The 57,671-nt window shown below is 54.5% G+C and carries 43 protein-coding genes (1 of these 43 only partly in view); 20 read left to right on the forward strand and 23 right to left on the reverse strand.

All coding sequences use genetic code 11. The annotated features are described in order from the left end of the window. Positions 1-250 precede the first annotated feature (250 nt). The gene (locus Dvar_RS17645; protein ID WP_419662997.1) at positions 251-493 is read left to right on the forward strand and encodes a type II toxin-antitoxin system Phd/YefM family antitoxin; all 243 of its coding nucleotides are present in this window, start codon (positions 251-253) and stop codon (positions 491-493) included. Next, positions 487-753 carry a Txe/YoeB family addiction module toxin gene (locus tag Dvar_RS17650; RefSeq protein WP_419662998.1) on the forward strand — a complete coding sequence of 89 codons (267 nt, stop codon included), beginning with the start codon at positions 487-489 and terminating at the stop codon, positions 751-753. Before Dvar_RS17645 ends, Dvar_RS17650 begins: the two co-directional genes overlap by 7 nt. Positions 754-1,113: 360 nt before the next feature. Here Dvar_RS17650 and Dvar_RS17655 read toward each other — a convergent pair whose 3' ends face one another. The 10 genes from Dvar_RS17655 to Dvar_RS17700 all read right to left on the reverse strand — a co-directional run bounded on the left by Dvar_RS17655 (position 1,114) and on the right by Dvar_RS17700 (position 14,268). Beyond that, complete coding sequence (locus Dvar_RS17655) at positions 1,114-1,764, reverse strand: mechanosensitive ion channel family protein (protein ID WP_419664128.1); 651 nt, start codon at positions 1,762-1,764, stop codon at positions 1,114-1,116. A gap of 134 nt (positions 1,765-1,898) precedes the next feature. Then, complete coding sequence (locus tag Dvar_RS17660; protein ID WP_419664129.1) at positions 1,899-3,212, reverse strand: acetyl-CoA hydrolase/transferase family protein; 1,314 nt, start codon at positions 3,210-3,212, stop codon at positions 1,899-1,901. 42 nt (positions 3,213-3,254) lie between these two features. Continuing rightward, positions 3,255-4,223 (reverse strand): electron transfer flavoprotein subunit alpha/FixB family protein, encoded by a 969-nt coding sequence (locus Dvar_RS17665; RefSeq protein ID WP_419662999.1) that lies wholly within the window; start codon positions 4,221-4,223, stop codon positions 3,255-3,257. Further along, on the reverse strand, positions 4,223-5,011 hold the full coding sequence (locus tag Dvar_RS17670) for an electron transfer flavoprotein subunit beta/FixA family protein (RefSeq protein WP_419663000.1): 789 nt from the start codon (positions 5,009-5,011) through the stop codon (positions 4,223-4,225). The genes Dvar_RS17665 and Dvar_RS17670 overlap by 1 nt, the downstream gene beginning before the upstream one ends. Before the next feature lie 256 nt (positions 5,012-5,267). Next, a complete protein-coding gene (locus tag Dvar_RS17675) occupies positions 5,268-7,082 on the reverse strand; it encodes an acyl-CoA dehydrogenase (protein WP_419663001.1) in 1,815 nt (604 codons plus the stop codon). A 30-nt stretch (positions 7,083-7,112) separates the two neighbouring features. After that, positions 7,113-8,276 carry a glutaryl-CoA dehydrogenase Acd gene (gene acd / locus Dvar_RS17680; RefSeq protein ID WP_419663002.1) on the reverse strand — a complete coding sequence of 388 codons (1,164 nt, stop codon included), beginning with the start codon at positions 8,274-8,276 and terminating at the stop codon, positions 7,113-7,115. A gap of 83 nt (positions 8,277-8,359) precedes the next feature. Further along, entirely contained in the window at positions 8,360-9,607 is a 1,248-nt protein-coding gene (locus tag Dvar_RS17685; protein ID WP_419663003.1) for a thiolase family protein, read from the reverse strand. 32 nt (positions 9,608-9,639) lie between these two features. Next, positions 9,640-11,427: an acyl-CoA dehydrogenase gene (locus Dvar_RS17690; RefSeq protein WP_419663004.1), complete on the reverse strand. Its 1,788-nt coding sequence runs from the start codon at positions 11,425-11,427 to the stop codon at positions 9,640-9,642. Between the two features lie 28 nt (positions 11,428-11,455). After that, positions 11,456-12,328 carry a 3-hydroxyacyl-CoA dehydrogenase family protein gene (locus Dvar_RS17695; protein WP_419663005.1) on the reverse strand — a complete coding sequence of 291 codons (873 nt, stop codon included), beginning with the start codon at positions 12,326-12,328 and terminating at the stop codon, positions 11,456-11,458. Between the two features lie 569 nt (positions 12,329-12,897). Further along, positions 12,898-14,268, reverse strand: coding sequence for a sigma-54 interaction domain-containing protein (locus tag Dvar_RS17700; RefSeq protein ID WP_419663006.1), 1,371 nt, complete (start codon positions 14,266-14,268; stop codon positions 12,898-12,900). Between the two features lie 455 nt (positions 14,269-14,723). Here Dvar_RS17700 and Dvar_RS17705 point away from each other — a divergent pair, with 455 nt between their 5' ends. The 9 genes from Dvar_RS17705 to Dvar_RS17745 all read left to right on the forward strand — a co-directional run bounded on the left by Dvar_RS17705 (position 14,724) and on the right by Dvar_RS17745 (position 26,854). Then, complete coding sequence (locus tag Dvar_RS17705; RefSeq protein WP_419663007.1) at positions 14,724-16,274, forward strand: DUF1302 domain-containing protein; 1,551 nt, start codon at positions 14,724-14,726, stop codon at positions 16,272-16,274. Positions 16,275-16,350: 76 nt separating this feature from the next. Beyond that, positions 16,351-17,745, forward strand: a complete 1,395-nt coding sequence (locus Dvar_RS17710; RefSeq protein ID WP_419663008.1) for a DUF1329 domain-containing protein — start codon at positions 16,351-16,353, stop codon at positions 17,743-17,745. A 171-nt stretch (positions 17,746-17,916) separates the two neighbouring features. Beyond that, positions 17,917-19,107 carry a WD40/YVTN/BNR-like repeat-containing protein gene (locus Dvar_RS17715; protein WP_419663009.1) on the forward strand — a complete coding sequence of 397 codons (1,191 nt, stop codon included), beginning with the start codon at positions 17,917-17,919 and terminating at the stop codon, positions 19,105-19,107. 51 nt (positions 19,108-19,158) lie between these two features. Beyond that, positions 19,159-21,606 carry an efflux RND transporter permease subunit gene (locus Dvar_RS17720; RefSeq protein ID WP_419663010.1) on the forward strand — a complete coding sequence of 816 codons (2,448 nt, stop codon included), beginning with the start codon at positions 19,159-19,161 and terminating at the stop codon, positions 21,604-21,606. Further along, positions 21,603-22,103: a MaoC family dehydratase gene (locus tag Dvar_RS17725; RefSeq protein WP_419663011.1), complete on the forward strand. Its 501-nt coding sequence runs from the start codon at positions 21,603-21,605 to the stop codon at positions 22,101-22,103. The genes Dvar_RS17720 and Dvar_RS17725 overlap by 4 nt, the downstream gene beginning before the upstream one ends. A 39-nt stretch (positions 22,104-22,142) precedes the next feature. After that, positions 22,143-23,480, forward strand: coding sequence for a DUF362 domain-containing protein (locus Dvar_RS17730; RefSeq protein ID WP_419663013.1), 1,338 nt, complete (start codon positions 22,143-22,145; stop codon positions 23,478-23,480). A gap of 301 nt (positions 23,481-23,781) precedes the next feature. Beyond that, complete coding sequence (locus Dvar_RS17735) at positions 23,782-24,390, forward strand: ABC transporter substrate binding protein (protein ID WP_419663014.1); 609 nt, start codon at positions 23,782-23,784, stop codon at positions 24,388-24,390. Beyond that, complete coding sequence (locus tag Dvar_RS17740; protein WP_419663016.1) at positions 24,383-24,796, forward strand: ABC transporter substrate binding protein; 414 nt, start codon at positions 24,383-24,385, stop codon at positions 24,794-24,796. The genes Dvar_RS17735 and Dvar_RS17740 overlap by 8 nt, the downstream gene beginning before the upstream one ends. Positions 24,797-24,958: 162 nt before the next feature. After that, positions 24,959-26,854, forward strand: coding sequence for an ATP-binding protein (locus Dvar_RS17745; RefSeq protein ID WP_419663017.1), 1,896 nt, complete (start codon positions 24,959-24,961; stop codon positions 26,852-26,854). A 3-nt stretch (positions 26,855-26,857) separates the two neighbouring features. Here the strand turns inward: Dvar_RS17745 and Dvar_RS17750 are convergent, their stop codons facing one another. The 8 genes from Dvar_RS17750 to Dvar_RS17785 form a co-directional block, all read right to left on the reverse strand. Beyond that, positions 26,858-28,015 (reverse strand): pyridoxal phosphate-dependent aminotransferase, encoded by a 1,158-nt coding sequence (locus Dvar_RS17750; RefSeq protein ID WP_419663019.1) that lies wholly within the window; start codon positions 28,013-28,015, stop codon positions 26,858-26,860. A gap of 138 nt (positions 28,016-28,153) precedes the next feature. After that, positions 28,154-29,764 (reverse strand): amidohydrolase, encoded by a 1,611-nt coding sequence (locus Dvar_RS17755; RefSeq protein WP_419663021.1) that lies wholly within the window; start codon positions 29,762-29,764, stop codon positions 28,154-28,156. Between the two features lie 154 nt (positions 29,765-29,918). Next, entirely contained in the window at positions 29,919-30,971 is a 1,053-nt protein-coding gene (locus tag Dvar_RS17760; protein WP_419663023.1) for a proline racemase family protein, read from the reverse strand. A gap of 54 nt (positions 30,972-31,025) precedes the next feature. Further along, complete coding sequence (locus tag Dvar_RS17765; protein WP_419663025.1) at positions 31,026-32,129, reverse strand: ABC transporter ATP-binding protein; 1,104 nt, start codon at positions 32,127-32,129, stop codon at positions 31,026-31,028. Between the two features lie 189 nt (positions 32,130-32,318). Beyond that, positions 32,319-33,482, reverse strand: a complete 1,164-nt coding sequence (locus Dvar_RS17770) for an extracellular solute-binding protein (protein ID WP_419663026.1) — start codon at positions 33,480-33,482, stop codon at positions 32,319-32,321. A 31-nt stretch (positions 33,483-33,513) separates the two neighbouring features. Then, positions 33,514-34,314, reverse strand: coding sequence for an ABC transporter permease (locus tag Dvar_RS17775; protein WP_419663028.1), 801 nt, complete (start codon positions 34,312-34,314; stop codon positions 33,514-33,516). A gap of 3 nt (positions 34,315-34,317) precedes the next feature. After that, on the reverse strand, positions 34,318-35,184 hold the full coding sequence (locus tag Dvar_RS17780) for an ABC transporter permease (protein ID WP_419663029.1): 867 nt from the start codon (positions 35,182-35,184) through the stop codon (positions 34,318-34,320). Positions 35,185-35,418: 234 nt separating this feature from the next. After that, complete coding sequence (locus Dvar_RS17785) at positions 35,419-36,207, reverse strand: IclR family transcriptional regulator (protein ID WP_419663031.1); 789 nt, start codon at positions 36,205-36,207, stop codon at positions 35,419-35,421. A 280-nt stretch (positions 36,208-36,487) separates the two neighbouring features. Here Dvar_RS17785 and Dvar_RS17790 point away from each other — a divergent pair, with 280 nt between their 5' ends. Both Dvar_RS17790 and Dvar_RS17795 read left to right on the forward strand, forming a co-directional pair. Beyond that, a complete protein-coding gene (locus Dvar_RS17790) occupies positions 36,488-38,965 on the forward strand; it encodes a 4Fe-4S cluster-binding domain-containing protein (RefSeq protein ID WP_419663032.1) in 2,478 nt (825 codons plus the stop codon). A 124-nt stretch (positions 38,966-39,089) separates the two neighbouring features. Further along, entirely contained in the window at positions 39,090-39,779 is a 690-nt protein-coding gene (locus Dvar_RS17795) for a peptidoglycan DD-metalloendopeptidase family protein (protein WP_419663034.1), read from the forward strand. On the opposite strand, the gene Dvar_RS17800 is transcribed toward Dvar_RS17795, so the two are convergent. The 4 genes from Dvar_RS17800 to Dvar_RS17815 form a co-directional block, all read right to left on the reverse strand. Next, positions 39,769-42,183, reverse strand: coding sequence for an AAA family ATPase (locus Dvar_RS17800; protein WP_419663036.1), 2,415 nt, complete (start codon positions 42,181-42,183; stop codon positions 39,769-39,771). The two genes, Dvar_RS17795 and Dvar_RS17800, sit on opposite strands and share 11 nt — an antisense overlap. 87 nt (positions 42,184-42,270) lie before the next feature. Then, a complete protein-coding gene (gene aspS, locus Dvar_RS17805; protein WP_419663038.1) occupies positions 42,271-44,082 on the reverse strand; it encodes an aspartate--tRNA ligase in 1,812 nt (603 codons plus the stop codon). A 131-nt stretch (positions 44,083-44,213) separates the two neighbouring features. Beyond that, positions 44,214-45,485, reverse strand: coding sequence for a histidine--tRNA ligase (hisS, locus tag Dvar_RS17810; protein WP_419663040.1), 1,272 nt, complete (start codon positions 45,483-45,485; stop codon positions 44,214-44,216). A 116-nt stretch (positions 45,486-45,601) separates the two neighbouring features. Beyond that, entirely contained in the window at positions 45,602-46,765 is a 1,164-nt protein-coding gene (locus Dvar_RS17815) for a M20 family metallopeptidase (RefSeq protein ID WP_419663042.1), read from the reverse strand. Between the two features lie 367 nt (positions 46,766-47,132). Between Dvar_RS17815 and Dvar_RS17820 the strand changes: the two genes are divergently transcribed. From Dvar_RS17820 to Dvar_RS17835, 4 genes are all read left to right on the forward strand, one after another. Continuing rightward, entirely contained in the window at positions 47,133-48,827 is a 1,695-nt protein-coding gene (locus Dvar_RS17820; protein WP_419663043.1) for a hydantoinase/oxoprolinase family protein, read from the forward strand. A gap of 75 nt (positions 48,828-48,902) precedes the next feature. Beyond that, positions 48,903-50,225 carry a histone deacetylase gene (locus tag Dvar_RS17825; RefSeq protein ID WP_419663045.1) on the forward strand — a complete coding sequence of 441 codons (1,323 nt, stop codon included), beginning with the start codon at positions 48,903-48,905 and terminating at the stop codon, positions 50,223-50,225. A gap of 97 nt (positions 50,226-50,322) precedes the next feature. Then, positions 50,323-51,243, forward strand: coding sequence for an EF-P lysine aminoacylase EpmA (gene epmA, locus Dvar_RS17830; protein ID WP_419663046.1), 921 nt, complete (start codon positions 50,323-50,325; stop codon positions 51,241-51,243). Positions 51,244-51,735: 492 nt separating this feature from the next. Next, positions 51,736-53,115, forward strand: a complete 1,380-nt coding sequence (locus tag Dvar_RS17835; RefSeq protein ID WP_419663048.1) for a PilZ domain-containing protein — start codon at positions 51,736-51,738, stop codon at positions 53,113-53,115. 125 nt (positions 53,116-53,240) lie between these two features. Here the strand turns inward: Dvar_RS17835 and Dvar_RS17840 are convergent, their stop codons facing one another. Continuing rightward, positions 53,241-53,783 (reverse strand): hypothetical protein, encoded by a 543-nt coding sequence (locus Dvar_RS17840; RefSeq protein WP_419663049.1) that lies wholly within the window; start codon positions 53,781-53,783, stop codon positions 53,241-53,243. Between the two features lie 409 nt (positions 53,784-54,192). Here Dvar_RS17840 and Dvar_RS17845 point away from each other — a divergent pair, with 409 nt between their 5' ends. From Dvar_RS17845 to Dvar_RS17855, 3 genes are all read left to right on the forward strand, one after another. Next, entirely contained in the window at positions 54,193-54,627 is a 435-nt protein-coding gene (locus tag Dvar_RS17845) for an iron-sulfur cluster assembly scaffold protein (protein ID WP_419663052.1), read from the forward strand. Between the two features lie 212 nt (positions 54,628-54,839). Then, positions 54,840-56,141, forward strand: coding sequence for an ABC transporter substrate-binding protein (locus Dvar_RS17850; RefSeq protein WP_419663054.1), 1,302 nt, complete (start codon positions 54,840-54,842; stop codon positions 56,139-56,141). Continuing rightward, positions 56,138-57,671, forward strand: partial view of a PocR ligand-binding domain-containing protein gene (locus Dvar_RS17855; protein ID WP_419663056.1) — the 5' portion only. The gene runs 1,406 nt beyond the window's last position; the window shows 1,534 of its 2,940 coding nt (coding positions 1-1,534); the start codon lies at positions 56,138-56,140; the stop codon falls past the right edge of the window. The genes Dvar_RS17850 and Dvar_RS17855 overlap by 4 nt, the downstream gene beginning before the upstream one ends.

Raw genomic sequence — 57,671 nt, forward strand, 5'->3', positions numbered from 1 at the left:
GTTTTGACCCCAAAAATCGCAATATAGATGGTATTTAGACCCTTCTTTTCCTTGTTTTTCGTTAATAATAGTGTGTTGCCTCGGCCCGTCTCCAATTCACGGCAGCGTATTCTATCCGCTATTTCTTCGTCTTTAAAAAGTTGGTCGCTTATTATCGCCCGGCCGGTGAAGAGCCCGAACTGCTTACAAAAACCTTGACAGAGCGTACGTTAAATCGTACGCTTTTCAAAAAAATGCATTGAGGTGAATTATGCCGACTTTATCAGCCACTGAGGCAAGATCGAAACTTTACCGTCTTATCGACCAAACCACATTGTCCCATGAACCTATTGTTATCACAAGTAAAAGAGGTAATGCTGTTTTGCTGTCCGAGGACGATTGGCGGGCAATCCAAGAAACAATGTACCTCTTAAACATACCAGGCATGCGCGAGTCAATTCGTGAAGGTTTGGCAACACCTGTTGAGGATTGCAAAGAGGAACTCGATTGGTAAATTACAAGGTCGTTTTTACAAAACAAGCGCAAAAAGACGCTAAAAAATTGTCTGCCTCCGGCCTTAAGGCAAAGGCTGAACAAATTATTGAAATTCTACGAGACAATCCTTATCAAACACCACCTTTCTTTGAGAAGCTCGTGGGAGATCTGGCTGGCGCCTATTCCCGCCGTATCAATATCCAGCATCGGTTAGTCTATGAAGTAATTGAGGATGAAAAAATAGTGAAAATTATCCGAATGTGGACGCATTATGAATAGTTGATCCGGGTGAGGTCCGGAACGGGCCACACCAACCAAAGTACAAAGGCTGAAAAAGGTGGTCTGTTTGGGGCCTATAGTACGATTTTCAGGGCTAAAAATCGTACTATAGGCCCATTTTCATTGATCCTTAACATTTCAGGAGACAGTTTCACCTAAGCTGGGCGATTCAAATTCTGGTTCACATGAAAATGGGTAAGCATGGTAATACGATCGGTCATTATTGCCTCCCAGAATTTGACCCCCTTGACGGGATTGCCGATCTCAACGCATCTCCGGCGTTAGATGGCTTCCCGCATAGGCGACTATAGCGCAAAGCCATCTGCCTTGTATATGCGGCAAGCTCGACAATCGCCCAGTTTAGGTTTCATTAACAAGGATGACCTTGCGGTGAGGGAAGGGAATTTCAATATTGTTCGCGTCCAGCGCTTTTTTAACCTGTTCCGGTACGCTGTAAAGCACGTCGAAGTAGTGAGCACCATCGCAGAACGGGCGCACGAGAAAATCCACCGAACTGTCGTTTAAGGTCTCGACTTCAACGAAGGGCGACGGATCTTTGAGAATATGGGGGTGATTGGCCAGGACTTCGTCGATCACCTTACGGGCCGCATCGATATTTTCATCGTATGCGATGCCGAAGTGCATGTCCACGCCACGTACTTCGTGGTGTGAGTGATTGATAATCTGCTCGCCCCAGATCTGGCTGTTTGGAATAATAATCTTTTTATTGTCGAATGTTTGCAGGATCGTGGTGAACATGTCGATCTCTGTCACCTTGCCGAAGCGGCCGGCGGCATCGATAAAATCACTCACTTTGTAGGGGCGAAATATCAGGAGCATCAAACCCGCCGCAAGGTTTGACATGGCTCCCTGCAGCGCAAGGCCCACCGCCAGGCCAGCCGCACCGAGTAGAGCCACAATCGATGCTGTTTGCACCCCAAAACGATTGAGTATCGCAATAAATACGAAGGCGAGGACAATGTAACGCGCAACACTGCCTAAAAAAGGAATGCTAAATAGACGACATCAGGCTGTCTTTTGAAAACATAACGGAGTCTTTTGTAGTAGACCCCATCCCGGGGCTTGTCGTCAAGAGAAGAATGTCCGCTTTTCAAAATTAACGCATCATGAGACAGAATGCGATTTTAATTCCGACAGTTGATCACGCCTCTGGGTCGCGTTGCATTCATGAACGAACTGCCATAGGGCAGAAAGCCGATCTCTGCCGCCTGGCGCATCAAATCATCGCGGTGAGCGGGATGGGCGATGCGGGTGAGGGCCATGACCCGTTCATCGATGGACAGTCCTTTCAGCTTCACCAATCCCCATTCCGTGGCCACATAGTCGACGATGGTCCGCGGAACCGTCACCGCCGTACCTTCACTCAGCATGGGGACGATCCTGGACTGGTCGTTGTGTTGAGAGTAAAGCGCCAGAATACTCACCCCGGCACCATCTTCGGTGAGCATGGCGCCGAGGACGAAATCGAGCTGTCCGCCGGTGCCGCTGATCTGCCGGGGGCGAAGGCCGCAAACCCGGTCGCCGTTGATCATGCAGGTCTGCTCCGAGGCCACCTGGCCGGACAAATCGATCTGCATGGCGCTGTTCAGGGACAACATCTTCGGCTGCCGGGTAATCACGCCGGGATGGTTCACATAGTCCACCGGATAGAAGGCGAATGAGGGGTTTTTATCCAGGAATTCATACAGTTTATGGCTTCCCAGAGCAAAGGTGCAGACGCTTTTGTAACGGTCCTGCTTTTTGCGGGAGTTGTCGACAACGCCCTTCTGGATGAGATCGATCATGTTCTCGGTGACCATTTCCGTATGCAGACCGCAGTTTTTTACCCCGGCATCGGGTAAGGCGTCGAGAATGGCTTTGGGTAGGTCGCCAATGCACACCTGAAGCGTGGTACCGTCCTGGATCAATCCGGCAGAAAGGATGTTCTCGGCGATCATGCGGTCTTCCTTTTTCAAGAGCACATCGGGAAGGCAGAAGGTCTTGAATTCCCGATCCTCGACGATGTGGTCGACCCTAAAAATGTGAATGCCTTCCTCTTGCCCACCAAAAGTGCAGGGCATGTCCTCACGAACCACCACGACGATTTTTTCAGCCACCTCGGCAACGGACAGGGTGTCGGCGACAGTCAATCCGAAGTTGAAGTAACCGGCTTCGTTCATGGGGGATGTTACGAAATAAAGAATGTCGAATGCGTACTGGTTGCGCACAAAATCCGGCACCAGGTGCCAGGAGGCAGGGGTGTAAATGCCGCATCCGCGCTGATTGGCAAACGGCCGGGTATAAGGCAGGACAAAGCCGCTGTACCACTTGAACACCTCACCTGTAGGATCGGTTTTGATGACGGTGGCGATGTTGGCTGCCCCCCCCCCAGATGAATGGACATGCCGGATTCGACCAACCCGGCAGCATTCTCGGCAGAAATCAACTTGGACTGGTATTCAGACAAATGAGAATTGTGATTCATGATTTGTTTGACTCCCCTAAATATCGTCGATAGCTTCGGTCAGTTCGGGCAGAAATTCGAGGATGTCGGCCTCGATGCCGATGTCGGCCACCTGGAAGATCGGGGCCTTGACGTTTTTGTTGATGGCCACGATAAACGGGGAGCCCTTGATTCCACCCATGTGCTGGAAGCTGCCGGAGATGCCGCAGGCCATGTACACTTTGGGTTTGACCGTCTGGCCGGATGTTCCCACCTGACGGGATTTTTCCAGCCACTTGGCATCCACGATCGGACGCGAGCAGGACACCACGGCGCCCATGGCATCGGCCAGTTCCTGGGCGATCTCGATATTCTCTTCGTCCTCGATACCGCCGCCCACGGAGACCAGAACATCTTCTTTGGTGATGTCCACATCGCCCACTTCGGCTTCCACCACTTCCAGGAACTTACGGCCGCAGGACAGATCGCCGATGTCACCGGACTTGTCTTCAACGGTCCCGCCGGCCGACTTGCTCTCGTCCGGCGCAAAAGACCCCGGGCGGATGTTGACCACAACGCCGGCAGCGATATCAACGCTTACATGCGTGCTCACCATGCCCGAGTACTCCTGGCGGATCACCTTCAGGGCATCGCTGTCCACACCTTCGACGTCCACCACATCGGCCACGAAGGCCGAGTCCAGTTTGATCGACAGCCCCGGGCCCAAGTCCATGCCGAAGGTGTCGTGGGGCACAAGGATGATGGCATCCGCGGGCAGTGCAGCGACAAGCAGTTTTCTGACCGCTTCCGCATTGGGATAGGCCAGGGCGTCGCTTCCGAATTTCAAAACTTTGGGATACGTGGCCGCCACGGCCTCGGCCACCTGGTCCAGCTCGGCGCCCGATCCGGTCACGATGGCGGTTACGGCAGCGCTCGAATCGATCTTCTGGGCCGCAACGATCAGTTCCAGGGCCGAATCATCGGCCACGCCATTATGATGGGTAATATATGCATAAATGTCAGCCATTATTTCAGTCCTCCTTTGGCCTTCAGGTGCTCGATCAGTTTGGCAATGATCTCTTCCGTGCTGCCGTCCAGCATCTCGGCGCCTTCGCCCAGCTCAGGCACGAAGTAATCCAGGCGTTTGACTGTGGCACCGGCTTCGCCCACAGCCGATGCATCCACGCCCAGGTCTCCGGCACCCAGCTCGGGGATATCCACCGAGGCCACCTTGCGGATACCACGGATACCCACATAGCGCGGCTCGTTGATACCGGTCTGGATCGACAGGACACAAGGCAGGGAAATTTCGTTCATCTCCTGGTTACCGCCTTCGATCTCACGGCCCACCTTGAGTTTGTCGCCGTCCACCTCGACCTTGTTGACCAGTGAGGCATAGGGGTAGTCCAGCATGGCCGCCAGCATACCGCCCACCTGGCCCGCGCCGTCATCGGCCTGGGCACCGGTCAGGATCAGGTCGTATTTGCCCTTTTCCACCGCGGCCTTGAGCAGGGTAGCAATGCCCTTGCCGTCCGAGCCTTCAAAGGCATCGTCGGTCAACAGAATCCCGTTGTCCGCGCCCATGGCCATCTCACGGCGCAGCACTTCTTCGGACTCGTCATCGCCCACCGTCACGACCGTTACGCTGCCGCCCACATTATCGCGGATCTGAATCGCTTCTTCCACCGCGTAGTTGTCCCATTCGTTGACCGAATAGACCAGATCGTCGCGCTCAATGTCGCTACCGTCGCCGTTTACCTCGATCTCGTTCTCGGCCGTATCGGGTACCCGTTTGACGCATACTATAATTTCCATAGTTCCTCCGGTTACGTTTACTTGCGATTCTTATGAAAACTGACTGTAATCAAAATTCCAAATCCCAAGCACCAAGTTCCAAATAAATCCCAATTTTCAATATTCAAATTTCAAACAAGGCATCATCGGGTTTGGAATTTGAGTTTTACTCATTGGGATTTATTTGTGATTTGTCATTTGATTATTGGATTTTTTTCTCCATCATTTTCAAACCAGGATTATGCCAAATGCCAAGTGATCAATTCGGCAGGATCAATCACAGCCCCCCAAATGCCGCATCCGGAATGTCGATGGCGGTGGGGTCGCCAGCGGAGACAACGGACAGCTTGCCCATGGTTACGGGCAGGACCGTGTTGATGAAAAATGTCGCTGTCTTGACCTGGCCGATATAAAAAGCCTTGTCTTTTTTGCGGGCCGACTCGATTTTGGGGTGGGCCACGACGGCACGCCACAAGTGCATCCAGCCCATGATGACATCGCCCATGGCATCCAAGAAGGGGACGGAGTGAGCAAAGGCCACCTTGACATCCTCGGATCGAGCCCGATTGCCCAACTGACCGGCCACGTCTGCCAGCCGCAACAGGCAGGCCTCGAGGGCGTCCGCCAGCGGGCTCAGGTCATTTTTTTGGCGGGCGGCCCGGATAATCTCCTTGACCTTTTCCATGAATTTTACAAAGGTCGCCCCCTTTTTGTGCCCCAGCTTGCGGCCCAATAAATCCATGGCCTGGATTCCATTGGCCCCCTCGAAAATAGAGGTGATTTTGCAATCCCGCGTGATGGCCTCTACCGGGTAATCCCGCGTGTAACCGGCACCACCAAAGACCTGCATGGCCTGGTAGCAGACTTCGTAGCCCCGGTCGGCACCGTAGGCCTTGACAATGGGCGTCAGCAGTTCGAGCAGATCGGATGCGTCGGTGCGCATCTCATCGGTGGAGGCATTGACGGACAGATCGATCAGTTGCCAGGCATAGTAGATCAGGCTGCGAAGCCCCTCGGTCATGGCCTTCATCCAGATCAGGTTGCGCCGTACATCAGGATGGCTGAGAATGGGCACGGAAGGGGCCTGGTGATTGGCAAAGTCCGTGAGATCCCGCCCCTGGATCCGCTGCCTGGCGTAATCCAGTGCGCACAGGTAATTGTGGGATGCATAGGACAGGGCCTGAGCGCCCGTGGCCAGCCGCGCGCCATTCATCATGTTGAACATGATCATCATTCCCTGGCATGCTTCACCCAGGAGGTATCCGGTGCAGGCACCCTTGCTGCCCATGGCCATGCTGCAGGTGGCACTGCCATGGATGCCGTGCTTTTCCTCGATGCCGGTACACACGATGTCGTTGCGCGGTCCCAGGCTGCCGTCCGGATTGACGAGGTATTTGGGCACGATAAAAATCGAGATTCCCTTGGTCCCGGCCGGATCGCCTTCGATTCGCGCCAGTACGGGGTGGATGATGTTTTCCGCCAGATCGTGCTCACCGTTGGTGATGAATATTTTGTTTCCCGTCAGATGAAAGGTCCCGTCGGGGTTCCTGACCGCCGTGGTGGTCAACGCGCCAAGGTCCGTTCCGGCCTCCGGTTCGGTGAGGAGCATGGTCCCGCCCCATTTGGCGGTGTAGAGATGGGTCAGGTACGTGGCTTTTTGTTGATCGGTTCCGTAAAGAGCGATCATACGGGCCGTTCCATTGCCCATGGACAGGAAGGATGAGAGCGGCCAGTTGGCCGCCATTAAATACTCCCGAATGGCTGCGGCGATGATATGCGGCAGCCCTTGTCCGCCGTATTCGATGGGTGCGCTGGGGGCCGTCCACTGGTTCTCGCACCCCAGGTCATACACGCGTTTGAAGCTTTCGGGCATGCGGACGTTGCCACCGTCAAATCGCGGTCCGATCCTGTCTCCGTCCACGTACGCCGGCAGCATTTCCTTGATGGCGAAGCTGCGGGCCTCGGTTATGATCAGGTTGAGTATCTTCTTGTTGAGATCTTCGTATGGCGCGAATTTGCACATCGCTTCGACATCGAACATTTCGTACAGGTTGAAATCGACATCACGCCGATCGGCTAGTTGCTGGGCCATGTTCTCCTCCTATTTCTGGATGGACACGATTTAACGGTTGGCTTTACGATATCCGAGTTGATCCGAGGCGATGATCGATTTACAGATGTTGGCCGACCCTTCGACCATGACATAGGTCGGAATATCGCGATAATACCGGGCCACGGGATACTCGGTGGAATACCCATAGGCCCCCAGGATACGCATGGCATAGTTGGCGCATTTCATGGCCACTTCACCGGCAAAGTACTTGGCCTGAGCCGTTTCCAGGCCGTTGTTTTCGTTCCCGTTGTCTTTCTGCCAGGCGCCCTTGTAAACCAGAAGACGCGCCGCCTCCACCTCGGTGGTCATCTGGGCGATCAGATCCTGATTCATCTGGAATTTGCCGATGGACTGCCCGAACTGCTGCCTTTCATTGCAGTAGCGGGTGGCGATATCCAGACAGGCCTGGGCACAGCCGAGTGCACCGGCTGCGGCCGAGATCCGGGTGTTGTTGAGCGATGCGAAAACGATGGCGGCGCCATCGCCCGGTTGGCCGAGCAGATTCTGTCTGGGGACCCGGGTGTTATCGAAAAATATTTCTCCGGTGGGGGAGGAGTGAGAACCGAGCTTGTCCAGATCCGTGGTCTTGATCCCGCTCAGATTTTTCAGGTCGATGACAAACGCCGAGAGCCCCTTGCTGCGCTTGTCGCGATCCGTATAGCAGTAAAGAACAATGACATCGGCTTGATTGGCGTTGGAGATCCATGTCTTGGACCCGTTGATCACAAAGTGGTCGCCCTGGTCTTCGGCAACGGTCTCGATGGCGAAAATATCCGAACCGGCATTGGGCTCGGTGATGGCAAACCCGCCGAGCATCTCACCGGAACAGAGTTTGGGGACATACTTTTGCTTAGTTTCTTCGCGGCCGTATTTGTAAATCGGATAGGCACAGCCGATCCCGCTGAGGTTGACCTGCACGCGAAGGGAACTCGAGGCCCTGGCCACCTCTTCGGTGATGATTGCCGCGGCCAGCCAGCCCATTTCCTCGCCCCCATAGGCTTCTGGTATGACCGCGCCCAGAAATCCCAATTCTCCCATGGGTCGCAGAATTTCCTTAACCGGCAGGTAGTGCTCACCATCCCACGCATCCGCGTTGGGGGTGATTTTTTTTGTGGCAAATTCTCTGACTGCCTTTTTGAGCATCAGCAGTTCTTTGGACAGCATAAAATCCATGTTGAAAGATCTCCTCTATGGGGTTCTCGCCAGCCCTGACCACCCACAGGCCAGCGCCGGGAAAAAAGGGTGTGCCGGATCCGTTATTGCGGTTTTCTCTCCAGGACCGCCGCAATGCCGAGTCCGCCGCCACCACAAATACATTCCAGGGCCAGACGGGTGTCGCGGCGCTGCATTTCATGAAGCATCGATACGAGTACGCGCGTGCCGGTACAGGCAATGGGGTGGCCCAAAGAGATTCCCGATCCATTGACATTGACCTTGTGGTGGTCTTTGGCCGTGACCCCCATCTGTTTGAGGTCGGCCAGGACCTGGGCGGCAAAGGCCTCCTGAATTTCAATCATCTCGATCTGGTCCAGGGTGACGCCTGCTTGTTTCAAGGCCTTGTCCACGGCCACGGGAACGGTCCGGTACGCGCGGCGCGGGTCATCGCCCACCAGGGCGCAGGTGCGCAGGGTGGCCAGTGGATGAATGCCCAGCGCCGAGGCCTTCTGGGCCGACATGAGCACCACCGCAGCGGCGCCGTCGTTCTCCGACGATGAATTTCCCGCCGTGCAGACGCCGCCCATTATCGGTTGCAATTTGGTGAGTTTTTCAATGGTGGTGTCCTGTCTCGGATTTTCATCCCGATCAATAAGCGTGTCGCCCTTTTTGGGGTGCTGGATGGTAACGGGTACCATCTCTGTGTCGAATTTACCGGCTTCAATGGCCGCGCAGGCCTTCTGCTGGCTGCCCAAGGCCCATGCGTCGCATTCTACACGGGAAATATCCTCTTCCTTGGCTGCGGTTTCCGCCCAGGCCATCATGGAGGGCAGGATGCCGTAACGTTCCTCGGGCTGGGACATGACCCGCGCACGCTGAATACGATCATAGAAGGGCATTCCCCACATGGACAGATTCCCGTGGCCGCGGGGCATGCCCTTTTCTCCGCCGACGCCCCATTTAAGTTTCCCCGGAAGATAAAATTCAGCGTTGCTCATGCTCTCCACACCGCCGGCCACGATAATGTCCATCTGGCCGGAAGCGATCAGGGCGGCGGAAAGGCGAACCACATCTAGGCCAGTACAGCAGCGACTGTCAATGGTCGTTGCGGCAATGGCTTCGGGCCAACCGGCGGTCAGCAGCCCCATTCGGGCAATGTTCACATATTCTCCGTTCTGGTAGGATTGCCCCATGATCACCTGGTCCACCTGGCCCGGGTCGATACCGCTGCGCGTCACCGCCGCATTCAGAACCAGGGCTGCCAGATCATAGGCCTCGACGCTCTTCAGGGCTCCCATGTAACGCCCGACAGGCGTTCTCACGGCACTGACAATCACGACGTCTTCCATTTTTTGCTCCTTTATGGTTTCCTCGGTAGGCGCTAAAAAGCGTTATTCGGTATTTCCACCACTTCTCTGCCCGTTCTCAAACAGGTTTCAATGGTGGCCAGGGTGTGAGGCAGGGTGGTATCCACGAAATAGGTGGCTTGCATCACTTTTCCACGGTAAAAGTCATATTTCCTGCCTTTTTTGGCTGCCGATGGCAAGGCGATGCGGGCCATGTCGAGAAGCCGCCAGGCCATGGTCACTTCACCGAAGGCCAGCAGCGCCGGATAGGTGCTGGACGCCCATAGCAGCGGATCCGATGCGTGGCGGGCGATCATCTCATGGGAGGCTTCCCAGAGGCGCTCCACGACGCCTTCCAGTGCACGCACCCGGTCTCCGATCTGTTCATCCAATCGGTTATCACTGCAGAACTGCTCGATCTCCTGCCTGAACGCGCCAAAGCAGTCTCCGCCGCCTATGGTCAGCTTACGACCCATCAGATCCATGGACTGGATTCCGTTGGTGCCCTCATAAAGGGACATGATTTTCGCATCCCTTAAATACTGCTCGATCGGATAATCCTTGCAATAGCCGTATCCCCCCAGACACTGCATGGCGGTTTCGCACACCCGGAATCCCATATCCGAGCAGTAGGCCTTGATGATCGGGGTCATGAAATCCACCAGATGATTGTAGTGCTCGCGATCCGCTTCGTTGGAGGACTCGGCCGCCAGATCCGACCAATAGGCGCCGGTATAGATCATGGACCGCATGCCATCCACCATGGCCTTCATCCACAGCAGCATCCGCCGCACGTCCGGATGCTCGATGATCGGCACCTCGCCTTTTTTACGGTCTGTCAGGTGCCTGCCTTGCCGACGATCTTTGGTATAGGCCAGGGCGTTCTGGTAGGCGGCGGCGGCCATGGCCATGCCGCTGACACCGGTGTTGATGCGGGCGGAGTTCATCATCTGGAACATATGGGCCAGACCCTGATTCTCTTTCCCGCACAGGTAGCCCACACATGCATCCTTTCCACCGAATGACAATGCGGCCGTGGGTGAGGCGTGCAGCCCCAACTTCTCCTCGATTCCCGTGCAGACCACGTCGTTTCGTTCTGCCAGGCTGCCATCGGGATTCACGCGCATTTTGGGAACAATGAACAGGGAAATGCCTTTTACACCGGCTGGTGCGTCTTCGATGCGTGCCAGAACCAGATGAATGATGTTTTCGGTCGCGTCATGCTCACCCCAGGAGATGAATATTTTATTGCCTTTTATCTTGTAGTGGTCTCCATCGCGGTAAGCCATGGTTTCCAGCTGGGCAAGGTTCGATCCGGCATTGGGTTCGGTCAGGCACATGGTACCGGACCAGGTGCCGTCGTACATTCTGGGCACGAACAGTTCCTTGAGTTCTTCCGTGGCAAAAGACTCGATCAGATGAGCGGCACCGCTGGTGAGGCTGGGACCCATGTTGAAAGACTGGCAGGCACTGTACATGAGATCGTTGACCACAATGCGCATCATGTGTGGGAAGCCCTGGCCGCCGTATTCCGTGTCCCGTGACGCCGCCGTCCAGCCGTTTTCACCGTATTGTTTGAATGCCTCACTGAATCCAGGCGGACAGATAACATTGCCGTTTTCCAGCCGCAGACCGTATTGTTCGCCCGACTCATTCAGGGGGTCGACCACTTTCCTGGCAAAGGTAATCGCCTCACTTACCAGCAGATCAAGCGCTTTCTCATTCAGATCATGGTAACGGGGCAGGGAACATAACGTCTTGTACGCGAGCTGGTCCTTGAGAATGAAAAAAAGGTCTTTTTGATTGACTTTGAAGTGGCCCATAATCGACGACTCCTATCGTTATTGTGGATTAATCAATTCGTTTGCCGTTTTCATCATAGGTGTACCAGCCCTTGCCGGTCTTGCGTCCCAGATGGCCGGCTTTCACCTTGCGGCGCAGCATAAGCGGCGGATAAAAGGCGGGATCGCCGGTTTCTTTGTACACCGCCATCAGCGCGCCGTAGGTGATGTCCAGGCCAACCATGTCGCCGGTTTCGAAAATGCCCATTTTGCGGCCCGAGGCCAGCCGCAGGCCCTTATCGATGTCCGCACAGGTGGCCACGCCGGCCTCCACAAGCTTCATGGCCTGTATCGCCGAGGGCCAGTTGATGCGGTTGATGACAAAACCGGCCACATCCCGGTTGACCATGATCCCGGTTTTACCGATCTTCTCAACAAAGGCGCTTCCCGCCGCTGCCGTTTCATCACTGGTGCTGATTCCGCGAATGACTTCAACGGCCTGCATCATGGGCACGGGGCTGAAGAAATGAAGACCCAACACCCGGTCCGGCCGATGGGTGGCCGCAGCCAGTTCGGTGATCGGAATGGCCGATGTATTGCTCGCGATCAACGTGTGGTGTGGACAGGTCTCGTCGAGCCGCTTAAATATGGACTGTTTGACGTCTATGTTTTCAAAGACCGCTTCGATGGCAAGGTCTACATCCGCCACGTGATCGAAACCGGTGGTAAATGTGATCCGGTCCATAATGGTTTGCTGTTTTTCTTCCAGTTTGCCCTTTTCTACGAATTTGGCCACCGACCATGCGATGGTCTCGCGGGCCCGGGCCAGGATATCATCAGAGATATCATTGAGTACGACGTTGATCCCGGCCTGGGCACAAACCTGGCTGATGCCGCTGCCCATTAAACCGCAGCCGACAACCAATACTTTCTTTATTTCCATGATGCTTTTCCTCTTTCTGGACGGATACTCATTATTTTGGATGATTCGCTTTCGGTGGGGTAAGCCCGTCGATTCATCTTCTTTGGAAAGACGCCAACGCAATAACTTTGCCAGCCTTGGCAGGAAACATGAATTATCTTTCTGTCGGGCGAGTTTCTAAGCGTTCAGGAGAAAAATAGAGGAAGCAAAAAATGGGGGAGGGATCGTAACTTTGTCGACAAGCTTATACAAATGAATGTCTGGAATGTCTTAACCGTATGAAAAAACAATTGATTAATGAAGGCTGTTGATGAACGTCTACATGTATAGGCAGCTATTCAGGCTGGCTTTGTTCTAACTTCGCTCACCTGGATTAAGGGATGAGTAAAAAGGCTGATCCCATTTTGCCTCTCGTTTCCATGCTCTGCGTGGAAACGTATAGGGCTAAGCATTCCCACGCAGAGCGTGGGAACGAGAAGCTGTTGGGCGAAGCTAGAACCAAGCCTTATTCAGACTGCTTTTCCGCGTCAAGGTGCGACATGTAAATGATCCGTGGCATAAAATTAGGTCCAAAGAGGGCGCATCCGCCGTCAGGATATCCCGTATTTCTTCATTTTCTGATACAGCCCGGTCCGGTGAATGCCGAGTCGTTTGGCTGCTTCGGCACGGTTGTTGTCGGTTTGCTGCAGGGACTGTAAGATGGCCTGTTTCTCCGTATCTTCCATCAGGCGTTTTAACGATCCGACAGTACCGATGGGCAGTTGGGGGGGGCGGATGGACGTCGATTTCTCTATGGGCAGATCCTCCACTTCAATCCGAGCGCCTTTGCTCACGATCAGGGCGCGTTCGGCGACATTGCGAAGCTCCCTTACATTTCCAGGCCAGCCGTAGTTCATCAGTGTCTCGATGGCTGCATCCGACACATCCGGCAGGGGCTGTGACTTGCCGATGGAAAGCTCTTCTATCACTTGCGAGAAAATAGCCGGAACATCTTCCCGGATTTCCCTCAAGGCCGGCAGATGGATATGGAACACATTCAGACGATAGTATAAGTCCAGGCGAAAGTCCTTGTTGTCCAGCATCTTTTTCAAATTCCGATTGGTGGCGCTGATGACCCGGAAATTGATCGCTTTGGGGGTGTCCGACCCCAGTCGTTCGACTTCACGTTCCTGAAGTACACGCATCATTTTCACCTGCAGGGTCAGTGGCATGTCTCCGATTTCATCCAGGAAAATCGTTCCGTTGTGGGCCAGTTCAAATTTTCCGGCCTTGCCCTGTTTGCGGGCACCGGTAAAGGCGCCCGCCTCGTAGCCAAACAGTTCGGATTCGATCAGCTCGGCGGGAATCGATGCACAATTCACGCGCACGAAATTTTGCCTGGAGCGCCGACTGGCCTGGTGAATGGCGTGGGCAAAAAGTTCCTTGCCCGTGCCCGACTCGCCGGTGATCAGCACTGTTGCATCGGATTTGGCTGCCTGCCGGGCAGCATCTTTGGCCTTTTGGATCGGTTCGGTAACCCCGACAATGCTGTTAAAGGAATACCGACCGCTGCACACGTTCTTCAGTGCGTCTTTGTAGTAGTCAATCTTGTTTTCCAGTGATTCAATACGATCGTAGAGCTTTTTGAGTACTTCCGGACTCCGGAACATCAGCTTGCCCGCCACACCGATCACCTTGCCGTCCTTGACGATGGGGATCCGGGAAATGACCCGGTTCTTGCGGTTCAGAATCATACTGCGGCCGATTTCAGCCTTGCCGGTTTTAAGTACCCGGGTCAACCGCGATTTCGGGCTCACCTCGCGGATATGCTTGCCAATGACATCCTTCATCGGGATGGAATAGTACCCTTCGTTGCCACTGCTCATGAAACGAATGATTCCATCGCCATCCACCAGAATCAGCATCTCGTACGGATTGTCCAACAGCGCTTCAAGAAGATCGCGGGGTATGTCGCTTAGCATTGGTTTAGACCTCGTTTAGTAGTGTCGATCCAGCGTCATAGAACATCATCTACACGTATAGCATCCTATACAGCTTCCATGGATTGAGCTTTATTATAGCGGGTTAACCGCCAATAGAACGCCAAGTTGTTTATAATCCTATACACTTTCTTTCATCCATTCAATCGCTTCTTTTCAATTCAATAATCAATTTCACGCTATTATTACAATTGAATAGGCGTTTTTTTCAATCAAAAAAGATCTGGCAGCGCTTTTGCAGATAAATCGCTATAATTCAATGAATAAACCTAAGTTATTAAATTGATAACGCATTTAATTGTACCGGGTGAACTCCCTCAACTTTAATCAGTGCATCCAGGTTCGATCCATTGTCTGTGGCAATGATTTCATATCCATCAGGCGATCACTACGCATATTTAACGCATTCAATAACTTAACATAGGGGGGAGATCTAAATGAAGTGCAAGCATGCTCATCGACAGTTGACCTATGGAATCATCATGGTGGTTGCCATATTCTCTTTTTGCAATTCGGCCATCGCCATGAGTTGGCAGTATGAAAACGGTGTAAACCTGGACGTTGATGTGACGATAGGATACGCCGCCGGGATCCGTGCCGGCGACCGGGATGAAGAATTTCTGGCTTCGGATGTAAATGCGGATGACGGCAGCCAGAATTTCGACCAGTGGGACATGATCAACAACCGCTTCAGTGCGATCGCCGACATCGATTTGAACTACAAGGATACCTATGGTGTTTTTATCCGTCCGCGCGGTTTCTATGACTTTGTCTATACGGGGAGCAATTCCAACGCCAGTCCTGGAACGAACAATAACTATGTCGGCGGGGCCATCGACAACCCGGATGACTTCGCCGAGGAAACCGATGACGCCCACGGCAGAAAGGCCGAAATCCTGGATGCCTTTGCCTATGCCGGATTCGAAGTGGGGGGGGGGCGATTTGTGGATCTTCGCGCCGGACGCCAGGTCATCCAATGGGGGGAGAGCCTGTATGTTCAAGGGGGTATTGCCTCAGCCATGGCCTACATGGATGTCACCGCCGCCAATGCGCCAGGCACCGAAGTAAAAGAGATTCTGATGCCTTCGGGATCGGCATCCATACAGATGGATCTGACCGAGACCCTTGCCGCCGGCGCATTTTATCAGTGGGAATGGGAGAAGCATCGCCTGAATGAGTCGGGATCCTATTTCAGCGATGATGATTTTCTGGACGATGCGGGAAATGCCTACCTGTTCGATCATCCGCTATACGGGGTGATTCCAATCATGTACCGGGGAGAAGACCAGAAACCCGATGATCAGGGCCAGTTTGGTGCGAAGCTGATGTACCGGGCGGGCTGGCTGGCGGAAACCGAATTCGGTCTTTATTTTCTCAACTATCATGAAAAACTTCCCACCTTCAATACGGATGTTGGCAACGGGATATACTATTTATCCTATGGTGAGGACGTCAAACTGTATGGCTTCAGCTTCAGCAGCCTGATCGGTTCGGCCAATATCAGTGGTGAGTTCAGCTACCGCCAGGACTTTCCGGTAGTCACGACCAATGGGGTTGCCGATGCCGACTACTGGCAGGCACAGATGTCCTGGCTCTACTCCTACCCGGGAATACCGGGCATCGATCGGGTGTCGTTCAACGGAGAAGTCGGCTGCAACCGCGTGCAGGGATTTACCGATGAAGACCTTTCGGAACAGGACAAACACAAGTTTGCCTGGGGATTTACGGCCGTCCTGTCACCAGAATGGTATCAGGTCCTGCCGGATCTGGATATCGCCATCCCCCTTGTATACAAAGGCAACCCGGACGGCACCTCAGTCAATACGCTGACCTTTGACGAAAAGGATGACAATGGGTCGATTGGCGTGAGCTTCACTTATAAAAATGCTTACAAGGCGTCCTTGAAATACGTCCACTACTTTGAAGACCTGGAGAATTCATTGTCCGATCGGGACTACATCGCCTTTGATTTCAAATACACCTTATAGAAAACTGGACAAAATTGATTTTGGCTGAATGGATTCATGTAAATAAAAAAAGCGTGGTTAAGGGAGGAGCAACAAGATGGTCGTGACATTCAAAAAACTTGCTTTATTGGTGGTGGCAATCGGCATCCTGGCCCTGGCATCCGTGGCAGTTGCCAAGCAACCGGCCGAAAAAGCCGAGCTATTGAAAACTGAACTGACGCCTTTCGGTGCCGAGCGCGCCGGTAATGCCGAGGGGGCTATCCCGGCCTGGGACGGTGGTTTGACCGCCATCCCGCCCAATGTGAACTATGATCCCGAGTCCGGCGACTTGCGCCCGGACCCCTTTGCCGATGATCAGATCCTGTTTACCATCACGGCGCAGAATGTGGACCAGTACAAGGACAAACTGAGTGCCGGACAGATTGCACTGCTGGGTAAATACCCGGACACTTATAAAATAAACGTTTACCCCACACGGCGAACCATTGCCGCCCCCCAGTGGGTCTATGACAATACCTATCAGAACGCCGTCAAAGCCGAGCTGACCGAAGATAAACTGGGCGCCCGAGGCGCCTATGGCGGGATACCGTTTCCGATGCCCACCCAAGGGGCCGAGGTGGTGATCAATCACAATGCCAAATGGGAGGGCGGCGGTGACACCAGCGAGCTGGCCGGTAACTATATTATCCAGGCCAGCGGCTCGATCACCAATGGCGGTACGGCCCGCTATTACTTTGATCGTCCTTTTTACGAAAAGGATAAAAATGTTGAAACGTGGAACCAGTGGTTGATTGCCGTTCTCTTCGAGTACTCTTCACCGGCCCGACGCAAAGGTGAGATTATTCTTTCTAAAAACCCGCTCAACTACACCGATAAATCCAAAGCCGCCTGGCAGTACATGACCGGCCAGCGGCGAGTGCGGCGCGCGCCGAGCATTGATTACGATACGCCCAACCCATCGGCCGGCGGCCTCTACACCTATGACGATGCCTATTCATTCAACGGCCCCATCGATCGTTTCGAGTGGAAGCTGGTGGGCAAGAAAGAAATGTTCATTCCCTACAACAACTACCAGTTTGACATGCCGCCCCTCAAGACCGTGTTGACCCGCCACCATGCCAACCCAGACTATGTGCGGTGGGAGCTTCACCGGGTCTGGGTTGTCGAGGCAACGTTAAAGGAGGGCAAACGCCACATTTATGGCCGGCGTATCCTTCACATGGATGAAGATTCCTGGTTCAACGCCGTGGAAGACAAATACGACACGCGCGGGAATTTGTGGCGAACGAGCCTGTGCACGAACTATGCGAAATATGATGGCGGCAACGTCATCGGGCTGGCCCGGCGTGCCGGCATCTATTACGACTTCCAGGGGGACAGCTACGCGGCGGGCTACCTGGTCAACGGGCTGGGAAAAAACGTGCTGTCCGAAAAACCAAACCCGCCCGAGTGGTTTGAGCCTGCGCATGTGAGAAAATTGGGCCGGCGTTAGCACCCGTGTAATAAACGGTTGCCGCATTTGTCCTGCCTGACCTGCTGCCGTTGGGGCAGCCCATATGACTGCCCCAACGGCCCTGTTTTCTCCTGCAGGCAGATCATCGAAAGAATCGCTGGACGTTTTTTGAGGAAGATTTTATCAGGAAGACTTTTTTACAGGGAAGAAATGATGGAGATATGCTTACCTGGCGATGCCGAGACATTGCCACCCATGCGCCGGCACGCCCTGGCGCGGATCTGTTTTCACCTGTTAATGGTGATGGCGGTGGCTGCCATCGCCATCGGCGCCTTTGCCCAGGAGCGCACGGCCCCGGGCACCATGGACCTGTTGAAGCTTTCGGCGACACTGTCCAAAAAGGCCGCCACATCCCCCATTATGGATATATCGCGAATCGGAACGCGTTTGATTGCCGTGGGTGCGCGGGGACACATTCTGTATTCAACGGATTCCGGGCAGACCTGGACCCAGGTCGAGGTTCCGGTCAGCGTCACGTTGACGGCCGTCTGTTTTCCCTCCCCCCGGACCGGGTGGGCCGTCGGGCACGACGGGGTGATTCTCCGTTCGGATGATGGCGGTCGGACCTGGCGCAAACAGATAGACGGAACGGCCATCAACACCCTGATGCGGTCAACCCTGCAAACCGTTATTGCCCCCCAGCGGAAGCGACTGGTGCATGCCAGCCAGGACCGCCGCGCCGAGATCGAAACCAAACTGGAAAACCTGTCCTTCTTTCTGGATGATATCAACCTGGCCATGGCCGAAGGTCCCACCCGGCCGCTCATGGATGTCTGGTTTAAAAATGAGCGCGAAGGCATCGTTGTCGGGGCCTTCGGCATGATTCTGGGGACCGTGGATGGCGGTGAGAACTGGACCCCATGGCTGGATCGCATCGATAACCCGGACGGGTTTCACTATTATGGCATCTGTCGTTCCGGTGATGCTCTGTACATCGCCGGAGAGGCCGGCATGCTTTTCCGTTCCGACGACTGGGGGCAGCACTGGCAGCGCCTGCGAGCGCCTTATGACGGCAGCTTTTTCGGTATCATCGGCAGTGATGATGGGACGATTCAGGCGGCCTTCGGACTGCGGTGCAGTTTGTTCCTGACCCATGACAGAGGAAAACACTGGACCGCGGCGACGAATCACAAAGGGGCGTCCATATCGGGAGGGGCCGTTTTGGCGGATGGGACACTCGTTTTCACCCGGGTTGACGGCACCATTATGAAAAGTCAGGACAATGGCAAGACATTCAGTGTGCTGCCCACCCGATTTCCGGGAAGCATTGCGATCACCGAAACCAGCGACGGCGAGCTTGCCGTGGCAGGCTTGAGAGGCCTGACCCTGATCGAGAAATGAGATTATGGTGAAAAAGCGGAAAGCGCGGAAAAGAGCTAAAGGAATTGCCTAATGATTGACGACAAGCGACTATTGAAAACGGATCGTGCGGGTGATCCGGTACCGGGATCTGGCGCCAAGGCATCCGATATGGGGAAGCCCCCCTTTATTGAGACGCTGCTGTTTGCCCATCGTCCCCTTGTTCTGGGCCTGTTTATGCTTCTCACACTGGTGTTTGGTTATCACATGCTGCAGTTGAAACCCGAAGCGAGTTTTCTGCGCATGATCCCCACCTATCACCCCTATATCGAAAATTACATTGCCCACCAGGACAATCTCAAGGGCCTGGGCAACACCTTGCGTATCGCTGTTGAAACCACGGGTGAGAACATCTTCGACAAGAGCTATCTCGAAACGTTGAAAAATATGACCGACGATGTGTTTTTCGTTTCGGGTGTCGATCGGGCCGCATTGAAATCCCTGTGGACGCCGATCACCCGCTGGAGTGAAGTCACCGAAGAGGGGTTTGCCGGTGGGGCCGTGATTCCCGATTCCTACGATGGCAGCCGGCAGAGCCTGGACCAGGTGCGTCTGAATGTTCTGAAGTCCGGCGAGGTGGGGACGCTGGTGGCCAATGATTTCAAATCCAGCGTTATTTTCGTTCCCCTGCAGGATATCGACCCGGAAACCGGCGAGCCCCTGAATTACCAGCAGCTTTCCGCCAAACTGGAGGAGATCCGGTCCAATTATGAAAGCGATACGATCCGCATTCATATTACCGGTTTTGCTAAGGTCGTCGGCGATCTCATCGACGGGTCGACCCGCGTGCTGGTTTTTTTTCTGATCGCTTTCGTTATCCTACTCGGCATCCTGTACTATAACTCAAGATGCCTGAAAAGCACCGCCGTGCGGGCGATCTCCTCCATTGTCGCTGTCATCTGGCAGCTTGGCATCATGCGGCTGTTCGGGTATGGACTGAACCCTTATTCCATGTTGGTGCCTTTTCTCATGTTTGCCCTGGGGGTGAGCCACGGGATACAGATGTTCAATGCCATGGCGCATGAGATGATCGGCGGGCGGGATAAGGTCACCGCCGCCCGGTTGGCCTTTCGGCTCGTATACCGGCCAGGGTTTGCGGCCCTGATTACCGATTGCATCGGGTTTGCCTCATTGTTCATCATCCGTATCGGCGTCATTCAGGATATCGCCGTGGGCGCCAGCATCGGCGTCGCCGTCGTAGCGTTTACCGATCTGATGCTGCTGCCGGTGCTGATGTCCTATTCAGGTATCGGACAGAAGACGATTGAACTCGTCCGCAACCGTGAATCCGGCAAGTCTCATCCCCTGTGGTCACTGCTCGCAAATGTCACCCGGCCCACGTTTGCCGCGGTGGCCATTTTCCTGGCGGTCATCGGCGCCATGGGGGGACTTTATTTGCGGCAGGATCTTAAAATCGGCGACCTGGATCCCGGCGCCCCGGAGCTTCGTCAGGATTCCCGCTATAATCGGGATAACGCCTACATGAATGCCCATTACTCGGCCAGCAGCGATATCTTTATCGTAATGCTGAAGACACCGCCTGCCGGAAACAGTGATTATGCAGCCGTCGTGGCTACGGACAGGCTCAAATGGAACCTTGAACATATCGAAGGGGTGCAGACGGTCAAGTCCCATGTGGATTATCTCAAGTTGCTCAACAGCGCCTTCAACGAAGGCCATCTGAAATGGCTGGCCATTCCCAGAAGTAAAGTGGCACTGGATAACATGGTGCTCAAGATTCCTTCCAATGTGGTCAATCAGGATGGAAATCTCACCCCGATCATGGTGTTTCTGAACGATCACAAGGCGGTTACCCTGGAGCGCGTGGTGAGCGCGGTGGAGGCCTTTGCCGAAAAAAACAATACAACAGACTACCGGTTCCTCCTGGCCGCCGGCAATGCCGGCATTGAAGCTGCCACCAACATCGAAGTCGAAAAGGCCATTTTGCTGTTGACGCTTCTGGTGTACGGCGTGGTTTTCACCGTCTGTGCGCTGACCTACCGATCGATCCGAGGGGCATTGTGCGTATGCATCCCGCTGTGCCTGACCTCGATCCTGTGCGAGGCGCTGATGGCGAAAATGGGGATCGGCGTCAAGGTGGCAACGCTGCCGGTGATCGCCGTCGGGGTGGGAATCGGCGTCGATTACGGGATCTACATCTACAACAAACTGGTTTACTATACGGCGCGTGGCCACCATCTCATGGATGCCTATTACCTGACCCTCAACACGACGGGCAGGGCCGTGTCGTTCACCGGCATCACCCTGTCCATCGGTGTGGCCACATGGGCGTTTTCTCCGATCCGTTTCCAGGCCGACATGGGCATCCTGCTGACGTTCATGTTTCTCTGGAACATGGTCGGGGCCATGGTGCTGCTGCCTGCCATGGCAAGATTCCTGTTGAAAAAGAAAAGTTGTGCCACCGGCAAAGCGGTCAAACCGCCGTCACGTCATCATTTGTCTGCAAAGGGGGTTTCATGAACCCATCAAGTCAGGACGGTTGTTCAACACCCGTCAAAAAAGAACTGCCCCTCAGCCAGCTGATGGATCTTGCGGGGACCTGCATTGGCAAAAGTGACTGGCTGACCATCGATCAGGCCCGCATCGAGCAGTTTGCCAGTGCCACCAACGATCAGCAGTGGATCCATGTGGATCCGGCCCGAGCGGAAAAAGGGCCCTATGGCGGACCCATTGCTCACGGACTGCTGACCCTGTCGATGATTCCCTATTTCAGTTCTCAGGTCTCCTATGCCCCGGCCGGCACCTTGATGGTCGTGAACTACGGGTTCAACCGGGTGCGCATGATCAGTCCGGTGCCGGTGGGGGCGTCGATTCGGGACGTCATGGTGCTCCAGCGCGTTGAAGCGCGGCGGCAGAATCAGATTCTGACAACCACCCGGCACACCATCGAGATCCAGGGCGCCGACAAACCGGCCTGTGTGGCCGATCTTCTGGCCCTGCACGTGACCGGCTCGTAAGGCCCATCGCTAACCCTTATCCGTCAATGGAGAACCAATATGCCCAAACCGATCGTTGCCATCGTCCCCTATGAGAAACCCAGGGCCTCCGTACGCCTGGCCATCCGCCAGAGCCAGGGCTTGGACGGGTTGACACGCGGATCCAAGGTGTTCGTCAAGCCCAATATCGTTTTCTGGTCGGCCACCGGGCCATTTCCCAAATGGGGCGTGATTACGACTTCCCGGGTGGTCGAGGATATGGTAGCGGCGCTCAAGGACTATGGCATCGATGATATCACTATCGGTGAAGGCATGGTGGCCCACCAGCGGGATCGCCATGCCCCGGCCCATGCATTTGAGTACCTGGGGTATAATCGCTTGAAGCAGCGCTATGGGGTTCAGACCCTCAATGTGATGGAACGCCCGTTTGAAACCGTGGACCTGGGCGATGATTTCCGATTGAACTTCAACCGGGATGTCCTGGCCGCTGATTTTGTAGTCAATCTGCCGGTTCTCAAGACCCATGTGCAGACCGTGGTCAGTTTGGGAATCAAGAATCTCAAGGGACTCATCGACATGCCCTCGCGCAAGCGCTGCCACAACGCGGATCCGCAAAGTGATCTGCACACATGGGTGGCGCGGCTGGCCGATCGATTGCCGCCCATGTTCACCCTCATCGACGGCATCTATTCAAATGAGCGGGGCCCCGGACCGGATGGGCACATTCACCGCACCAATGTGCTGATCGCATCCCGGGACGTGCTCGCGGCGGATCTGGTGGGCGCGCGGGTACTGGGCTATGAGCCGCAACAGGTGCCCCACCTGGCCATGGCCGCGGATAACCGGCAGCGTTCGATGGACCTGTCGAGCGTCGAATTGACCGGAACGCCCATCGACAGGGTCTGCCGCAGCCACGCCTACGGATATGAATACGATCAGGCCACCGATGGGTCCTGGCTGCCGGCCCTACTTGTGGCCGAGGGCATCCAGGGCGTTTCCTATCCCAAGTACGACACCAGCATGTGCACGTATTGCTCACGGGTCAACGGGCTGACCCTGGCGGCGATCCGCTCGGCCTGGAAGGCGCGTGACGGGCGGCCCTGGGACAGGATCGAGATCCTGACCGGCAAACGCATGCAGCCCACACCGGGCATGCACAAGACCATCCTGATCGGGCAGTGTATGGTCAAAGCACATAGAAAAAACCCGGAAATCCGGGAAATGATTCCCGTCAAGGGGTGTCCACCTCAGCCGATCGATATCTACAAGGCCCTTTGCCAAGCGGGTATCGAGGCAGACCGCGAGATTTTCGAAAAGGCCGATGACCGGCCGGCGCTGCTTATGAAACGCTACCATCATCGACCGATGTTTGATGAGACCTTATTTCGCATCGCCTGACAATCGTTTCCATTGCATACGCACACCTGCCCCATCAGCACGATATCGCACCCGCCACAAGTAGTCACCCGTGGCGGGTGGTAAGTGCGATCCATCCGTTTATCGTTCCTTTGATTCGACATAGACGATGCTGACTGACAGATCGCCTGAATTCACCCTGCCATGATGCCAAATGAACCCTGAGGGTTGATTGTCCGGATAGCCATCCAGCCGCGAAACTTGCACGTGATTGAATTATCACCTATGATCAAATGTAACTCCTTGGATACAGAAAGGCTTCTATCAGAAGCAGAGGCTTTTTATGGCTGTTATCTTTTACGGAAAAACATGCCTTTGCAGACTGGCCGTCGGCATGATCGTTTTCGCATTGCTTGCCACCGGCTGTAGCGATAAAGCACCAAAGATGTACCAGGTAGGGGTGATCTGCGGGCTCGACCATTTCCTTCCCCTGGTGGATGGTTTCAAGTCCAGGATGACCGAACTGGGATATTTGCAAGGGGAGACCATCGTTTATGACATTCAAACAACCAACGCCGACCCCGTTGCAGACCGCCAGATTGCAGAGATGTTCGTGAAAAAAGGCGTCGATCTGATCCTGACCACGCCCACGCAAGCCTCCATTACTACCCAGGCAGTGATTCAAGGGACGGATATCCCTATGGTGTTTGCCAATGCTGCTATCGAGGGAAACCGGCTGGTCAAAAAAAGCATTGCCGAGCCCGGTGGAAATACCACAGGGGTGCGCTATCCCGGACCGGAGAAAGTCTGCAAGACCTTGGAACTTCTTCTGGAATTTGTGCCGGATGTCAAACGCGTGTGGGTCGGTTATGAAAAGAACTATCCAACTGTCGACCCCCATATTGGATGTTTTGCGGCGGCTGGCATCCTCCAGGGACGTTTTGTTGGTTGAAACCCCCGCCGATTCCCTGGCGGATATCGAAAGGGATCTTTCCGTACGGGCTAACACCAAGGACCCGAGCGTGGATGCCATCATCCTTGTTCCCGAGCCGTTCAACTACTCAAAAGCTGGGTGGGGAATGATCCATGCCTTTGCCGAAGCAAAACAGATCCCCGTTGCCGGCATTCCCATAAATGGTGTGGAGGATGGCGCACTCTTGGGCAATACCATCGACCTTTTTCACACCGGCGAGCTGGCCGCCCGACTGGCGGATAAGGTCCTGCGCGGCATTCCGGCGGGTTCGATTCCCATAGAAACGCCCATGACGTCGCTGATCATCAATTACGACATGGCTAAAAAGCTGGGCATACCGGTGCCAGAAGGAATGTTGAACAAGGCTTCGCGGATTATCCGTTAGCGCCCATCCAGAAAAGGCTCATTTGCCCGATATCGGCGTTGATGCTGTACTGATCACGCCCGAGCTATTATCCCAATCGCCACCGGCCTGGAAATTGATCGCCGACTTTGCTGCTGCCTGCCGCCCTGGCAGATAAGATTGTAAAAAGAGGACCCGTTGCCGATGAAATCTGAGACGTCTGGGAAATCACACAATTTGGCCACCACACTGGCCATTGCATTCGTTTTGATCAGTCTGGCGACGCTGATCATCGCCGGTGGATTCCTGCTCTTTGTCCTTTTCAACACCCAGCGGGACGCAGTTGCCGGCAGGCAGCGGATCGTGGCCCTTCAGGCGGCAAATGCCGTGGACGGGTTTATCCAGGAAAAGTTCAACGTCATGGAGGCGGCCATGCGCCTGACCCGCACCACCGAAGATCGCAAACGCGCCATGCAGGTCCTGCTCGGCCTCCAGCCCGCCTTTCGGCAACTGCTTTTATTGGATATGCAAGACAAAAATCTGTTCAGGGTCACCCGCCTGTCACGGAACGAATCGTTCCGGCTCGACAGGCAACTGGAGCGCGCGCCATTTCCCATGGTCAAAGAGGGTAAACGCCATATCAGCTTGGTGTACGTGGATACCATCAGCAGCGAGCCGTTGGTAATCATGGCCGTTCCCGTACGAACCGTCCTGGGCGATGCGCTGGGGGCATTGGTGGCCGAGGTGAACCTGAAGTTCATGTGGGACTTGGTGGACAGCCTGGAAGTCGGTGAGACGGGCTATGCCTATGTGGTGGACAGAGATGGACGCCTGATTGCTTTTGGCGATACCGCACGGGTACTAAAAGGTGAACGGCTGGACCATCTGAAACCGGTCATCGATTTCACGAAGCATGACAACCACGAGGGCCATGCTGAGGTCACTACCTTCACTGGCATCACTGGTAAAAAAGTGGTGGGAACTCACGTCCCTTTGGGCACGCCGGACTGGGCCGTGATTACAGAATTGCCTTTGAAGGTAGCATACCTCCCCGTTGTCCAGAGCGCGGGGACATCGGCCGTAATCATCATTGCCATGGCGATCCTGGCGGCGCTGGCGGGCACCATGGTGGCCCGTCGTCTGGCGGTTCCTATTCTCAATCTGGCTGACACGGCTACCCGTATCGAAAGCGGACAGATCGGCCTGCAGGCATCGTTGGAAGGCCCCCTGGAAGTGATCCGTCTGGCCGGTGCCTTTAATAACATGACCGAGCGGCTGCAGGTGATGCTGGACACTGAGGAGGAGCGAAGTCGTAAGCTGGAAGGGGAAATCAGCCAACGGATAAAAATGGAGGGGGCGTTGCGGGAGAACGAGCAGTTGCTCACCAACATTCTGGAATCCATGGATGAAGGTGTGTTGGTGCTCAATCGTGATTTTGAATATCAGATTTTCAATCGAAAGCTGGAAGAAATTCTCACCACCTCCCGGGACGTGGCATTGGGTAGGAAACCATGGGATGTTTTTCCTGCTTTCAGGACGAAAGCCTATGATGAGATAACAGAAAAGGTGAAGATCGGTGAATTAAAGGGTGTTTCAGAAAGGCAACTGCCGATCCCCAGTGGTGAAGACAAGTGGGTAAGCGAAAATTTCTCGCCGCTTAAGGATGCTCAGGATCATGACGACTTCAAGCAGATAAAAATAATAAAGGAATATGATGAATCCATCCCGCTGGTGCTTTGCGATGGCAGCAAGGTACAGCAGGTCTTTTTGAATATCCTCAAGAACGGCGCCGAGGCCATGGCCGAAAACACAGGCGATGAAAGGCCGCCGACATTTATCCTGCGGGTGCAGGAGGACGATCCATGGGTGCGGGTGGAGATCGAGGACAACGGGCCTGGAATGGATGACAAGACCCGTCGCAGCATTTTCGTTCCCTTCTTTACTACCAAACCCGTAGGCCAGGGCACGGGCCTGGGGCTGTCGGTCTCTTATTTTATTATCACCGAAGATCATGGCGGTGAGTTGGGCGCTTATGCCGCGGATAGCGGCGGCACCTTGTTTGTCATTCGCCTGCCCAAGGCGGGTAAGCAGAATACCTGAAACTCATACCAGTGATTTCAGTTTTTTCAACCGCTGACCGGTTTCAGCAAGAATTTCCTCGTTGCGGGAAAAGTGCAGCCGGATCAGATGATTGACCGGCTCGTGAAAGAAACTGGAACCGGGCACAGCAGCCACCCCCACTTCCTTGGCCATCCAGCGGCAGAACTGGTTGTCATCGGTCACACCGAATTCAGCGCAATCGACCATGACATAATACGCCCCCTGGGGTTTGGTATACGTCAGGCCGGCCTCGTCCAGATACCCCAGAAACAGATCGCGTTTGCGGGTGTAGTCCGCGGTGAGTGATTCATAGTAGGACAGGGGCAGCTTAAGGGCTGTTACCGCGGCTTCCTGGAGCGGTGCGGCGGCCCCTACAGTGAGAAAATCATGCACCTTGCGGGCGCCGGCGATGGTCGTTTTCGATGCAATCACATAGCCCAGGCGCCAGCCGGTCATGTTGTAAGTCTTGGACAGGCTGCTGCAGGAAATGGTGCGCTCGAACATGTCCGGCAGGCTAGCGATATAATGATGCTGGTGGGGCGGGTAGACGATATGCTCGTAAACCTCGTCGGTGATCACGAAGGTGTCGAATTCCTTGGCCAGATCAGCAATGATGGTCAGTTCTTCCAGTGAGAAAACCTTGCCGGAGGGGTTGGATGGATTGCACAACACGATGGCCTTGGGTTTTTGCATGAAAGCGGCCCGCAATTCATCTTCATCGAATCCAAAATCCGGAGGGTGCAGGGGCACATAAATCGGCTCGGCACCGCTGAGGATCGTGTCCGCCCCATAGTTTTCGTAATAGGGAGAGAAGATGATCACCTTATCGCCGGGATTGCAGGCGGTCATCATGGCCGTCATCATGGCTTCGGTGCTGCCGCAGGTGACCACCACATGAATTTCCGGGTCCAGATCAAGGCCCATCCAACGGCGCTGTTTGTTGATCAGGGCCTGGCGAAATCGCGGTGCGCCCCAGGTGATGGCGTACTGGTGGGGGCCTTGGGCCATGGCACGCTTGCCGGCCGCCAGTACCTCAGGCGGCGGGTCGGCATCTGGAAATCCCTGGGAAAGGTTGATGGCGCCGTATTTGTTGGCAACGCGGGTCATTTCGCGGATGACGGATTCGGTGAAAACGGAAAGACGATTGGCGATGTCGGGCATGGGGGATCCTGTAAAAAAGTGTTAAGTGTCAAGTTTTAAGTGTTAAGTGAAGGAATACTGTCGATTTTTTTAAATTATTATAGTCTCTTGAATGAATCTATAAAATAGACAGGATTCATTTGCTTAATCACTTAACACTTAAAATTGTCGATAGACAATTTCTCCATTCAAAACCGTCATGTCGACCCGCGCCTCGGGCAAGCGTGACGGCGGCAAATGAAGAATATTGTGGTTGAGGATGGCCAGGTCCGCCTTGTTGCCAGGTGCAATGACACCCACATCCGGCGTGTGCTGCACGGAAGCCGGGGTAGTGGTGTAAGCCCGGATGGCTTCCTCCACGGTCACCCGGTTTTGCGGATACCAGCCGCCTGCCGGTGACCCGTCATCACGCTGGCGGGTCACGGCGGCGCGGATACCCAGCAGGGGATCCGGATCGCACACCGGGCAGTCGGAGCTGAACATCACCGGCAGACCGGTATCCAGGAGTCTTCGAAAGGCGTAGGTGTATTGGCCCATTTCCCCGACCGCCGCATCGATCAGATCGATATCCAGGAGCATGTTGGCCGGCGTGACGTTCAGGGCCAGATTCAATCCCTTCAATCGGGCCGCATCGGCAGGCCGGATCATTTGGACATGCTCGATGCGATGGGGAATCCGCGGCGGCGGAGCGTTACCAGGAACGCGATGGGTTTCGAGCGCTTCAAAAATGTCAATCACCTCTCGATTGGCCCGATCCCCGATGGCATGCACCATGGTGGACAGACCGGCGGCATCTGCGCGCCGGATGGCATGGGCCAATGCGTCCATGTCCATCAGGGGCATGCCACGGTCCGCATCCTGATAAGGGTCGATCATCCAGGCCGTCCGGGCCCCCATACCGCCATCGGAAAAAAACTTGACGTGGCCCACACGCAAGCGGTCGTTTCCATATCCGGTGCAAAGCCCCAGGTCAATGATGGTGTCCAACTGTTCGCCAGGAAGCGTCACCCACGTCCGTAGCTTCAAACGGTGGTCCTGGTTCAAGCGCTGAAACATTCTGAAGGCCGCCCCGCCGTCATCGTCGTCCATCAGCCGTACATCGTGAATGCCGGTGATGCCTTTTTGGTGGAGGCTGGCGGTGGCCTCGCCCAGGGCTTGCTGTATCACCTCGGTCGACTGCGGCGGGATGGCCTGACGTACGAGATTGATGGCCAGTTCGCGCAGGATGCCGTTGGGCTTACCGGATTCGTCGCGTTCGATACGGCCGTCGGGTGGATCCGGGGTAGCAGCGTCAATGGAGGCAGCGGCCAAGGCCATGGAATTGGCCACGGCCAGGTGCAAATCGCAACGCCAGAGCAACACCGGATGCATCGGCGCCACTTGGTCGAGGCGTTTCCGGGTGGGCATTTGCGGGGTGGGCCATTGGGTCTCATTGAATCCCTGGCCCATGATCCAGTGGTCCGCTGGATGGCTGTCGGCCGTTTGTCTGACCCGGTCCAGCAGATCCGCCAGACTGGTGGTATCATCCAGCTTGACGCCCTGGCGTTTCAGGGCCCATTCGTAAAAGTGGATATGGGTATCGATAAATCCCGGGACCATCAGGCGGCCGTCCAGATCAATGCGCCTGGTATCCGGTCCGGACAGGAGCAGGATCGCCGCATCGCTGCCCACGGCAATAATGCGATCCCCGTCGATGGCCAGGGCCTGGGCCACTGTCTGGTTTGCATCCTGGGTGGCGATGGTGCCATTGTAAAAAATGAGATTGGGCATGGTGAAGACAGCCTTGTTAGGGGTCGAGGAGCAAAGGGGTCCAGGGTTCAAGGGGTCCAGGGGGAAAAAGGCGAGGGAAGAAGGACGAAGGATGACGGACGAGCAGGTGCGTTTATTTTTGACCCCCTCGAATCCTCGTCCCCTTTAACCCTTTTCACAACAAAAACCCCTCCTGGAAGGGATCCCGCTCATCCACGACAAACTGGTGGAAACCGATAATCTGGGCATTCCCGCGGATCTGTGCCACGATGCCCTCGAATTCGCCGACGGCGACCGTTTTCAAAATGCGGCCCTCGAATACCGTGCCAAGAGGACTGGTGTTTTTGTAGATGTCACCGACTGCCAATTGACCGTGATGATGGAGTAAGGTCATTTTGGCCGAGGTGCCGGTGCCGCACGGTGAACGGTCCATGTGCGACTCGCCGTAGACGACAACATTACGGCCGCTGAGGCTGACGGAATCTTCCGTGTAGAATTCGGTGACATCCACCGTGTCGACTTCCGGACGTTCGGGGTGGCGCACGGTAAAAGCCTGGTTGGCCGCATCGATAACCGCCATGCCCAGGTCAATCAGGCGCTGACTGTTTGCGGGAACCAGGTCAATACCAATGGCGCGTGCCGATACCATGGCGAAAAAGCCGCCCACACAAACAAGATCGACGGGAACCGCGCCAAAACCAGGTACATCGACACTACATCCGGTATCGAATACGAATGAGGGTACCATATCAATGGCTACTGATTCGACTCGTCCATTTTGAATCCGGGTATGGGCACAGATCGGCCCGGACGGGCTGTCGACAATGATATCCCGATCGCCGTCACCTGTTTCCAGTGCGCCGGTTTCAATCAGGCTGGCCACGGCACCAATGGTGGCGTGGCCACACAGGTAGGGGTAGCGCCGGGCATCCATGTAAAAAAGGCCGAAATCGCCATTTTCGCTCACCGGTTCGGTGACCACCGCGGCCATGATGCCACGGTGGCCGCGGGGCTCACGGGTCAGTAGTTTGCGCACGGGGTCAAAGCGGGCTTCAAAATCATCGCGTTTTGCTTTGATCGTTGTGCCGTTAAGAGACCCCACACCGCCCACCAGCAGCCGGGTCGGCTCTCCTTGGGTGTGGGAATCGATGGTGATGATGCGATTGTCAAAACGGTTCGAGAATCTGTCTTCGATCCGATCCAGGTTGAGCATCCATTTGCCTTTCATCGGCCTTCCGTCAGTATCGGGGGAAGCCCTGTAAGGGCACGGCGCGCCGTGCCCCTAGGATTCTAAAGGAATCAGGTGGCAGTGCTGCGGCGCCACCTGTACATTGACGGTTTCACCGGTGTTGTAGATTCGGGTGCGCATCATGCTGATCACGTGGATTTCACGGCCGTCCCCCAGTTCAATGAAATAGCTGACCTCTCCGCCCATGTAGCTGCGGTCCTTGATGCGTCCTGTGAAGTGGTTCATATTTGCCTGCGGATTGAAATCATCTTCGGGAAAGGCGTCAAAACGCTGGGCACGGACGATCATCTCCACCCGGTCCCCCGTGTTGAACCCGCCCTTGTTCTCGGCAACCAATACTTCACCGGTTTCGATTTTCACCTTGACCACAGCATCGTCCACGTCCACCACATCACCGGGCAGGAAATTGGAGTGACCCAAAAAATCGGCTACAAAATGATTGGCCGGTTCGTTATACACCTCATGCGGTTTACCTTCCTGCTGTTTGCGACCGGCCTTCATGACCAGAATTTTGTCCGACATGCTAAGGGCCTCACGCTGGTCATGGGTCACAAAGATGGTCGTGACCCCTATCATCTGCTGCAGGTTATCCACCTCGCGCCGCATTTCCTCGCGCAGGTTTTCGTCCAGGGCCGACAGGGGTTCATCCATGAGCAGCACATCCGGCTCGATCACGATGGCGCGTGCCATGGCGATGCGTTGCTGCTGGCCGCCGGAAAGCTGGCTGGGCATGCGGTTCTCCACGCCGGGCAGGCGGACCATTTCAAGGGCGCGTTTGACCTTCTGCTCGATATCAGCCTTGGGCACCGACCGGTACTTGAGGCCAAAGGCCACGTTATCAAAAATGGTCTTATGGGGAAACAGAGCATAGTTCTGGAAGATCATGCCCAGATTACGCTTGTGGATCGGGGTGTCGTTAACGCGCACCCCATTGATCAGGATGTCACCCTCGCTCGGCTCTTCCAGGCCGGCCACCATGCGCAGCAACGTGGTCTTCCCGCAGCCGGAGGGGCCCAAAAGGGTCACCAGGCTGCCCTCTTCGATGTCAAAATCCATTTTTTCGACCGCCGTGACCTTGCCGAAGCGCTTCATGATTCCTTTGAACTGCACCATGGGCTTTTTTTTACCGTTTGCCACTGTTCCATCCCTTGTTTCTTTGGCATGTGCATGATGTTGTGTCGTATATAGATCTGTGGATGGCTTAGAAGGCGTAGCTTACGCCCGAGTTCAAGGCGGCCGTCAGATTCGAGCCGGAAGCATATGACGAATATGTTGAGGATTCGAATCTGACGGCCAACGCCGTAAATCGGGTGTAAGATGCGTCTTCTAACTGCCTGCCTTAATACGGTCCCACTTCTCCGTCCATTCCAGCTGATGCGAATTCCAATATCCCGGATTGGCGAACAGGTAGCCGTCCAGCTTGCCGGTGGGATCGAAGGCCGGCATCTTCTTGATTTTGTCGGTCAGTTTGACCTTGGTAGGATCCAGGCTGGGCGGGTAGTTCTGGCCTTCTGCCACGGCGATGGAAGCGGCCGGTTCGAGCATGAAGTTGAGCAGCTTCTGGGCCACCGCAAGGTCGGTGCCCTTGAGCACAAACAGATATTCCATCCACGAGTAGGTTCCCTTAGGAGACAGATACCCGATGGGATGCCCTTCCTGCTGCAGGGCTGCCACTCGTCCGGACCAGGCCACGGTAGCATAGATTTCTCCGTTGGCCAGCAGACTCATCAACTCGGCGCCCGAGGCCCAGTATTTCTTGATCAGCTCGCGTTGCTCGCGAAGGGCGGCCCAGATGGCCTTCAGGTCGGTCATGTTGTTGGGGCTCTGGCCGGTATGCAGGGCCGCGTACCACATATTGGTTCTGAAATCACCTTCCCAGCTGCCCAGTTTGCCTTTCAGGCTTTTATCCCAGAGCAGGGATGCGCCGAGCTTCTCGGCTTTTTCCTTACTGATATGCTTGGTGTTGTAGGCGATGCCGGTCTGGCCCAGATCGTAAGGCACGGCCGACAAGGTTCCCTTGGTGATTTCGCGCAAGGGTTTGATCATGGCCGGCATGACATTGGCAAGGTTGGGAATCTTCGACTCGTTCAGTACCGAGGAAAACCCCAGGTCGGTGTAACGGGCATAGTCGAACACAGCGGACAGGTGAGCGATGTTGAACTCACCGCCGGGTGGGTAGGAGGCTTTGACGCGGGTCAGAAACGAGTTCATGTCGCCGAATTCTCCATCAACCACTTCGATGCCGGTGGCTTTGGTGAAGGGCTTGAAGGCGTTTTTACGAAAAGCCTCGGATACGCTGCCGCCCCAGCCATCAAAACGGATGGACTTGGCTGCCCATGCGCGTTTGACGGCGCCACCAAACGGTGAGCCAATCAAGCCCAGAGAAGCACCGGCAAGGCCCAGGTATTTGATGAATTGCCGGCGGCTCAGGCTACCGTTTCGGTAGGCGTCGTAAACCCGATCAAGTTTTTCTTTGGTGACAATGGCCATGGGATCTCCTTTCGGCTGTGAGGGTGTCGGATTATTTGGTTTTAACGGTTGAGAATTTACGGGTCAGATAGCCGGCAAAAAGTGGGGTGGCAATGGTCAGTACGATCATTACCGCACCCAGGGCGTTGATTTCCGGGCTGATGGAATTTCTCAGCATACTGAAGATCTTCACCGGCACGGTCTGATTGCGGGCCGTGGCCCAGAACAGGGTGGCGGTGATGTCGTCAAAAGAAATGGTGAAGGCAAACAGTGCCCCGGCCAGAATGGCCGGCAGCAAAAGCGGAAAGGTCACGTCTCTGAAGGTCTGAAAATTATTGGCGCCCAGGGTTTTGGCCGCCTCTTCATACTCTTTTTTTATCCCCACCAGCCGCGCCTGGACGATCAGCAGCACATAGGGCAGGGTCAACACCACGTGGCCGATGAGCAGCAGGGCAAAGCTCTTGGGTTGCTGCAGCCAGCGCAGGAAAAGCAAAAGGGCCACACCGAGCACCACTTCCGGGATCATGATCGGCGACAGCAAAAGGGTGTTGAGGGTATTCTTGGCGGGAAACTCGAAGCGAATAAACGCCAGTGCCGCCAGGATACCGATGGCCGTGGCAATCACCGCGGTCAGCGAACCCAGGATCAGAGAATTTTGGAAGGCCTCGATGATCGACTCGTTCTGGGCCAGTTTGATGAACCAGCGAAAGCTGACTCCCTCCATGGGAAAAATACCGAATTGCTTGGGGTTGAAGGCCAGTACGACGACCACCACGATGGGGGCGAACAAAAACACATACACGAGAAAGGTGTAGATGCGGATCAGATTCCATCCGATGGAAGCGCGTTGCATGGCTTAATTCCCCTGAAAGCTTTTGAAGATCTGGTTGATCCCCAGGTAGCGGTTATAGGTCCAGACAATCACGAAGAGCAGCGAGAGCAGGATCACGCTGATGGCCGAGCCAAAGGGCCAGTCCAGGGTGCCGATGACCCGCTTGAAGATCAGGTTGGCAATCATGTCATTGCTTGGGCCGCCCAGGATCATGGGCGGCAGATAGGTGCCGGCGGTCAGGACGAAAACCAGCAGGCATCCGGCGCTCACCCCGGGCAGACTCAAGGGCAGGGTCACCTCACGAAAGGCTTGCCATTCGGTGCAGCCCAGGCAGCGCGCTGCCTCTAGAAGGCTTTTGTCAATACCCTCCAGGCTGACGTAGATGTTGAGCACCATGAAGGGCAACAGATACATGATCAGCCCCATGAGCACGGTAAATTCGTTGTAAAGCATGGAAAACGGCGTATCGATCAGTCCGATGCGGATCAGAAAATGGTTGATCAGGCCGGTGTCGCCCATGATGTTGATCCAACTCATGGTGCGGATGATGAAACTTACCCAAAAAGGGAGCATGATCAGCAGAAGAAAAACTTTCTTGAACCGGCTCTCGCTGCGGTAGAAGAAGTAGGCCGGGATATATCCCATGATCACACACAGGATGACGGTCTGAAAGGATATCCGAATGGTGCGGATAAGAATTTTGGGGTAGAAGAAGTCTTCGAAGAATTTGGCGTAATTGCCCAGCTGGAAGGCGGGGATGTCCGCACCGCTGGGCGCACGCAGCCAGAAACTGTAGACAATCACAAAACAGACCGGAACTACAAGAAGGAGAAAAACAGCACTTAGTGACGGCGCCAGCAGCGCCCAGGGTTTCCACTTGTCGGATTTCATAATGACCTTACCTTGACGGATTCGTAAAAAGCCCGATATCGGCGTTACGCGTATCCTTCGTCACTGCGGAGTACGATTAGTACGCCTCATTCCTCAGGATTCGCAAGCCTTGATCTCGGGTTTTTTACGAATCCGTCTGCCTTGATGAAAAAGAATGATCCGTGGAAGATATTGAAACCCTAACGGGCAATGGGCGATCTGTCAAGTTGTCCTCCGTATTCGGTCGTGTCGTCGTTATTTGAGATTCCTTCCCGGCGGCAGTAATTCGGATAGCGTCCGGGCGGTCTGCCTGACCAATTCTGCGTACTGGGTTTTGATGGTTTTTACATCGTGCTGCAGCACCGAAAAATCAAAGGACACCGCGCCCACGCCTTTTCCGGTGATCGGATCGCAAAGCGGTGCACCGATGGCGATCAGACCCGGAAGATACTCCTCTTCACTGATGGCATATCCGCGCGTTTTGACCTGCCTGATTTCAGTCAGCAGTTGGTTTTTGTCGACAATGCTCTTTTCGGTTCTGGCAGAAAGTTCCATGGTGGCGATGCGCTCAATCAGCCGGTCGTCGGCAAGGCTGGACAGAAAGGCCTTGCCCAGGGCTGTGTTGTGAAGACAATGGGTGGACGATTCCGGCAGATGGTACGTGAGTGTTTCTTTTGCCTCCCGGTTGTACAGTCGCCTGATAACGCCATCCACAACAGCGACAACATCGATGCTGATGTTGTTTTCACGGTGTACGCGGTCGACCAGCTTTTTGATCAGGCGCAGGTGATCCGTGGCCCGCATGATATTGTTGCAGAACACCTGACACAGGATGGTCGGCCGGATCTCCTTGGTTTTGGCATCCTTTTCAAGATAGCCCAATTCTGCCAACGTATTGATGTAGCGATACGTTGAGGTCATGTTCAGGCCTATCCGTTTGGCAATTTCGCTCTGGGTCAGCACAGGTGTCTGTTTGTTGAACAGGGCAAGGATTTTCAACCCCTTTTCCAGGGATTTTGAAAAATAGTATTTTTCTTTTGACATCGGTTTCTGGGGTGAATTATATATTTCACTATAAAAGAAATAAGTTTACTATAATAGTTAAAGTGACAGAAATGATATTTGTTGTCAATTATTATTTTTTCCAAAAAAGCGGTTAGCTCTTATCGGCTTGGCATCTAAAAGTAATTTAATGTTCACCGATGGCTTAAATGCAAAGGTTTGGAAATCATTTTGTTTCCTTAAGCTAATCGCTAACAGCTAACAGCTAATGGCCAATGGCCAAATGTCCGATTCGAACATATAGGCCCTGGAGGGTGGGGAAATGCCACAAAACGAAACCCAGTTAAGTATTGTTTTCGAACATTCAGGTGAAGAGAATCAGGTGCGCTTAAGCGACCTGGTGATGGCGCTGACCGATTTTTTCGAGCATTTCAGTGAAAAGCGCCTGATCGGAAAAGCGGTTTTTCAGATCGTCAACCGTGCCGGCGAGGCGCATGACAACGGTCGCTCCCGGTTTGACCGCCTTTTGACGCACTGCGGCTACGACGGTGATGCCGAAGGCTTTTTTCGTGACCTTTTAAATCAGCTGGGGCATGCCGACGGCACGCAACGTATCGTTGTCGGCGGCATTACGCTGCCCCATCTGATGCTGATGGCCGTGTTGGAGGTGGCCCTGCCCGGAACGCGGTTTATCTCCGTTAAAACCACCGAGCAGTTGGAAAAACTGGCCAATCTTAGCATCCCACAAACGGATCGGGATGACATGCAGGCCGTACTGGACACTTATCCCGTGCGGCTGTCCATGCACACCATTCGTCAGATGCGGGTGTCGGGCAGTGTGGCTTATCAGTATCTGCCCTTTGTCCAGGAGCTAGACACCGTCGGTCATACCAACACCTGGATCGGACAGTTTCACCAGGGGCTGTTGGAACAGATGTACCAGAACCGGGTCATTTTTCTGCTCAACATGAGCTGCCCGGTCTATTGCCGCTTCTGCTTTAGAAAACACAAGGAGTCACGCAACGAGTCCAATCCCACCACAGCGGACGTCAATCGGGCGGTTGACCATGTGGCCGGTTCTCCCTCCATCAAGGAGATTGTCATCACCGGCGGCGACCCTTTCATGAACCGCTCCAACATGGCTGCGGCCATTGACGGACTGATGGAAATCGAGCACGTTCAGACACTGCGCCTGGCCACCCGGTCCATTGCCTATTACCCGCACATGTTTCTGGGGAACGACGGCGAGCTGCTCAATTATCTCAAACGCAAAAGTATCGAACTGCAGCAGCGCGGCAAACGCATGGAAGTTGCCACGCACTTCATCCATCCGGATGAGATTTCTCCCCAGAGCCTTTCGATCATTACCGAGCTGGTTAAAAACGGTATCGCCGTGTATGTGCAGACACCGTTTTTAAATGACTGCAATGATCAGGGTCCTGAGCTGGTGGAGCTGTTCACGCTCCTGCGCGGGGCCGGTGCCGAGCTGCACTACATTTATATCCCCTGCAGCCCCATCCATGGCAACAGCGTCTATTGGGCGCCCATCGACAAAGGGCTTGCCGTGGGCAGCTACCTGCGGGCACATCTTTCCGACCGGGTCATTCCACGCATCTGCACGGCCACGCCCATCGGTAAGATGGACTGGCATACCAGCGGCTGGGCCGTGGAACCGGTGGCGGACAACGAGAACTTCATATGGATCAGAAGCCCGTATACCCCGGGGTATTTCAAACAGTTCGCTCCCCTGGCCAATGAGCTGGACAATATCCGGGTTAACGAAGAGGGCACCATCGATATCCAGTACATGGCCAAGATCGACAATGCATCCCTGTTCCTGGGCGCTCGCCCGCCAAGGCCCGACGGATTCGTCAGGCCACCCAAAGCATCCATCGAATCGTTGCTGCCGTTGGTAAACGGAGCCGATGTCATGGTACCGTCCATCGTGGATACCGGATTGAAGGATCTTTCACGGGTTCACCTGACCCGTGTGGAGATGACCACCAGTGCCGGTGACAACGCATTCGATTACATTCGAGGGGATGAGCGCATCACCGATGTGGTGGTCGTGCCCGCCACGGATGTGGTCGATGAATTTCAATCGATCCGGCGCATCGTGCGCGCGCTTCAGGACGTTCCCCATGTCAATGCCGTGCGGCTGCGCAGCCGCGCGTTTAACCATTCGCCTGAGCGGTTCACCCCGGCGGTGATCGACGCCCTGGGCGGACTCAACCGGTTGACCATGGTCAATCCCCTGCGTCTTGAGATTGAAACGGGGTTTCTGACGGCCGATCAGATTCAGCCTGAGCATGCCCGGCTGGCCCGCCAGTTGGGTAATCGCGGCATTACCGTTTACAATAACACCCCGCTTTTCGGGCGGATCAACGATACATCCGATGCCATCCATAATCTGGCCTATGCCTGCCGCACGGCCGGCATCGAATTCCATCATCTGTACGTGGCTGGATTACCAGTGCAGGAACGCTGGAATCGTGATTTCCCGGTCGATCTTTACGATGTGATCGATATCGCCACAACGGTAAGGCGCGAGGGCAGTGGCCGGGAAATCCCGCGCTACATTATTCGTACGGCCCTGGGAGAGACCGATTTCGGACTTTCCTCCACGATTTCAGGCGCCCATGGCGATTTGTCAGTCAAATTACTGCCCTATGACCAGGCCTATTTCAAGGCCATGGATCAGGGATTCCAGTGGCCGGAGGGGGTGCGGGAAGATGACGACGGTCATCCGGTCGTGGCGGTCAACGGATTGCTTAAAACAACGAACTTCGCGTTGTCTTAATTTCATTGTTGGGTTTCGTTCCTCTACCCAACCTACAATGCCTTAAAATAGAGGCAACCTCGTAGGTTGGGTCGAGTGCAGCGATACCCAAGTTTTGACTTTTATCATTTATTGAGAAATTGCGATGACAGGCTATAAATCAGATAAATCGATGTACTACCCATTTTTGCTATACAGTGAGAAGATCGAGCATCGGCCGGTGTTTGCCGGCCTTGCCGGTGATCCCTATATTGCTGACCTTTCCCCGGCTAGTCCGCTTTTAAATGGCATTGATATGCGTGATCAACAGGCCTTTCAGCGTATTCTGGAAGCGGCCATGGGCGACACGTACAGCTGGGGATTTTCTTCCTATCTCGAACACCGGGATACCTTGCTGGGCGACTGTCCACAGATGGTGGAAGAAAAGCGCTTCATCCACCTGGGCCTGGACGTCATCGTGCCGCTCGGTACCCCTTTGCACGCGCCCCTGGATGCGGTGGTGGCGGCATGCGATTACGAGGCCGGGGAGGGCAATTACGGTGGGTGGGTGCTGCTCAAACACGACAGTTCCTATTTCGAACCGTTTTACAGCCTCTACGGGCATCTGCGCCGGGACCGTTTGCCGGCTATCGGCAAAACGGTTGCGGCGGGAACCGCCTTTGCCCAAATCGGAGACTTTCACGAAAACGGCAACTGGTTTCACCACACCCACATTCAGGTCATCACCCAAAAGGGATTGGACCAGGGATATCTGTCCAAGGGATATTGCACGATCGCTGATCTGGGGCAAATCAACGATTTGTGTCCGTCGCCGATTCCACTTTTTATTCGATAATAGGGACGGCCTTCAGCTTCAAGCTTTGATCCAAATACGTTTTTAGTTTTTGTTGCACCTGGCCATAAACGGTCTGGTCGGGATAGTTTCCGTTTTGATCCGCTTTGCCGGCCGGCTTTCCCGTCAGGATCTCGATTCCTTCCTCGATGGTGGATACCTGCCAGATGGTGAACTGTTTATTTTTAACCGCATCGACAACACTTTTTTTGAGCATCAGGTTTTTTACATTGGCCGATGGAATCATCACGCCCTGGTTGCCGGTCAACCCCTTGCTGTGGCAAACGTCGAAAAACCCCTCGATTTTCTGGTTGACGCCACCGATGGCCTGGACCCGGCCCTTTTGATTGACCGACCCGGTGACGGCGATGCCTTGGCGGATGGGAAATTCCGACAGGCTGGATAAAATGGCGTACAGCTCTGTCGAAGCGGCGCTGTCGCCGTCAATGCCGCTATAACTCTGCTCGAAAGTCAGGCTGATGGTCAGGCTTAAGGGGTAACGTTGGGCAAAAGTCCGGCCCAGGTAACCGGAAAGGATCAGTACCCCCTTGTCGTGGGTCTTGCCGGAGAGTTTGGATTCGCGTTCGATATTCACGATGCCGGGCTTGCCCATATAGGTTTCGGCCGTGATTCGGGATGGCCGGCCAAAGGCGATCTCGCCCATCTGATAGACGGCAAGGGAATTGACCTGGCCGACCTTAAGGCCCGTCACATCGATCATGATCGTGTCATCAACATAATTTTCGTGAATTTTTTCCTCATACAGATTGTACCGAAAACGGTGTTCTGTAAATGCCTTGACCACGTGATCAGCACTCACATGCTTGGCCGACATCTTTTTGGCCCAATAGTCCGCCTCCTGGATCACCCCGACAACCGAACCGAAACGTAAGGAGAGTTTGTTTTTGCTGTCAATGGCTTTTTCTCCATACTCCACCACCGCGGCCACCCCGTCTTTGGTAAACGGTAAAAGCCCGGCATCGCGGCAGACCCGGGAAATGAACTGAATGTAAAGATAAACGGTTTCATTGGTGCGGGCGACCTCGAAGTCAAAATCCGCACGCACACGGAAGATCTTGTTGAATTTGGGATCGAAGTTCTGCAACAGCTGGAAGGGTTCGTATCCGCCCAGCAGAATTACTTTCACATCCAGGTCCACTGGCGCCGGCCTCAAGGATGCCGCCCCCAGCCCCATGTCCTGGGACATGTCTTCGATGCAGAGCATGTTGTTCTGCAAGGCCCGTTTGAGAGACTCCCAGACCTGGGGATGGGCCATCACCGATTCCACTTCCAGAATGAGAAAACCACCGTTGGCCTGCAGCAGAGCCCCGGACTGGACCATGGTGAAGTCCGTGACCAGGGTGCCCATAAAGGCCCGTTTGTCGATGCGTCCGAACACATTCTGATAGGTGGGGTTGGGTTCGAACACCACCGGCGCCCCTTTAAGCTCGCTGCGGTCTTCCAGGACATTGACCTTGTACCGATTCAGGGATAATTCCATGGCTTGCGGCGACCCATTCTCGTCGTCGTCATCGGATGCGTTTTCCTGAGGCAGAAACAGTCCTGTGTTTTCCACGATATCTTCCTGCACGTCATCCAGGTACTGAAGGATTTCGGCATGCTCAGCGTATGTCTCACGAACGACATCCAACCGGTTTTTAACCACAAAACGAGTTAGTTCGGCCGCCAGTTGCTGGATTTCCTTTTGCTGGGCGTGATTGATCCGGTTGACGTCGCGCATGACCGTCTGGATTTCTTCCTGAAAATCCTGGACCGTCTGTTCGATGGTTCGCTGCTGGGCGTCGGTGAGTTTTTCAAACTCCTCTTCGGTAAACGCTTTGTCGCCATTCAAGGGGATGGTCTGGTAGCCGGAAGGGGTTCGTTCCACACTGAGCTGTTTTTCCTTGGCCAATTGGTCCAGCCGATCGAAATGCGTTTTTTTCTTTTCGCCGTAGCGTTTTTGAATTTCTATAACCTTTTCGCGAAACGAATCCGCCTGAAATTCCTTGGGCAGCCGAATCTTAAGGTCGTTGATCAGACGGTTCAGGCTTTTGGCGAACCGGCTCGCCTGGCCGGGAGAAATGGGAATTGACCGCGGGCGGTATTCATCCTTGAAGTTGTTGACCATGCACCAGTCCGGGGGGGTAGGCAGATTGTGGGCGACTTTGCGCACGATCTCCTGAACGATGGTGGTCTTGCCGGTGCCTTCCGGTCCGGTAACAAAGATGTGGTAGCCGGGACGATTCATTTCCAGACCGAATGTAATGGCCCGGACAGCCCGTTCCTGGCCGATGACCTGATCAAGCGGGGTGATATCGGCGGTGGTTTCAAAATCGAACATGGACAGATCACAGTGGCAGCGCAGCTCGCTGATGGGAACTTGATTCACGGTGGCAAGGGGGGGCATGGCGTCTCCAGTATGGTCGTTTTAAAAAAAATGCCCGAAGGCCGGTAAGGCATCTTCGGGCATTGTAAAACAAGATGGTATTGGCCATCAAGCGTCGCTTTTTTCCTGTCCTTCGATGGCAGTCAGTTTAATGCGCAGGGACAGCTCATCCAGCTGGGCCTTGGCTGCTTCCGAAGGCGCGTTGGTGAGCAGGCAGGCGGCTTTTTGCGTTTTGGGAAAGGCAATCACGTCGCGAATAGACGATTCTTTGCACAGCAGCATCACCAGACGGTCGAACCCAAAGGCGATCCCGCCGTGGGGCGGTGCACCGGATTCCAGGGCATCCAGCAAAAAGCCAAACTTTTCCTGATAGGTGTCGGGCTGCATACCTAAAGCGGCAAACACGCGCTGCTGCAAGGCCATGTCGTGGATACGAATACTGCCGCCACCGACCTCAAACCCATTGAGCACCAGGTCGTAGGCCCGGGAGCGCACGGCCAAAGGATCGGATTCCAGTTTGGCGTAGTCTTCTTCCAGCGGCGCCGTGAAGGGATGGTGCAGGGCCTGGTAACGTTTTTCCACATCGTCGTATTCAAACATGGGAAAATGGGTGACCCAGACAAAGTTGAACTGGTTGTCATCGATCAGTCCCAGCCGTTTGCCCAAGTGGTTGCGCAGATGGCCCAGGGCTTCGTTGGTCACGGCGGGCTGGTCGGCCACGAAAAAGACCAGATCCCCCGGCTGCATGTCGATGCGTTCGGCCAGCTGGGCTTTTTCCGCATCGGTGAAGAACTTGGCAATGGGACTCTGCCAGGCATCCTCGCGCACTTTGATCCAGGCCAGGCCCTTGGCGCGGTACACGGCCACGAAATCGGTCAAATCATCAATTTCTTTGCGCGAGAAGTCGATGCATCCCTTGGCGTTGAGGGCTTTGACAATACCGCCTTTCTTGACCACGCTGGAAAAAACCTTGAATCCGGATTTTTCCACAATATCGGAAATGTCTTTGAGCTCCAGGCCGAAACGGGTATCGGGTTTGTCCAGGCCAAAACGATCCATGGCCTCGGTCCAGGTCAGCCGGGGAAAGGGCATCTCGAGCGACTGGCCCATGACATCACTGAAAATGCTGGCCATCATGCCCTCGCTAAGGGCCATGATATCTTCCTCACCCACGAAAGACAGCTCCATATCCACCTGGGTAAACTCCGGCTGGCGGTCGGCGCGCAAATCCTCATCGCGGAAACATTTGACGATCTGATAGTAACGGTCAAAACCAGACACCATCAGCAGCTGTTTGAACAACTGCGGCGACTGGGGCAGGGCATAGAACTGACCTGGATTGACCCGGCTGGGGACCAGGTAGTCGCGGGCACCTTCCGGTGTGCTTTTGGTCAGTACCGGTGTCTCAATGTCCAGAAAACCGTTGTCATTGAGAAAGCGCCGTACCGCGGCGCCGGTTTTGTGCCGGGTGATAATATTGTTTTGCAGGGCCGGTCTTCTCAGATCCAAATGCCGGTATTTGAGGCGGATCTGCTCGGAGACATCCACGTTGTCTTCGATCATGAACGGTGGTGTTTTGGCCAGATTGAGAATTTTTAGCTCGTCGACCAGAACTTCGATTTCACCGGTAGGCAGTTTGGAATTGATCATGCCCTCGGGGCGGGGCTCCACGCGGCCGCGCACGCCAAGAACGAATTCACTGCGCAGGCCATGGGCCTTGGCATGGACATCAGGGTTGATTTCCGGATTGAAAACCACCTGGGTGATGCCTTCCCGGTCGCGAAGATCGATAAAAATGACGCCGCCATGATCGCGTCGCCTGAGGACCCAGCCCATCAAAACGACTTCCTTACCCATGTCTTTGGCGGTAAGGGCGTTGCAGTGATGGGTTCTTCTCATATCACCGAGGATGTCTGCCACCGTATACTCCTTTATCTAAATGTCTCGGTCTTATCGTAAGGGCGAAAAATTTTTCGCCCCTACATGGATAATGGAAAATGGAGAATGGATAATTAAAAACGGAGAATAATCCTTCAATTCTCAATTTTCCATTATCCATTCTCCATTGCTCTTTTAATTGTTTGTACCAGCGCGTCGATGGGAATCTCCTGCTGGGTTTTATCGGCCATGTTGCGCAGAACGGCCTGGCCGGCCTCAAGTTCGCTGTCACCGACAATCAGCACCCGGCCGGCACCCACGCGATTGGCCTGTTTCATCTGGGCTTTGAGGCTTTTCCGCTCGTAGACCATGGACACGCCAATGCCTTCGCACCCCAGGGCCGTGGACCATTCAAAGGCCTTTTGACGGGCGGTATCGCCAAGCGCGGCGATGAACAGGTCCGGCCCGTTGGCCACGTCCGGGTTGCTTGCGGCGACAATCTCGGCCAATCGGTCGAAGCCAATGGCAAAACCGATGGCCGGGGTGGGCGGGCCACCCAAAGATTCAACTAGGCCGTCGTAACGGCCGCCGCCAGCCACGGCGCTCTGGGCGCCCAGGGCACCGGTCTGGATTTCGAATGCCGTGCGGGTGTAGTAATCCAGCCCGCGAACCAGCTGCTTGTCGATTTCAAACGGTACGTCCAGGCGGGCCAGGGTATCGGTCACGGTGTCGAAGTGGGTGCGACAGTCATCACACAGGTAGTCCAGAATCGATGGCGCATTCGCCATGGCCGCGCGGCATCCGGGAACTTTGCAGTCCAGCACGCGCAAGGGGTTACGATCCTTGCGGCGCAGGCAGTCCGCGCACAAGGTTGGGGCCGCGGCGGTCAAAAGGTCGGCAAGCGCCGCTTTGAACCGGGGCCGGCAGACCGGGCAACCCAGGGAATTGATGTGGGCTGTGGTGTCGGTGACCTGCAAACGATCGAAAAGGGTGCGCAGCAGAAAGATCAGCTCGACATCCGCATAAGGGGACGCCACGCCAAAAATTTCCGCATCAATCTGATAAAACTGACGGTAGCGTCCTTTTTGGGGCCGTTCACGGCGGAACATGGGGCCGATGGTGTAAAATTTGCGCACCGGGTCCTGGGATGCCATTTTGTGCTGAATGTAGGCGCGGCAGATGGATGCGGTGGCCTCGGGCCTTAAGGTCAGCATATCGTTCTTACGGTCGGCGAAGGTGTACATCTCCTTCTCGACAATATCGGTATCCTCACCGATGCTGCGGGCAAAAAGCTCGGTTTTCTCCATTATCGGAACGCGGATCTCACGAAAACCGAAATCCTCCAACAAAGTGATGGCACTTTTTTCGATGAATTGCCACAGCTCGGTTTCACCGGGGAGGATATCCTTGAATCCTCGAATCAATTGGATGTTGGTCTGGCTCATGGGTAAAGACAACCTTTCGGCCGATGCTGCCCGCGCCAAAGAAAAAAGTGCAGGCACAACGTCGGCGAACGTTTAAACATGAAACCCAATTACCTATCCCAGGTCTTTACCGATAGTCAATATCTTTTATTCCCCCACACATAGTCCGCCAGAACGCTGGCCAGGAGCAGGGTTCGCTGGGGCAGGCTGTCTTTGACCATGTATTCCCGGGGGCTGTGATCCCCTGCACCGATGGGGCCCAGCCCGTCGATCACCGGTGTGCCGGCCTGGTCGATGAAATTGGCGTCCGACACCCCTGAGCGAAATTCCGATCCAATGGGAATCTTCAGGTGACGGGCAATGTGCGCGATATGGCGGTAAAGGCGCTCGTTGGCTTCATTGGCGGGCATGGGGGGGCGGCCGGAAAGGATTTCGACTTTACAGGTCGCGTTTGGATTTGTGGCTTGGCTGCAGATGTTAAAAAGGCGGGCCTTGAGTTGCCGGCCATCCTCGGCATGGATAAATCGAAAGTCCAGGCGGGCCTCGGCATGTGCGGCCACCGTATTGGGCCCGATGCCGCCGGACACCAGCCCCACATTGGCGGATAGGCCTTTCGCCGGATCATTGAGGGCCTCGATGGCAAGAATTTTGTGGGCCATTTCCACGATGGCGCTGGTTTTGTCGGTACCGGCAAAGGCCGCATGACCGGCCCGGCCTTCTATGGTAAGCCGGGCCGACAGGTTGCCTTTTCTGCCGGTGACCACCTGGCCGTCTATCCCGCCGACTTCAAGGACAAAGGCACAATTACTTTTCCGGGCCTCCTGCCGGATCAGCGACTTGGACCATGGGGAGCCGATTTCTTCGTCGCTGGTGCAGACAAAGGCCAGTGGCAGGTTGTTCAGAAGACCACCGGCAGCCAGGGCCTTGAGGGCAAAAATACCTGCCACCAACCCGCCTTTCATGTCGATCACGCCCGGGCCGTAGGACCGGCTATCGTCTTCGCGGTAGTCGTTAAAATCCGTGCCCGGAGCAAAAACCGTGTCCATGTGACCGACCATCAGGGCCTGACCGGCGTGTGCCAGGGCCGGGGGGGTGCGAAAAATCAACAGATTGCCGGCCTGCTCGAGGCCAATGGTTTCCTGGGTCAGCGCGCAGTCGTTCAAGGCCGCCGCAATTTCCCGGCCAACGGCATCCACCCCGTTTTTGTTGTTACTGCCGCTATTGATGCGCACCAGTTTGCCAAGCAGGTCGAACATTTGTCCCTGCTGGGCCTCGATGTAGGCGCCGAAGTCTTTTCCCATGATGGTATGTTGTCTGTGATCGGTTATCGGTGACCAGTTATCTGTGATCAGTGATCGGTTACCGGTTGATGGTGAAAGGAACGGGAATTTTATCGTTGGCCTCAATAACGAATTAACAATCCTGGCAAAATCTGGCAATCTTTCTTTCTATTATAGAATCGATTTTATCCGTCATTTGACATTTGGGCGTTGGCATTTGGCACTTTTCCATTTTTGGGTATGATGCTTGTTCAGGGACGGCCGGGTTTTGATTTTACTTGAGATTGCCCAGCGGGATTGGGTCCAGCATATTGACATGCATGCTATTTTTGGGTACTTTGAGTGCTCTTCCATTGCTGCGTAAATAACAATTTTGAGGATGGTACCCATGATTATCGGGCTCGATGTAGGTGGTACCCATACCGATGTAGTTCTTTTGGGTCAGGAAGGATTACTTCGCCAAGTCAAAGTTCCCACCAACCCATCGGATCTTTTTACCACCGTTTTGAAGGGGCTGGAAAAAATAACCGAAGGGGTTGACCTTGCAAAAATCAACCGGGCCGTGTTGTCAACGACGCTGGCCACCAATCGGATCGTGCAGAATCAAATCCCCGACGTGGGCATGATCGTCAGTGCGGGACCGGGAATGGATCCGGCATTGTTCAGCACCGGTCCACACTACTATACTATTGGCGGTGGAATCGACCATCGCGGTCGGGAAATTGCCCAGATCGACAAAACACAAGTCGAGTGTGCCGCGGATGCCCTGGAAAAGGCCGGGATAAAGTATATTGGGGTGGTGTCCAAATTTTCGACCCGCAACCCCGAGCATGAACTTGACATCGCCGATCAAATCGGCAGTCGGTTCGAAAAGGTTTTCATGGGACACCAGATCTCTGGAAATCTGAACTTTCCCCGTCGCATTGCCACCACCTTCCTCAATGCCGCGATGTATCCGATTCACAAGGAATTTTTCGAAGCCGTGGTCAAGAGTCTGAGCGAAAAAGGACTCAGCGTGCCCATCCGTATCCTCAAACCCGATGGGGGAAACATGCGCTTCGAAGCCTCCATTGATCATCCTGCCCAGACCATCCTTTCCGGTCCGGCGGCCAGTGTGATGGGATCGGTTGCCTTTGCCCCCAGGAATGAAGAATGCCTGGTACTCGATATCGGTGGCACGACCACGGACATGGCTGTTCTGGTCAATGGGGTTCCGCTGCTCGATCCCATGGGGATCAGTATCGGTGATCACAAAACCCTGATTCGATCCCTGGACACGGTATCCATTGGCGTGGGGGGCGACAGTGCCGTGCGGGTAGCCGATGGCCGGCTTTGCATCGGTCCTGACCGCGTAGGCGTGGCCATGGCTTATGGGGGGCCTATGCCCACACCGACGGATGCCATGATGCTGCTGGGTATTGGTGAGGGGGGGGATATCGAAAAAGCCCGTGACGGCCTTCAGCCCATTGCCGATGACCTGGGCATTGATGTCCAGGAGGCCGCCCAACGGATCTTTGATCAGGCATGCCAATCCATTTTGGATGCAGCCCAGCAGATGGTCGATCGCATCAATGCCAAGCCGGTTTATACGGTTCACGAACTGTGGGAAGGAAATCGATTGCAGCCGCGCTACATTCTCGTTCTTGGGGGACCGGCACCGTGGTTTGCAAAGGGTCTCGAACGGCTCAGCGAATACCGCGTCAATGTGGTTCCCCGCTGGAATGTCGCCAATGCCATCGGTGCCGGGCTGGCGCGCACCACTTGCGAAGTGACCCTCTTTGCCGATACGGAGCGGGAGATCGCCGCCGCACCGGAAGAGGACTTTACCACCATGATCCCTTCCAAATACAGCCAGGAGGACGCCATCGCCACCACCTTGGAGCTGTTGCGGCGCAAAGCCATTGCCCGGGGGGCCAATCCCGATCACCTTGAGCTGGAAGTGATCGAGGCCATGTCCTTTAACATGGTTCGTGGGTTTTATACGACCGGCAAGAATATCCGGGTCATGGCCCAGGTCAAGCCCGGCCTGATACACGGTTACGACCCCATTGCGGAGAAAATTCTGGATAGTAGTTTTGTCTGACACCCGAACCTGTGATACGCAGGCCTTGTGATTCACAGGCGCAACCACCATAAGATACAAGCATCGGAGCCCATCATGCTGCGTGCAAAACATAAAACCGGTCTGGTCTTTTTCCCTGCATTCGATTGGGCCATCAGCCCGACCCACCCTGAGCGTGAGGAACGTCTGCTTTACACCCAGGATCAGGTTTTTGAAGAAGGGATCCTTGATATCGAGGGCATCATCGAATTAAAACCCGACCTGGTGACCAAAAAGGACGTTCAGCGGGTTCATTTTTGCGTCCCGGATTTATGGGCCGTGATGACCGAGTCTCATTTTATCAGTGCCGGTGGCGCCAAAACCATTGCCATGGCGGTCATGGACAAACAGGTGGAGCGCGGTTTCGCCCTGGTGCGGCCGCCGGGCCACCACGCCAACCGGGTGGTTCACGGTGCCCGCGGCTTTTGCAACGTGAACATCGAAGCCATCATGATCGAATATATCCGCAAGGCGTACGGCGTCAACCGGGTCGCCATCGTCGATACGGACTGTCATCACGGTGACGGTTCCCAGGATATTTACTGGCATGATCCCGACACCCTGTTCATCTCCATTCATCAGGATGGCCGCACCCTTTACCCCGGGTCCGGATTTATCAATGAAATGGGCGGCCCCAATGCCGTTGGCAAGACCATTAACATCCCTTTGCCACCCAACACCTCGGAAGAGGGCATTTTGCATGTTGTCCGTGAAGCGGTGTTGCCCATTCTGGAAGAATTTCAGCCGGAGATCATTGTCAACTCCGCCGGCCAGGACAATCATTATTCGGATCCGATCACCAATATGAATTTTTCGGCTCAGGGATACGCGGAACTGACCCGCCTGCTCAAGCCCGACATCGCTGTTCTCGAGGGCGGTTATGCCATTGAGGGAGCGCTGCCCTATGTCAATGCCGGTATCATTCTGGCCATGGCCGGTATGGATTACAGCCATCTCAAGGAGCCCGATTATAATCCGGAGCGAATCCGTCAAAGCGAAGAGGTGACCCGCTGGGTGGAAAAAGTCAGCACAAAGGTGATGGGCGTCTGGCGTGACCGCAAGCAGATGGGCAAAAACATCCGGGCGGGTCATCGGCATATCAGGCGTGACCGCAATATCTACTATGATACGGATAACATCCACGAGCAACAACATGAAACCATCAGGGTCTGTGAACACTGCGGAGGCGCGCTGAACATCGATTCCTCGGCCCGGGGCAGAAACCATATTTTCGCTGTTCACATTCCGCGCAATGCCTGTGATGCCTGCTACAAAGAGGGGATCAAGTGGTATGACAAGGCGGATCTGAAACGGTATGACAAGGTGTTTCTTCAGGATCGACGATCCGATGTGATCACGGAGAAATCCAAAACCCCGTGAGATCCGGTTTTGCCGCGACCCTGATATAGAGATTTTAAACCGGGTCTGTTCCGCCCCCATGGGGTAGCGGCCAGACCCGGTCCTTTTAAGAGCCTTCATGACAGCATTCCGACAAACAGCGATTCGATCCAACCTGATGCGTCGCGCCCGCATCATCAATGATATCCGCACCTTTTTCAACCGTTCAGGATTTTTGGAAATCGAGACGCCCGTGCGCATTCCTGCACCGGCGCCGGAAGCCCATATCGATGCCCAGGAATCCGGGGCCTGGTTTCTGCACACCTCCCCTGAGCTGTGTATGAAGCGGCTGCTTGCTGCCGGCTATGAAAAAATTTTTCAGATCTGCCGGTGCTGTCGCCAGGGTGAACGCGGCGGACGCCACCTGCCGGAAATGACGCTTGTGGAATGGTACGTGGCGGGTCTGGATTATCTGTTCCTGATGCATCAATGCGAGGCATTGATCCAATTCGTGGCCGATGGCCTGGAACTGAACCGGATGTTGACCTACCAGGGGCAAGCGGTGGATCTGACACCCCCTTGGGATCGGATGACCGTGGCTGAGGCGTTTCAGCGCTTTGGCGGGATGGCTGTGCAAACGGCACTCGAAAAGGGCTGTTTTGATGAGGTCATGGGGCTTGCTATCGAGCCGCAACTGGGATTGACGCGTCCCCTTTTTCTTTACGACTACCCGGCATCGTGTGGCGCCCTCGCCCGGCTCAACCCGGACAACCCTGACGTTGCCGAGCGTTTCGAGCTTTATATTGCCGGGCTGGAACTGTGCAATGCCTTTACGGAACTGACCGATCCGGTGGAACAACGCATCCGGTTTGAAAAGGAGCAACGCGACAGAAAAGCCGCCGGAAAACGCGTCTATCCGGTTGCCGAACCATTTTTACAGGCCCTGACCCACATGCCCCCCGCAGCCGGCAATGCCTTGGGCATTGATCGCCTGGTGATGCTGTTTTGCGATGCTGCCACGATCGATGCGGTGGTGGCGTTTACGCCGGAAGAGCTTTAGGCCGGCGAAAATAATGGTTTTTCCTGGATGTCTTTGAACGCGTCCCTCTCGTTTTGCAGCAAGCCGCGACGATTGAACATACCGTTTTGTAAGAACCGTTTACATTAATGATGGCCCTGGGGATCGAATTTTTGACCCGTTCGCCATCAAATTGACACCCACCCATCATCGAATCGGTGGGTGGGCCCTGTCTTTGTTGTCCTTCCCGTAATCTTTCCAATGATTTCTCATGCGCTCCCCTGGCCACGGCTGAAAGAGAGAATTTATGATGCAATAACAGCAATATGAAATGTCGTCCCCGCCCACTTAACGGCTGATTCAGCCCAGGCATGCTAAATTTTTCCAGCCTTTGTTGGTGAAAAAAATAACGGAAAAAGGTCTCATTCAATCTCGTTTCCTGAATGGCATGGAAATTGAAAAAATGATCGAAAAAATAGGTGCCAATCCATATTTTTTACATGCTGAAACGATTAAACCAAACAGGATGCGAGAATGTTTTTTTTCAATGCAAAGGAAGACATGGGGCTTAATGCGAGCCTTGATTTACTGGATTTGTCATCCGGGGCCACAATCGATGACGCAAACCAAGCCTATACCTACCTGCACCGGATGATCGATATTTTTCATCGCGACAACCAGGCCGGGCAGGGCGACCGACAGGAAGACCTGGAACTGCTTGCCTGTGCCTATGAAAAAGCGGTTTCCTATCTTTCTGATCCGAATCCAAGGATTGCCGGGGATCCTGCGCCCCTTGCTTCCGGAAAGGTCAGCGACGATGCACGGCAAACCACGGACCTTCATTTTACGATCAATTTTTCCGGTGCCGGGGACGATCGAACGGTTGCAAAGGACAACCTTTCGATTCCCCAAGGTTCCGATGAAGCCGTTGAAAACGCCGTTGCCATCATTTCTCGGCGCTTGCAGGAGGCGGAATCCGCTCTGGAGCAGGCCCGCGAGGCTGTGGAAAAGGCCACTGAGGTCATGGATGCCGCCAGTCAGCGACTTGAGAAAACCAAACAGGATCGAATAAACGCCATGATTGCGGCCAAAACGGCCAGATCACGGGCGCTGTTGATGGAAGTCGAAGTCAAGCGGGCAACCGAGGAGGCCATCGAGGTTGCCGAAAAGGTTCGGGACCGGGTGACGGCCGCCAAGCAGGCCGCGAAAACGGCCAAAAGCGAGGCGGACAAGGCCCAGGAGCAAATTCGCCAGGTCATGCGCACGGAAGAAGCCGCCGCCGCCGAGGCAGTCTGTGCCCAGGATCGCCTGGAAAAGGCCCAACAGCAGCTTAAAAAGCTGACCCATGCCGTTGTTGAGGCCCGCAGCCAATTGCGGATCTTTCAAGAATACGAATCACAATTGCGCCCCCCCGAAACATGGGCGGAAAACGATTCTTTGCCACCGTTTTCCGATGACCCGTCTGTGTTGTCCCCACCGGTAGACGATTTCAGGGATACGCGCCAGCAGGTTTTATCCGATCTGCTGGAAATCGAAAACGCGCTCAATGGCCGCCGGCAGGAGCCTCAATCTGCCCGGTCGAATCATCTCGAAGCGGTGAATAGTCCCGACCAGGAGGGGGAACGACGGCAGCATGACCGCCTATATTACCCAAATGCAAAACGGCCCATGTTCTCTTTTAATGGCAGGCTTATCCCCATTCTGGATCTCAGCCAGGCCGGCATCGGTCTGGAATCGGGATCTGAGGTTGTCCAATCCCGCCTGGTCAGGGGGGCCATTGAATTTGATGACATGCCTGCAATGAATGTTACCGGGCGGGTTGTGCGTCAGGACGAGCGGTGTCTGGGATTGCGTCTGGTGACGCGCATCGGCAACCATATTTTAGACCGGGAGCGGATGCGCCTGGAGGCCTGATAAGAATCGGGGCAAGCCTTTGGACTTAACACTGGTCTATAGATCAATTGAATTCATTCTCCTATGCTGAAACAGATATAAGCTGGAGCTTTCCGGATAACCGGATTACTTTTTTACCTGCGCCCTTACTTCTCAATGGAGAGTGAAACCGACAACGAAATGGTCTGAGGGCTGCCGCCTGCCTGGCGCAAGGATAAAAGCACACCGTTTTCGCCGGCGGGCAGCATTCCGGGTGCAATGCCGCGGGCATCGGCGGTTTTTTCCTTGATGGGGTTCCAGGCAATTAACCGCATGGGCATCAGTTTACGTTCCAATTGGCCGCCAGGGGGGATGGATTCGATGGGCACGGTATGGGTTTTCACCGCCTGGGGATCGATTCCCTCGAACACCAGCCTACCTTCCGGCTTGCCGCCATGCACATAGCGACTTGCATTCCAATCAATCGATAATGCCGTGCCGCTGTTGTTCACCAGGCTGAGCAGAAAAAAGGCATAGTAGGAATTGCTGCCTTTTTGAGGGGTGAGGCGGACCTTGTAAACCGAATTAACCACCTCGTGGTAGCCTGGTGTGGCGTTCCACGTGCCTTTGAAATCCGTTGGGGCGCCACTGCAACTGGCCAATATGAAGATGATCAATGCTGTAATGGGATGGACGAACCGACCGGACATAGAACCACCCTTTTCATCCTGTTTGATTTGGTTTTATCCTCAATATTTAACGATTTCTCCAGCCGTTGGCAAGTCAGAAGGTGTATCCCCGCAGAGCAATCGCATGTAGAATTACGGGTTGCCTTTCTTCCCGAAATTAGCGCGTCCACGAATGTCAAATACCCAATGAAAAATGCCAAATGGTGGTATTCTATCTGTTTTAAAATCGATTTTATCATTGCGGTGAATACTCAAGAATGAACAAAAGTATCCGAAATAATATTAAAAAATTTCTATCTGAAGCGGGGCCGGGCCATAGGAAATCCAAATGGCAGACAAATTCGTAAGCGCTCAACCTTGACACCGCTCTAAGAAAGGTTTATTCGTTCCTTTTTAAAAGTGACAACATCAGGATTGCAAGGAAAGAAATATGACACAGATCCAAGCATCAGCACCAAATGAGACCAAAGCGATTGAAGAGATGCTGAGCGCATCCGGGTATTCAAAAAAAGCAATAAATTATTACATCAACAAGCCGCACATGGGACTGGTTCCCGATGCAGACATTACTTCCGAGATGACCGGTTCCTGTGGCGACACCATGGGGATTACCATTAAAACGGAAAATGGTATCGTCCAGGATGCCAAATACCAGGTGATGGGGTGCGCCGGTGCCATTTCCGCCGCCATGGCTGTGGTGGATCTGATCAAGGGCAAAGACCTGGGGTATGCCCGATCCATTGATGACGGTACCGTGTTCAAGGTGCTGGAGGAAATTCCGGTCAAAAAGCATCACTGCATTCAACTGGCAGTCAAAACCCTGCACAAGGCGCTGGACGCCCATGAACTGAAGAAAAGCGCTTAGCGTTTTTTCACCCAAATCCATTTTTCAAAGAGGCTACTGACGGCATCTCACCGGCAGTAGCCTTTTCTTTTTATCGGGTTTATACTCATATTGCCGCGTTCTGCGGTAATTGGTGGCCTTTCCTTGGCGCAAGCCCTTAGTTGACCGATCCCTGAATATTTGCCAAACTGAGTTTATTCGTGACAAAGTGCATTCTTTAAGGATTCGCCGCGATGATGAAAAGCGAGATAATCGGCCTGTTGACTATTTGTTTAAGCTGGCTGCCCGTCATCGGTTGCCAGGAGACCCCATCCACTGCCCCGCCCCCCAAAACGGTAAAAATTGGCGCGATCTATCCGCTCAGTGGTGAAAGTGCCTCTACTGGAGAAGATATTAAGGCGGCCTTGGAACTGGCCACCCAGATCATCAACCAGTCCGTTGATCTGCCGATTCCCTTGGCCCAGGACAAAGGCCTGACCACCCATGGCGGTGTGACGATCGACGTCATTTATCAAGACTCTGAAAATAACGAGTCCATTGCCGCTAAACAGGTTGAGCGGTTGATCCAGAAAGACCATGTTCTATCCTTGATGGGATGCTACAACAGCGTTGTCACCGCAGCGGCCAGTGAGCAGGCTGAGATTTTAAAGACGCCATTTCTCAACACCGGTTCAACCGCACCGATTCTTACCCAACGAGGACTTGACTGGTTTTTTCGCACGACCCCGGATGACAGTATTTTCGCTCAGAACTTTTTTACTTTTTTTTCAGATTTAAGTGCTCAGTTGGGGATCCGGATCCCCAAACGCCTGGTCCTGGTCTATGAGAATCGATTATGGGGGACAAGCGTGTCACGGGCTCAAAGAAAACTGGCGCTGAAATACGACTATGAGATCGTGGGAGACATCCCTTATGATGCCACCCAAACGGATTTTGAAAAAGAGATCAAGGCGGTCAAGGCAGGCATGCCGGGGGTGATTTTCCAATCTTCCTATGACGCCGACGCGATTGCATTCATGCGGGGGTATAAAAAAGAAGAGATCACGCCTGTGGCCATCATGGCCATGGACGCCGGTTTTGTTAGCACCTCTTTTATGGAATCAATGGGAAAAGACTGTGAGTATATTCTCAGTCGTGAGGCCTGGGCGCTGGATATCGGGCGTAAAAAACCCTTGGTGCACGCCGTCAACGACCGATTCAAGGAAAAAACAGGCAGAGACATGACCGGCCATTCAGCCAGGGCCTTCACCGGCCTGATCGTGTTGGCCGACGCAATGAACCGCGCCGCCGTGCTCACGCCGGAAGCCATTCGTACGGCGCTGCTGGCAACCGATTTTTCCAGTGAGCAGTTGATCATGCCTTGGGATGGGGTGCGCTTTGATCCTGAAACAGGGCAGAATATTCTGGGGCGGGGCATTATTGTTCAGGTGCAAGGTGGTGAATACCGTACGGTCTGGCCACTGGAACTGTCAGCCAACATCGTGGTCTGGCCGTTTCCGGTCTGGCCTGATAACAATAGCGGGACAAGGCGATGACACCCCCCATCAATCAATTGGGTCGTAGCGGCATCACACGCAAAATCATCATGTTGGTGATGATTTCCGGTTTTCTGCCCCTTTTGGTGTTGGCGACGATCTTTTTTGTGTTTGCCTATAAAAGTGAAAAGCAGTTTGTTTATGATATTCAAAAAGAGATGTGCAATCGGGTGGCGGTGAGTATTTCCGCTCATCTGAACACGACATTCGGTCAGATCAAGCTGTTTGCCAACTCGCTTAACCTAAGTGGGTCGCGCAACGCGGAGATCAGGGCGGCGGGTTACCGGCTTTTGGATCAAGTGATTGAGTTTGATCAAATTACCGTTGTTGATCCAGCCGGGCAGGAGATCAGCAAGGTTTCCCGTTACTACACCTACAGGCCTTTCGAGCTGAATACTGTTACCGACCAGAAGGCGTTTCAAACGGCCCGGCTGGGCCGCTTTCGTATCGGCCGTGTTCAGGTTCCGGAACATAGCCGATTCCCCCAGGTGCCCATCAGCGTTCCTATTACGGATGCGCGCGATCAGCTGACCGGTGTACTGATTGTGGACGTGAACGTCCTAAAAATATGGGATTACATCTCCGGGTACAGCGTCGGGCGCGATCGGCATGCCTATATCGTTGATAGTGAAGGATTCTTGATTGCATCCCAGGATCGCAGCTCGGTGCTTCAAAAACAGGATTTGCGCCACATTCATAGTGTGCACCATTTGCTGGCCAGAAAAAGCGGCGTCTGGGAATACGACGGATTGGCCGGAAAGCGGGTCATTGGCGCCAGCGCCTTGATTCCGCCAAGCGGTTGGGGCGTGGTCGTCGAAGTGCCGGTGAGCGATGCCTACCAACAGCTGACCACGTTGACGGTGTTTTTCGCAACGGTCTTTGTATTTACCCTCTTACTGGCCGCGTTGCTTGGATGGCGGTTTAGTTTCCGCGGCATTATCGAGCCCATCGGTCTGCTGCAAAAAAACGCCCAGGAAATTGCGCGGGGGGATTTTGATTGTCAGATTGCCCTGCATAGCCATGATGAACTGGGACAACTGGCTGTCACCTTTAATTCGATGGCGACCCATTTAAAGGAAACCACGGTTTCCCGGGATATTCTGCGTAAGGAAATCAATGAGCATAAAAAAACCGAAGCAGCGCTGAAAAGAAGCGAAGAAGCCTTGGAAAAACGGATTATCGCCCTCACGTTGCCGTTGGCGGATACCGAACCACTGAATTTCGAAGACCTGTTCAATCTAAAGGACATTCAGCAGATTCAGGACGAGTTTGCCCATGCCACCGGGGTGGCATCCATTATTACCCATCCGAATGGTCGGCCCATCACCAGGCCCAGTCGATTCTGCCGGTTGTGTAAAGACATCATCCGCAAAACAGACAAAGGCCGATCCAATTGTTATCAGTCGGATGCCGCCATTGGCCGCTTTTCATCCGAGGGACCAAGGGTGCAGGTTTGCATGAGCGGCGGGTTGTGGGACGCTGGTGCCGCCATTTCCGTTGGTGGCCAGCATCTTGCCAACTGGCTGATCG

The sequence above is a fragment of the Desulfosarcina variabilis str. Montpellier genome, assembly GCF_048565275.1.
GTDB classification, from domain to species: domain Bacteria; phylum Desulfobacterota; class Desulfobacteria; order Desulfobacterales; family Desulfosarcinaceae; genus Desulfosarcina; species Desulfosarcina variabilis.

What these genes read in the sequence shown, in the direction of transcription:
- Dvar_RS17790 (WP_419663032.1), top strand. Translation starts at nt 36,488, where the DNA reads ATGCCACAAAACGAAACCCAGTTAAGTATTGTTTTCGAACATTCAGGT.
- Dvar_RS17690 (WP_419663004.1), bottom strand. Translation starts at nt 11,427, where the DNA reads ATGGGCCACTTCAAAGTCAATCAAAAAGACCTTTTTTTCATTCTCAAG.
- Dvar_RS17720 (WP_419663010.1), top strand. Translation starts at nt 19,159, where the DNA reads ATGATTGACGACAAGCGACTATTGAAAACGGATCGTGCGGGTGATCCG.
- Dvar_RS17710 (WP_419663008.1), top strand. Translation starts at nt 16,351, where the DNA reads ATGGTCGTGACATTCAAAAAACTTGCTTTATTGGTGGTGGCAATCGGC.
- Dvar_RS17775 (WP_419663028.1), bottom strand. Translation starts at nt 34,314, where the DNA reads ATGCAACGCGCTTCCATCGGATGGAATCTGATCCGCATCTACACCTTT.
- Dvar_RS17780 (WP_419663029.1), bottom strand. Translation starts at nt 35,184, where the DNA reads ATGAAATCCGACAAGTGGAAACCCTGGGCGCTGCTGGCGCCGTCACTA.
- Dvar_RS17760 (WP_419663023.1), bottom strand. Translation starts at nt 30,971, where the DNA reads ATGAAAGGCAAATGGATGCTCAACCTGGATCGGATCGAAGACAGATTC.
- Dvar_RS17785 (WP_419663031.1), bottom strand. Translation starts at nt 36,207, where the DNA reads ATGTCAAAAGAAAAATACTATTTTTCAAAATCCCTGGAAAAGGGGTTG.
- Dvar_RS17750 (WP_419663019.1), bottom strand. Translation starts at nt 28,015, where the DNA reads ATGCCCGACATCGCCAATCGTCTTTCCGTTTTCACCGAATCCGTCATC.
- Dvar_RS17735 (WP_419663014.1), top strand. Translation starts at nt 23,782, where the DNA reads ATGGCTGTTATCTTTTACGGAAAAACATGCCTTTGCAGACTGGCCGTC.
- Dvar_RS17700 (WP_419663006.1), bottom strand. Translation starts at nt 14,268, where the DNA reads ATGCTAAGCGACATACCCCGCGATCTTCTTGAAGCGCTGTTGGACAAT.
- Dvar_RS17770 (WP_419663026.1), bottom strand. Translation starts at nt 33,482, where the DNA reads ATGGCCATTGTCACCAAAGAAAAACTTGATCGGGTTTACGACGCCTAC.
- Dvar_RS17825 (WP_419663045.1), top strand. Translation starts at nt 48,903, where the DNA reads ATGCTGCGTGCAAAACATAAAACCGGTCTGGTCTTTTTCCCTGCATTC.
- Dvar_RS17715 (WP_419663009.1), top strand. Translation starts at nt 17,917, where the DNA reads ATGATGGAGATATGCTTACCTGGCGATGCCGAGACATTGCCACCCATG.
- Dvar_RS17840 (WP_419663049.1), bottom strand. Translation starts at nt 53,783, where the DNA reads ATGTCCGGTCGGTTCGTCCATCCCATTACAGCATTGATCATCTTCATA.
- Dvar_RS17685 (WP_419663003.1), bottom strand. Translation starts at nt 9,607, where the DNA reads ATGGAAGACGTCGTGATTGTCAGTGCCGTGAGAACGCCTGTCGGGCGT.
- hisS (WP_419663040.1), bottom strand. Translation starts at nt 45,485, where the DNA reads ATGAGCCAGACCAACATCCAATTGATTCGAGGATTCAAGGATATCCTC.
- epmA (WP_419663046.1), top strand. Translation starts at nt 50,323, where the DNA reads ATGACAGCATTCCGACAAACAGCGATTCGATCCAACCTGATGCGTCGC.
- Dvar_RS17645 (WP_419662997.1), top strand. Translation starts at nt 251, where the DNA reads ATGCCGACTTTATCAGCCACTGAGGCAAGATCGAAACTTTACCGTCTT.
- Dvar_RS17725 (WP_419663011.1), top strand. Translation starts at nt 21,603, where the DNA reads ATGAACCCATCAAGTCAGGACGGTTGTTCAACACCCGTCAAAAAAGAA.
- Dvar_RS17705 (WP_419663007.1), top strand. Translation starts at nt 14,724, where the DNA reads ATGAAGTGCAAGCATGCTCATCGACAGTTGACCTATGGAATCATCATG.
- Dvar_RS17730 (WP_419663013.1), top strand. Translation starts at nt 22,143, where the DNA reads ATGCCCAAACCGATCGTTGCCATCGTCCCCTATGAGAAACCCAGGGCC.
- Dvar_RS17845 (WP_419663052.1), top strand. Translation starts at nt 54,193, where the DNA reads ATGACACAGATCCAAGCATCAGCACCAAATGAGACCAAAGCGATTGAA.
- Dvar_RS17835 (WP_419663048.1), top strand. Translation starts at nt 51,736, where the DNA reads ATGTTTTTTTTCAATGCAAAGGAAGACATGGGGCTTAATGCGAGCCTT.
- Dvar_RS17745 (WP_419663017.1), top strand. Translation starts at nt 24,959, where the DNA reads ATGAAATCTGAGACGTCTGGGAAATCACACAATTTGGCCACCACACTG.
- Dvar_RS17755 (WP_419663021.1), bottom strand. Translation starts at nt 29,764, where the DNA reads ATGCCCAATCTCATTTTTTACAATGGCACCATCGCCACCCAGGATGCA.
- Dvar_RS17800 (WP_419663036.1), bottom strand. Translation starts at nt 42,183, where the DNA reads ATGCCCCCCCTTGCCACCGTGAATCAAGTTCCCATCAGCGAGCTGCGC.
- Dvar_RS17695 (WP_419663005.1), bottom strand. Translation starts at nt 12,328, where the DNA reads ATGGAAATAAAGAAAGTATTGGTTGTCGGCTGCGGTTTAATGGGCAGC.
- Dvar_RS17820 (WP_419663043.1), top strand. Translation starts at nt 47,133, where the DNA reads ATGATTATCGGGCTCGATGTAGGTGGTACCCATACCGATGTAGTTCTT.
- Dvar_RS17850 (WP_419663054.1), top strand. Translation starts at nt 54,840, where the DNA reads ATGATGAAAAGCGAGATAATCGGCCTGTTGACTATTTGTTTAAGCTGG.
- Dvar_RS17665 (WP_419662999.1), bottom strand. Translation starts at nt 4,223, where the DNA reads ATGGCTGACATTTATGCATATATTACCCATCATAATGGCGTGGCCGAT.
- Dvar_RS17670 (WP_419663000.1), bottom strand. Translation starts at nt 5,011, where the DNA reads ATGGAAATTATAGTATGCGTCAAACGGGTACCCGATACGGCCGAGAAC.
- acd (WP_419663002.1), bottom strand. Translation starts at nt 8,276, where the DNA reads ATGGATTTTATGCTGTCCAAAGAACTGCTGATGCTCAAAAAGGCAGTC.
- Dvar_RS17795 (WP_419663034.1), top strand. Translation starts at nt 39,090, where the DNA reads ATGACAGGCTATAAATCAGATAAATCGATGTACTACCCATTTTTGCTA.
- Dvar_RS17815 (WP_419663042.1), bottom strand. Translation starts at nt 46,765, where the DNA reads ATGGGAAAAGACTTCGGCGCCTACATCGAGGCCCAGCAGGGACAAATG.
- Dvar_RS17675 (WP_419663001.1), bottom strand. Translation starts at nt 7,082, where the DNA reads ATGGCCCAGCAACTAGCCGATCGGCGTGATGTCGATTTCAACCTGTAC.